Origin of the sequence: Rhodococcus sp. 05-2256-B1 (assembly GCF_002258465.1) — a bacterium.
Classification (GTDB): Bacteria; Actinomycetota; Actinomycetes; order Mycobacteriales; family Mycobacteriaceae; genus Rhodococcoides; species Rhodococcoides fascians.
In genome coordinates, this window is record NZ_NOZA01000031.1 from 115344 (window position 1) to 173014 (window position 57671).

Genomic DNA, 57671 nt, shown 5'->3' on the forward strand with positions numbered 1-57671 from the left:
CGCTCGCCGCGCTCGACGTCGACACGGCCCCGGCCATCCGAAGACTGCTGCGCACCGTACTCCGAGAGAACGGTCGTACGGCACTGATCGTCACCCACGATCTGCTCGACGTCGTCGCACTCGCCGATACCGTCGCCGTCGTCGACGGTGGACGCGTCGTCGAACGCGGGTCGGTCGCCGACGTTCTCACCGCCCCGCGAAGCGAGTTCGGTGCTCGCATGGCCGGGGTCAATCTGATCTCGGGCCACGCACTCACCGTCGGCGACACCACCGCGCTGCGCACGCCGTGGGACACCGTCGTGCACGGCTCGGGGCAACACGGTTCCGGGACGCCGGTGGTCGCAGTCTTCTCCCCCGCTGCGGTTTCGGTACACCTCACCGCGCCGCACGCCAGCCCGCGCAACGTCTTCGAAGTAGTCATCGAGGAGATGGAAGTGCAGGGCTCGGGCATCCGCGTCCGAGCTCGTCCGCACCCCGACGGCACACCGGGTATCGCGGCAGACATCACCGCCGCCGCGGTATCGGAGCTGGGCCTGGAACCCGGCCGACGGGTGTTCTTCGTCGTCAAGAGCCGCGAGGTGGTGCTGCATCCGGCCCTGGTGTCACGGCGGTGATGCATGCGAACGCGATCAGTCTCGCAGTTGCCGATCACTACCGGTCACGAGCCATTTACCCGACAGCACTCGACCGGCGACCGCGACCATGCGCAGGCAGACGAAGACACCCAGACCCAGCCAGATGCCCACGACACCCCAGTCGAACACCAGGGCCGACCAGATGAACGGCAGAAACCCGACGATCGCACACGCCATCGTGGCGTTACGCAAGAACGCGGCATCGCCGCTGCCCAACAGCACCCCGTCCAACGCGAACACCACACCGGCGACCGGAATGATCGCCACGAAGATCCACCAGATCGCCTGCATCTGATCGATCACCGAGACGTCGGTGGTGAACAATCCCGGGACGACCGGCCGACCGACGGCGAAGGCCGCGGCCAGGACCACCGCGAAGACCGTCGACCATGCCGTTAACCGGCGAGCGAGCGCACGCGCATCCTCGGTCCTGCCCGCACCCAGGGCCGCTCCCACGAGTGTCTGCGCGGCGATGGCCAACGAGTCGAGCATCAACGACACCAGGTTCCACAGATGCAGCACCACCTGATTTGCCGCCACCGACGCGGCACCGAATCTCGACGCGACCGCTGCGGCAGACAGGAAGCACGCCTGGAACGCGAGACTGCGCACGATCAGATCGCGGCCGAGTACCAGCTGCGCCCGCATGACCGACCAGCGCGGGCGCAACGGCGCACCCGACCGCCCGAGGGCACCGACGAACAGAGCGCCTGCGACACCTTGGCCGATGACGTTCGCAACGGCCGAGCCCACCAATTCGAGCCGCGGAAATCCGAGCAGGCCGTGGACGAGGAGTGGACACAGCACCGCCGACACGCCGAAACCGAGCACGACGAACCGCAATGGTGTCGTCGTGTTCTGCACGCCGCGCATCCAGCCGTTCCCGGCCAGCGATATCAGAATGAACGGCACCCCCACCAGCGCCACGCGCAGCCACAGCAGTGCCTCCGCGGCAATGTCACCGCCACCGGCCAGTAGCGACACGACGGGGGCGGCGAACAACTGGACCACGAGGACGATCGCGAGACCGATCGCCACCGCCAGCCACGTCGCCTGCACCCCTTCCCCGACGGCGTCGCGCTCACGACCGGCACCGTGCATGCGCGCCGCACGCGCAGTGGTTCCGTAGGACAGGAAGGTCAGCTGCGTGCTGACCTGAGCGAGGACGAGCCCCCCGATCGCCAGGCCGGCCAGAGCCAACGCGCCGAGCCGGCCGACGACCGCCGCGTCGAACAGGAGGTAGAGGGGTTCGGCGGCCAGAACTCCGAGAGATGGAAGCGACAGCCCGAGAATTCGGCGAGCCGTGACAGGGGTGGAACTCACGACGCCGACAAGGCCTCACGGAGCGCATCGATCACGTCGGGGAGCTCACCGGTCGCGGTGTAGCCCGCGGCGTTGTGATGTCCACCGCCGCCGAGACCGGTCGCCACTGCAGATACGTCCACCTGCGTCTTGGATCTGAGCGACACAACCCAGACCGACCCGAAATCCTGCTGCTTCAACACCGCAGCCACCTCCGCCTCGGAGGTGGTCCGCACGATGTCGATGACACTCTCGATCTCCTCCGACCTCAGACCGGCCGAATCCTCGCTCCGGATGACGGCGTACACGAGCCCCTTTCCGCCCGCCGCGTCGGGCAGCAGCTCGGCCGAACCCAGTACCGCCCCGAGCATCGGCAGCCAGTCGAAGGGGTGCGTATCGAGGAGGCGACGGGCGATCCGTGCACCGTCGATGCCGGTCGCGAGCAATCTCTCGGCGAGCAGATGCGAACCCGGCCGCACCCACCGGAACGACCCGGTATCGGTGACCAGACCCGCGAACAGCAGATGCGCCAGGTCCGCATCGATGTCGACACCCCACCGATCCAGCAGGCGGACGATCACGGCCGTGGTGGACTCGGCGGACGCGTGGACGACGTTCAGTGTTCCGAACCGCGTATTACTTCGGTGATGGTCGATGACCAGGGACTCCGATGCGGAGTCGAGCCGCTCGCCGAGCGAACCGAGTCGACCTCGGCTTCCGGCGTCCACGGTGACCACCAGATCGACCGATTCGGCCACCTTCTCCGGCTCCACCAGTAGATGCCGGTTCGGTAGCTCTTCCATCGATTGAGGCAGAAACGCGGGCGCGGCGAACGCCACCTGCACCTGCGCGCCGCGACGTTCGAGTACCGAACCGATTGCCAATCCGCTGCCGATCGTGTCGGCATCCGGCTGGACATGGCAGAGCACGGTCACCGAGGAAGCGCGCTCGAGCATCTCGATCGCACACGCCAGATCCTCGTCCAGCTCGAACTCCGAACCAGAGCCATCGGACATCTCAGTCGGCTTCGGCTGGCTCGACGGCTTCTGCATCGCCGCGATCCGCGGGTGACTCCTCGCGGGGAGCCTTGTACGGGTCCGGGTCTCCGGCAGGCTTCGCGTTCGCCCGGGCGCGAGCCAGCTCCTCGTCGGCTGCGCGAGCGCGTTCGAGCAGCTCTTCCATGTGCCGGGCGGTGTCGGGGACGGTATCCGTCACGAACGTCAGCGTCGGAGTGAACCGCACACCGGTACCGGCTCCGACCTTCGAGCGGAGAACGCCCTTGGCCTTCTCCAGACCCGCCGCAGCTCCCTGCAGATCGGGCGGGGTATCGAGATCCTCGCCCATCACCGTGTAGTACACCGTGGCGTCGTGCAGGTCGGCCGTCACCTTCGTGTCGGTGATGGTCACGAACGCCAACCGTGGATCTTTGATCTCGTGGTCGATCGCCGTCGCAACGATAGCGGCGATTCGCTTGGACAACTTACGAGCCCTGGCCTGATCCACCACGACAATCACACTCCTCTTTCATGGCCGGACGTCACTGCAGTGCGACGTCTCGGCGATTACGCTCCAACATTCGCCGAACACGTTCGACGAACTCCCCGATCTAATCCTCGGGGCCGAAAATTCTTCGGCGTACTGCCAACAGTTCCAGATCCTGACGCTCGGCGACGTGCCGCTCGCACTCGTCGAGCTTGTCGTGCAACAGGTCGACGTTCGTGCCCGCCGCTGCCACGCCCAACATCGAACGCCGAATACGTTCTCGCTCACCGGTTTCGGCGGCAGACACTCCCAGCCTCTGCAGATCGCCGAGAACCGGTTCGACCATCGACCGTTTCTCGGCGAGCGAACGCACGTCCCCCAACAACACGTCCAACTCCAAAGCACCCAGATACACGCTGACGTCGCCCCTTCGATCAGCTCCGACGACAAAGCCGGTGGCGGTACATATGTCGTACCACCACCGGCTCGTCCCCGGAGTGCAGTGTCACTCCCCTGGCTTCACCACCGAGCCGACGCGACCGGGAACGGAGCTGTTCAGCTCCGGACCTGTTCTAGTCGCGCGGCTTTTCACGGAGCTCGTACGCCTCGATGACATCGCCCACCTTGATGTCGGAGTACGTCACCGTCAAACCACACTCGTATCCCTCACGAACCTCGACTGCGTCGTCCTTCTCGCGGCGAAGCGAGGAGATCGTCACGGTCTCGGCCACGACCGCATTGTCACGGAGCAGGCGCGCCTTGGCGTTGCGACGGATCGTACCGGAGGTGACGAGGCAACCGGCGATGTTTCCGACCTTCGAGGAACGGAACAGCGCGCGGATCTCGGCCTGGCCCAGAGCGACCTCTTCGTAGATCGGCTTGAGCATGCCCTTGAGGGCCTTCTCGATCTCGTCGATGGCCTGGTAGATCACCGAGTAGTACCGAATGTCGACGCCCTCGCGGTTGGCGAGTTCGGTTGCCTTGCCCTCGGCCCGCACGTTGAAGCCGATGATGATCGCGTTGGATGCCGACGCCAGGTTGACGTTGGTTTCCGTGACGCCACCGACACCGCGGTCGATGACGCGCAACTCGACTTCGTCGTCGATCTGGATACCGAGCAAGGCCTCTTCGAGCGCCTCGACGGTTCCCGAGTTGTCACCCTTGAGGATCAGGTTGAGCTGCGAAGTCTCCTTCAGAGCTGCATCGAGATCGTCGAGGCTGATGCGCTTGCGACTCTTGGCCGCCAGAGCATTGCGCTTACGGGCATTACGGCGATCGGCGATCTGACGGGCGATCCGGTCCTCATCGACGACCAGAAGGTTGTCGCCTGCACCGGGCACCGACGTGAAGCCGATGACCTGAACGGGCCGGGACGGCATCGCTTCGGTGACGTCCTCGCCGTGCTCGTCGACCATGCGACGCACGCGGCCGTAGGCATCGCCGGCGACGATCGAGTCACCGACGCGCAGCGTTCCGCGGGCGATGAGCACGGTGGCGACCGGACCGCGACCGCGGTCGAGGTGTGCCTCGATGGCGACACCCTGGGCATCCATGTCCGGGTTGGCACGCAGATCGAGTGACGCATCGGCCGTCAGCAGCACCGCTTCGAGGAGGGCATCGATGTTGGTGCCCTGCTTGGCGGAGATGTCGACGAACATCGTCTCGCCGCCGTATTCCTCGGCGACCAGACCGTATTCGGTCAGCTGCTGCCGGATCTTGTCCGGGTTCGCGCCTTCCTTGTCGATCTTGTTGACCGCGACCACGATCGGCACGTCGGCCGCCTGGGCGTGGTTGATGGCTTCGACCGTCTGCGGCATGACACCGTCGTCGGCCGCGACCACGAGGATCGCAAGGTCGGTGGCCTTGGCACCACGAGCACGCATGGCCGTGAAGGCCTCGTGACCGGGGGTGTCGATGAAGGTCACGAGACGCTCGTTGCCTTCGAGCTCGGTCAACACCTGGTACGCACCGATGTGCTGCGTGATGCCGCCGGCCTCGCCTTCGCGCACCGTGGTGTTACGAATCGAGTCGAGCAGTCGAGTCTTACCGTGATCGACGTGGCCCATGACGGTGACCACCGGGGGACGCTGCTCGAGATCTTCCTCGCCGCCGGCATCTTCGCCGTAGGTGAGGTCAAACGAATCGAGCAGTTCGCGATCCTCGTCCTCGGGACTGACGACCTGCACGACGTAGTTCATCTCGCCGCCGAGAAGCTCCAGCGTCTCGTCGTTGACCGACTGCGTCGCGGTGACCATCTCACCGAGGTTGAACAGTGCCTGCACGAGTGCAGCGGGGTTGGCGTCGATCTTGTCTGCGAAGTCCGACAGCGATGCTCCGCGGGCGAGACGAATGGTCTCGCCGTTGCCGCGGGGCAGCCTGACGCCGCCGACTGCGGGAGCCTGCATGCTCTCGTACTCGGCGCGTTTCGCCCGCTTCGACTTGCGACCGCGGCGGACTGCTCCGCCGGGCCGACCGAACGCACCTGCGGCTGCGCCACGCTGACCGGGACGGCCACCGCCGCCGGGACGGCCACGGAAGCCACCTGCGGGAGCGCCACCTGCTGGTGCACCACCGGGAGCGCCGGGAGCGCCACCGCCGCGGTAGCCACCGCCACCGCCGCCGCCCGGACGTCCACCCGGTGCGCCGCCGGGGCGACCGGGACGTCCTGCTGCGGGGCCGGGACGTGCCGAACGAGTCGGCATCGCACCCGGATTGGGGCGAGGAGGCATGGAGCCCGGGCTGGGCCGAGGTCCGGCCTGACCCGGTGCGGGACGGGGGCCGCCCTGTCCGGGAGCGGGACGAGCGCCGCCTGCCGGTGCGGCCGGACGGGGTCCACCCTGTCCGGGAGCCGGTCGTCCGCCGCCGGGGCGGGGAGCACCGGCACCGGGAGCGGGTCGCGGAGCCGGTCGTTCCACCGGAGCCGACGAGTACGGATTGTTTCCGACGCGCGGGGCCTTCGGGCCGGGCTTGGGGCCAGGACCAGCGGGCTTAGGGGCGGCCGGAGCCGACGCTGTTGCCTCGGCCGACGCGGCAGGTGCCTGCTCGACCGGAGCAGTGGGTGCCGCCGGACGAGGGGAGGGCGCAGCCGGTGCCGGCGTGGGCGCAGCGGCCGGTGCCGACGGGGCAGCGGGAGCTACCTCAGCGGGCGACTGTGCTGCCGGAGCTTGCGCTGCGGGTGCCTGTGCAGCGGGGGCCTCGGGCTCGGCCGGGCGGGATGCCGGCTTGGGTCCGGGACGAGGTCCACTCGGCTTTGCTGCGCCGGGCTTCGCGGCGGAATCCGACGCACGATCTGCTGCTGCGCGACCGTTGGGTGCTGCTGCACCGGACGCCGGCGCGTCCGCGTTTGCGGACGGGAAGGATTCACGAAGTCGACGAGCCACGGGGGCTTCGACTGTGGATGATGCGGACTTGACGAACTCGCCTTGCTCTTTGAGCCGTGCGAGTAGTTCCTTACTGGTGACACCGAGTTCTTTTGCCAACTCGTGCACGCGGGCCTTGCCTGCCACTGCTCTCCTCACTGAGAGGCCGAGCGAGGCTTGGTGCCCGCACGACCTCGGGTTATCTCCGATGGACGTTCATCGTTGGTGCTTCACGGTGTGCTCATCAGTGCTGTTGCCTGTTCTTGTCGACGGGTGTTGCTCTTGTCGTGTTCTCGCCGTGCAGCCGTTCGTGCTCGTCGAGCACGTCCGATACTGCGGACGATTCCACATTTCCCGATATCCGAAACGCGCGGCCGAAGACTCGGCGACGTTCCGCATTGTGCAGGCATTCTCGGTTGTAGTGCAACCAAGCACCACGACCGGACATCGAATGCCGGATGTCGGGGACGAGAGCGAATTCGTACGAACCAGCTTCTCGAACCACGATCCTCAACAGATCGGCGGCCGGCACTCGCTCCCTGCACCCGACACATGTACGAATCGGCCGGCTTGTCACAACCGGATTCTCGCGTTCACGTCTCCGAGCGGAGAGGTCGTTACCGAACCATCGACCACTCTACCGCTGTATTGCCTCGATCTCCGCATTCCGGCCCTAGGCGCTGGTCGTCTCGGGTGCCGCCGCGTCACTGCGGATGTCGATACGCCAACCGGTCAATCGAGCGGCAAGTCGAGCGTTCTGCCCTTCCTTGCCGATCGCCAGCGACAACTGGTACTCCGGGACCACCACTCGCGCCGCGCGAGCGGCTGCGTCCACCACGGTCACAGACACAACCTTCGACGGCGACAGTGCATTCCCGACGAACGTCGCCGGGTCCTCGTCGAAGTCGATGATGTCGATCTTCTCGCCGGCCAGTTCGCTCATCACATTCCGCACGCGCTGCCCCATCGGCCCGATACATGCACCCTTGGCGTTCAGGCCCGAGACCGTCGACGCGACCGCGATCTTCGAGCGGTGCCCCGATTCACGCGCTACCGCCACGATGTCGACCGAACCGTCGGCGATCTCGGGCACCTCGAGCGCGAACAACTTGCGCACCAGATTGGGGTGTGTGCGCGAGAGCGTGATCTGCGGGCCGCGGTTGCCCCGCGCGACTCCGACGACGTAGCACTTGATGCGCTCACCGTGCTCGTACGTCTCCCCCGGAACCTGCTCGGCGGGCGGAAGCAGGCCGTCGGCCCCGTTCGCCTCGCTGCCGATCCGGACGATGACGGTGCCCTTGGCGTTGGCGCGCGTATCGCGCTGAATGACGCCGTTGACGATTTCACCCTCGTGGGTCGAGTACTCCCCGAAGGAGCGCTCGTGCTCCGCATCGCGCAAACGCTGCAGAATCACCTGACGAGCGGTGGTGGCAGCGATCCGGCCGAAGCCTTCCGGCGTGTCGTCCCACTCGGAGATCAGATTGCCCTCGGCGTCGAACTCCTTGGCCATCACCCGGACGGAACCGGTCTTGCGATCGACGTCGATTCGCGCGTTGGACTGGTGCCCCTCGGTGTGCCGGTAGGCGGTCAACAACGCGGTCTGGATCGTCGAGATCACCATCTCGATCGGAACGCCCTTGTCCGCCTCGATGGCGCGCAGAGCTGCAATATCGATATTCACTTGTCCGACCCTTCTTCCGGTGCTTCCACATTCACGATTTCGTCGGTGTTCGCGGGTGACGGCCTACCGCCCACCACGCCGCCCGCAAGATCCATCTCTTCTGCGGTCGGCCGCGAAAATTCTACCTGCACAACAGCTTTCACAACATCGGCCAGCGCGATCGATCGTGTCGAGAGAACTCCCTTGTCCTTGATCACGAGGGCAACCGAGTCACCGTCGAGAAGTCCGACGCGGCCCTCGACCTTGCCGTCGGCGAGTTCGATCCGCACCTTGCGACCACGCGCGCGACGCCAATGCCGTGGTTGTGTCAACGGGCGATCGATTCCGGGAGTGGTGACCTCGAGGGTGTACGGCGCTTCGCCGAAATCGGTCACGCCGTCGAACACATCGGAGATCACCCGGCTCAATTCCGGTAACGCGTCGAGGTCGACGCCGTCTTCACGGTCGACCATGATGCGCACGGCACTGTGCTTACCGGCAGCGACCACGTTCACGTCCTCGAGGTCGTAGCCCCGATCTCGAACCAGGTCGCCGAGCAGTTCGACAACCCTTTCCTGGGACGGAACAGGCATGTCGCGAACTCCTCGTGTGTAGTTGTCGGCAATGCGGCACAGGTGCGCCGGACCGCGTTTGGTGAACCAACAGACTACCGCCCCGCAGGTGGTGCTCGCGACCACGCACGGCCGAGGCGACACACGGGCACGGCGCGTGTCGCCTCGAGGGTCCGACACGGTCGAGGGTCTGGCACGATATCGGGGTGCCCACGCCGACCGCCCCTCTCTCGTTGAACAGACGTGGGCTGTTCCGGCTCGCCGGTGCCGCCGTCCTCACTGCGGCCACGGCGTCGACCGTCACGGCCTGCGGCGCGGAGGAAATCTCCGGTCCCGCACTCGATTCTCTGACGGCACAGTTGCGCTCCGCTCGCTCCGACGCCGCGGCTGCGTCTTCGGCGGCAACGGTCGCTCCCGATTACGCAGGAGCTCTCGGCGTGGTCGCGGCCCAGCGGACCGAACATGCGGATGCACTCGAGACCGAGATCGCCCGGGCTACCGGAGCGACCACTGACACCTCGTCGGCGACTGCCACGACGACCACGACCGCGGCCCAGTCCGCGCCGCCACCCGATCTCGTCGCGGTGCGCGATGCGCTGACCGCCTCGGCACGCAGTGCGGCGACCGCCGCCCGCGACGAAAGCGGTTATCGCGCCGGCCTTCTCGGGTCGATCAGTGCCTCGTGCACGGTGTTCGCTCAGGTGGTACTCGCATGAGCGATCTCGGACCCGAACAACAGGGGCTCGTCGATGCACTCGTCGCCGAGTACGCAGCCGTCTTCGCGTACGGGATCGTCGCGGCGTTCTCCAACCCGACCCGAGCAGACATGGTGGCCGCGTGCACCGCGGCACACCGAGCGCGTCGAGACTCGACCATCGAAGCACTCCGCGCGGCCAGCGTCACAGCGCCCCTGCCCGATCCGGCATACGCGTCTCCGTTTCCGGTGACCGATGCGATCTCGGCTGTGCAGCTCGCTGTTCAGGCAGAGATCGACACGAGTGTGGCGTGGCGCTCGGCCGTCGAGCGCAGTCGATCCGGCGGCACTCGCGAGATGGGCGTCCAGGCACTGACCGAGGCCGCGATCAGACTGGCCACATGGCAGCAGATCCTCGGCGTCACACCGTCGTCGACGGCTTTTCCCGGTCAGCCGTGACCACGTCGTCCGCCGGACCGGCGGAACGACCCGGCATGAACAGTGCCGCAACCAATCCGATCGCCACCGCCCCTGCGCCTACGAGTAGAGCGGGTGCCAACGCGTCGGTGTATCCAGCGGGGGTGAGTGATCCTCCGTTTCCGATGAACACCGCCGTCAGGACGGCGATTCCGAGCGCAATTCCCACTTCCCGCACAGTGGAGTTCGCACTGCTCGCCGTGGCGTGATCGTCGTCGTCCATGTCTCGCAACACTGCGGTCGCCGAGGGCGCGAAGGTCAACCCCATGCCGACTCCGGCCATCAGCAGCGCGGGCACCATCGACAGGTAGGCGGTGTCGGGTCCGAGGATCAGTGCCATCCACACCAGTGACAGCGACTGCAACGCCAGTCCGGACACCAACAAGCCGCGCAAGCCGACTCGATCGGCCACGAGACCCGCAATGGGTGCGACCACCATAGGCGCGGCGGTCCAGGGCAATGTGCGAAGGCCCGCCTCGAACGGGCTGTAGTGCATCACTATCTGCAGGTACTGAGCAAGCAGGAACACGGCCCCGAACATGCCGAGCGAGAACGTGATTCCGATGATGTTCGCCAGCGTGAAACTGCGTGATCGGAAGAGCGTCAACGGCAGTACCGAGAACGGGGTTCGCCATGCTCGGGAGACGAACGCGAGGAGAAGCACCGCAGAGCCGACGAAGCTCGCGAGCACGGTGGTCGATGCCCATCCGTCGTCGTTGCCGTGGACCACCGCCCACACGAGCAAGAACACCCCGCCTCCCGCGAGCACCACACCCAGCAGATCGAGAGGTTGCCTGCGCCCGGTCGACTCGGTCAGGGCGATGTACGCCAGCGGTACCGCGACGAGCGCCACCGGGACGTTGATCCAGAAGATCGCTTGCCAGGAAATACCGTCGACGACCGCACCACCGACGACAGGCCCGAGTGCGACACCGAGGCCCGAGACACCGCCCCAGATTCCGATTATTATGGCGCGCTTGGCAATCGGAACGACAGCTGCGAGCAGAGTCAGCGACAGCGGCATGATCGCCGCGGCACCGAGGCCCTGTATCGCCCGCGCGGCGATGAGCATTGCCGGACTCGTGGCGAGCGCGCTGGCCACGGAGGCCGCGGTGAACAGCGCTATCCCGCCGAGGAAGACCGCGCGCCTGCCCCAGCGATCGCCCAAGGTCGCTGCAGTGAGCATGAATGTCGCGAAGCTCAGTGTGTAGGCGTTGAGGAACCACTGCAGCTGTCCGACCGACGCATTCAGATCCTGCTGAACCACCGGCAGCGCGCTGGTCATCACCAGATTGTCGAGGGTCGCCATGAACATGGGCAGGGATGCGGCGACGATTCCCAGCCACACCGGAATAGACCGAGCGGCGGGGTGCACTGCAGGCGGAGAGGCTGTAGCGGTCATGGCGAACGTCCCGTCTCGAGTTTGTAAGCATCGAATGATTACTTATGATGCGACCGTAAGTTATCGACTGATAACCTGTCAATATGTCCGACACTCCCACGCCCAAGCCCCGAGCAACCCGAATGGACGCGGCCGACCGTCGAGAACTCGTCCTCGACGCCGCGACACGAGCGTTCGCACGCGGGGGCTTTGCCGGGACGAGCACCGATGCGGTGGCCAAGGAAGCGGGCGTCTCGCAGCCGTATGTGGTTCGGATGTTCGGAACCAAAGTCGAATTGTTTCGGCTGGTCTTCCAACGCTCCATCGACGGCATCATGACGTCATTCGACGCAGTGCTCGCTTCGGGGCCTCTGGACCCGACGGACGACGAGACCTGGGCCGACCTGGGCGGTGCCTACGCCGATCTGGTGGCCGATCGCGACCTCTTGATGGTCATGATGCACGGGTTCGGTGCAGGGTCGGTACCCGAGATCGGCCGCCAGGCACGAGAAGGAATGGGCGCGATCTACAACCAGATCCGCAGCGGTACCGGGTGTTCGGAAGATCAGGCTCGGCAGTTCATCGCGCACGGAATGCTGCTCAACGTCTTGTTGTCGATGCAGGCACCGGAGCATCCGGAGGACAGCGACGGACTGCACGAGATGACGATGTGCGCGTTCGGAACCAAGCTCGTCCCAGCCGATTCCGGACAGCTGTGACGCCTAGGGACGCATCTCGTACCGACCGTCGTACGTGACGACGTCGTTCCAGACCGTCTCGAATCGTGCTGCGTCCACCACCGGCTTGCGTACGGCGTCCAGCGCCCATTTCTGCTGCGCATCGGTCGACGACGGCTTTCCGTACAGCGCGACGGCGTAGCCGGAGAAGTCCCTGATCTGGAAGTCGAAGATCTGGTCCAGCATGTCGGTGGAGATCTCGTCGGCCTGTTCGAGGATCAGGTGGCCGTAGACGACGAGTGAGAACAGATGCCCCACCACGAGCAGGAAGTCGAGGTCCTGTTGCTGCGACTCGTCGGGGGCGCACTCGGCGAGGAACGACGCGAACGCCTGGGCCTGCTCGTAGAAACGACCCACGTTGGGAACACCGGAATGCTTGCGATACCCCGGGTTCCAATCGTGGAACCGAACCGAACTCGCGCCGCGAGCGGGGCCTTGGGCGAAGAAGAATCCGTCGTCGACGGCGTCGGTGAACCTGGTGACCTCCGCCTGATCGGTGGGCGAGAACATGTATGCCGGCATGAACTTGAGCATCAGGGAGACGTTGACATGCACCGTTCCCTCGAGTTTCGGCAGTGTTCCGATCAGTTGCGCGGCTTCACGGAAGTAGGTGTTCTTCTCGTACCCCTTGGCGGCAATGACGTCGTGCAGCAAGCGGACCACCGTCTCGCCCTCGGACGTCACCTTGGCCTTGGTCATGGGGTTGAATAACAGGTAGCGCCGGTCGCCGGGACCCGCAGCGCGGAAGTAGTCCAGCGCACGCGCACTGAACAGCTTCATGGCGGTCAGCCGCGAGTAGGCATCGACGAATGCACTGCGCACATGGGGGAATTCGGTGACACGGTTGCCATACAGAATCCGATTGTTGGCGTGTGTGATCGCCTCGTAGAACGCGTGCTCGCAGATGCCGATCGAGCCGGTGCAGAGGTTGAACTTGCCGACGTTGACGGTGTTCAGTGGAGCCGAGAACGCGTCGGGTCCGGTATGCAGAATGTCCTCGCGGCGAACGGGATAATTCTCGAGCGAGAAGGTACTGACGTACATCTGGCCGTGAACGACGCTCTCACGCAACCGATACGCGGGATGCGAACTGTCGGCGACGAAGAAGACGTACGACTCCGGCCCGTCGATGTCGGTGCGTCTACCGAACACCGACACCATCCCCGCCACGTTGCCGTTACCGATGTAGTACTTCTCCCCCGACGCGGTGAACTCGAGGTCGTCGTCGACGGAGGGCGTCAACAGCATGTCGGTGGAGTAGACGTCGGCACCGTGTGCGCGCTCGGACAATCCGAATGCCATGACGCCGCCGCGGTCGAGCTCACGCGCTGCGCGGCGCTTGGCGTCGTCGTTGTCGCTCATCCAGATCGGGCCGAGGCCGAGCACCGTGACCTGCCAGGTGTACCAGTAGGCCAAGCCGTAGAACCCGAGAATTTCGCTCAGAGCAGCGTTGCGGGCAGCGTCCCAACGAGCGTTGGGCAACCCGTTCGCGTATTCGGCCGGCGTCGAGAACGTGGCGAACAGTTTCTGGGCTGCGACGAACTCGAGGAAGTCGGCGGGCCAGACTCCTTCGAGATCGTCGGCGAGCAGCCTGGCCTTACCGCGATCCTCGAACCAATCGATCAGTGCGCGGAGCTGACGACGAGACTCCTCGTCGAGCTCGGCGGGATCGAAAGTTGTCGGATCGAACAGCGCAAACTGAGCCACGGTGTGACCTCTCCTAGTCGTGTGACCCGAAGCTACCAGCGAGTAGACCGGCGCGTGGGGAGATCGAGCGTGGAGAGATCGGGACGGGCTGTTACGTGGTGCGCACCGCGGCGACGATCTCGTCGACCGCGGAATCGATGTCGAGTTCACGGCTCTCACCCGAGAAGCGGTCCCGGATTTCGACCTTGCCATCGGCCCAACCGCGGCCGAGGACGACGACGAGCGGAATACCGATCAGTTCGGAGTCCTTGAACTTCACGCCGGGCGAGGCCTTGCGGTCGTCGAAGAGAACCTCGATGCCCTGCGAATCGAGTTGCGTCGCAATGGATTCTGCGCCGGCGCGCGCGGCCTCGTCCTTGTTCGCGATCACCAGATGTACGTCGGCGGGTGCTACCTCCGACGGCCACCGAAGGCCCTTGTCGTCGTGCATCTGCTCGGCGATGACGGCCACCAGACGGGAGACACCGACGCCGTAGGAACCCTGTACGAGTCGCACGGGCTTGCCGGTCTCGCCGAGTACGTCGACCGAGAATGCATCGGTGTACTTGTAGCCCAACTGGAAGATGTGCCCGATCTCGATTCCGCGAGCGCTGACCAGCGGCCCCTGTCCGTCGGGTGACATGTCCCCGTCACGCACCTCGGCGGCCTCGATGGTGCCGTCGGGAACGAAGTCGCGGCCGGCCACGAGGTTCACCACGTGCTTGCCCTGCACATCGGCACCGGTGATCCACGATGTTCCGTTCACCACCCGGGGGTCGACGAGGTAGCGAACTCCGTTGGCCTGCAGCGCACGTGGCCCGATGTATCCCTTGATCAGGAACGGGTGAGCAGCAAAGTCCGCGTCGGTCAGCAATGCGAATTCGGCAGGCTCGAGCGATGCTTCGAGGCGCTTCTCGTCCACCTCACGGTCACCGGGCAGGCCGATGGCCAGCAGCTCCCACTCGCCACCGGCGGACCGCACCTTGAGCAGGATGTTCTTGAGCGTGTCGGCACCGGTGACGGTACGACCCAGATCTGCGCCGTTCGCCCACTCGACCAGCGTCGCGATGGTGGGAGTGTTGCCCGTCTCGTAGTCGACCGCGGCAGGCTGCCCCTCGATGGCGATGGGGTCCGGTGCCGGGGTCGTGACGGCCTCGACGTTGGCCGCGTATCCCGATTCGATGCACCGAACGTAGGTGTCCTCGCCGATGTCGCTCTCGGCCAGGAATTCCTCGGACGCACTTCCGCCCATCGCGCCGGACGTCGCGGCGACGATGACGTAGCTGACCCCGAGCCTGGCGAAGATGCGCTGGTAAGCGTCGCGGTGTGCGGCGTAGGACCGCTTCAGTCCGTCCTCGTCCATGTCGAAGGAGTAGGAATCCTTCATGACGAACTCGCGTCCACGCAGAATGCCGGCGCGAGGACGCTCTTCGTCGCGATACTTGGTCTGAATTTGGTACAGCGTGACCGGCAGGTCCTTGTAGGAGTTGTATTCGGCCTTGACCGTCAACGCGAACAACTCTTCGTGGGTCGGACCGAGCAGCATGTCGTTGCCCTTGCGATCCTGCAACCGGAACAATGCGTCCCCGTATTCGGTCCACCGGTTCGTCGTCTCGTACGGCTCACGCGGCAGCAGGGCGGGCAGCGAAATTTCCTGCGCCCCGATGGCATTCATTTCCTCGCGCACGACGCGTTCGACCTGTCGCAGCACCCGGAGACCCAGCGGCAGCCACGAATAGACGCCCGGCGCGATACGACGAACGTAGCCTGCGCGAACCAACAGCTTGTGGCTGTCGACCTCGGCGTCGGCCGGGTCGTCGCGAAGGGTACGAAGGAACAGCTGCGTAAGACGGGTGATCACGGGTTGTCAGACTAGTCGGTGGTGCAGCGCCTGCGGATAGGCGGCCACGAAGTGAGTAGCCTTGACCCCCGTGCTGATTCTGCTGCCTCCCTCCGAGACGAAGTCCGACGGCGGTTCCGGAGCACCTCTCGATCTGGACCGGTTGTCGTTGCCGTCCCTACTTCCGCTCCGACGAACGCTTGCTGACGCCCTGGTTCGGCTCTCCGATGACCTGGACGCGTCCATCACCGCTCTCGGTCTCGGTCCGACCCAGGTGGACGAGATCGAACGCAACGCTCGTTTGTTCACCTCGCCCACCACTCCGGCCCTGCGCCGGTACACCGGAGTGCTCTACGACGCTCTGGGGGCGTCTACCTTCACCCGTGCCGGACGTGCCCGTGCCGATGCGAGGTTGTGGATCGGGTCGGCACTGTTCGGGGCCGTCCGCGCGTCCGACCCGATTCCGGCCTACCGGCTCTCCGGCGGATCGACAATTCCCGGCTTCGGCACACTGCGATCACATTGGAAGCCGGAACTGTCCGACGCGATCCTCGCCGAGGACGAGGGCATCGTCGTCGACCTCCGGTCCGGCACCTATCAACAGCTCGGGCCCATCCCCGGTGCGATCACGGCAACGGTGCTCACCGAGAAGCCCGACGGCAGCCGATCGGTGGTGAGCCACTTCAACAAACATCACAAGGGGTTGCTCGCCCGCGCGCTGACCCTGACCACCGCCGAGCCCAGAGATGTGAAAGCTGTTGCGCGCGTAGCGTCGAAGGCGGGTCTTCGAGTCGAAGTGGCGTCGGACACCGAACTGATCGTGCTCACCGAATGAGCGCCGTTCCGGAACTGCTCAGACAGGGAGCCGAGGCGTCGGTCGGCAAGAACAAGAGTCAACGAATCGCCGACGACATCGCCGACCGTCTGGTCTCGATGCAAGCGAACGAACTCGGCACGCTGGCACTGACCAACATGATCGGCACGCTGTACGAGAACGGCTGGCAACCACTGGATCTGATGCATGTGGTCCGGCGTCAGCACACGGTGGCGGTGACGAATCTCGCTGCCGCAGCACTGCTGCACCATGCCGATCTCATCGAAGCGGACTCCCGCGCCCCGCACGATTGGGTCGATCAGATGTCGGCGATCTGCGAACAGTTCCCGATGGTGGCAGCCCGAGTCGACGCCACTCCCGACTTCCTCACGGCGTACCTCGTGGCGTCCGGCAAGTCCGACTACATCGCGGCCAGTGATCAGTGGCTCGATGTGCTCACGCTGCTCGGCCAGTGGCAAACCCTCCCCCGTTGGCCGCAACTGGGTGCCAAGCCTTCGCAGTGGCCCCGCACACGCTCGTCGGTGCCGACGACCACCGGCGCGGATTCACCGAACAGCAAGATGCTGGCCAAGATTCGCGGTCTGCTGGCCAAGGCCGATGCCACCGATTTCGCGGAGGAAGCCGAGACGCTGACCGCCAAGGCGCAGGAGTTGATGACGCGGTACTCGATCGACACGCTGCTGTTGGCCGAGGGTCATCTCGACGTTCGCGGTCGACGGGTGCACATCGACGGTCCGCACGCACCCGCCAAAGCCCAGCTCTTGCACGTCGCCGGTACTGCCAACCGGGTCAAGACGATCTGGGACGCGGAGTACGCCGTTGCGACGCTCGTGGGCGCGCCGGTAGACGTGGAACAGGCCGAGCTCGTCTTCACCTCGTTGCTGGTGCAGGCAACCCGAGCTCTCGGCCACTCGCCCGAAGCCAAGAAGCGAAAGAAGGCCGGCTCGGCCGCATTCGGCAAGGCGTTCCTCTACGCCTACGCCATCCGCATCGGAGATCGTCTCACCGATGCCGACGCGTATGCCCTCGACGAGGCGAGACAGGAATCGGGCGACCTGCTGCCGATTCTCGCGGCACAGACCGTTGCCGTGGAAGCGGAGTTCGACCGCCTCTTTCCCACCGCCAAGCCGATGCGCGGCCCGCGCCTCGATGCCGAAGGATGGGATTCGGGACGAGCCGCGGCCGACCGAGCCGATCTGTCCCGCTGAAACATTCCACGAGGTTCGTCGACCGATTCGGGAACTGTTGTAGCTTCAAGTCAGTTGAGCAGACATGAACCGAACACGCGCAGCTGCTCGACTCACCGTGCCCGTTCTGGTCGCACTGTCCGCCATCACGGCGTGCGGTACGTCGCCCTCCACCCCGGAGCCGAACGACGTCTCCGTCGCCGCGCAGTCGCCCGACGACCGCTCCGACAGCGTCACCGAATCACGCAACGAAGAAGCAGCGCTGACGCTCTTCGAATCTGCGTTCACGGCCGAAGAACCTGCCGCCGCTGCGTCGGTCGTGGCGGAGAACGCCGTCGATCGACCTGGACCAGCGGTGGGGCCCGACGCGATCGTCGCCCGATTCGAGGCCACCCGGACACGGATTCCCGGTGCACGAGCCGTCGTCAAGCATGTCGCAGCCGATGGCAGATGGGTGGCAGTGCACTGGCAGGCCACCGCTGATCCGGCATCCGAGACCACCGGTGAAGCGAACATCGACCTCTTCGCCTTCGACGGCGGCAAGGTCACCGAGCACTGGGCCATGACGCAATCCGTGCCGGCCACGTCGATGAGCGGCAACACCATGTTCAGTGACCTCTACCGCTACCCGACCGCGCCCTCCGAGCCGACCGAGGACGAGGAAGAGCGCCGACGCATGTCGGTGACGGCTACCTACGACGCGCTCTTCCGCGAACACGACGCGTCCGTGCTCGGGACCGACTTCGCCCCGTCCTACCTGCAACACAATCCGATTGCGGGCAACGGCACCGCGGCACTGCAACAGTTCTTCGCCGGCGGCGCGCAGTTCCCTGCCTCGGAATCGGTCGTCTCGCTGGCCGACGGCGATCTGGTGTGGACGTTCGCGAAAGCGCCGGGCGCAGCAGAATCCGACCCCTTCGTCGCGGGAGATATCTTCCGGTTCGACGACGCCATCGTCGAGCACTGGGACGTGGTTCCGGAGTAGCGACCGCTGTCGGTCGATGACCGCTCGCAAGGCAAAATGGACCGGTGCCCGAGACTCTCGACGACATCGTGACCAGGACATCGGAACTACTGGCCGAGCGCGACGTGGCCGCGTTGTCGACCCTGATGGCAGGTCTGTCCACGACGAACGCGGTCAGAATGCTCGAACGGGTCGACTCGGCGCAGCGGGCGGTTCTGTTTCGACTGTTGCCCAAGGACGAGGCCGTGGTCGTGTTCGAGCGTTTCGACGCGACCATTCGCAGCGAGCTGTTCGAAAGTTTGCGTAGCGACGACGTCATCGCCCTGTTCGAGAACCTCGACCCCGACGACCGAGTGGAACTGCTCGACGAGCTGCCCTCCAACATCGCGCATCGCATGATGCTCGGCCTATCGCCCGCACAACGGGCGCTCACTGCACCGATGCTGGGCTACGACCGCGGGTCGGTCGGCCGTCGAATGACTCCGGAGTACGTGCGCCTACGCAACGACACGACGGCAGCCGAGGCTCTCGACGCGGTACGAAGGACCGGTCCCGACGCAGAATCGGTGTACCTGCTGCCCATCACCGACGACCGTCGTACGTTGCTCGGTGTGGTGACGCTCGCCGATCTCGCGACGGCGGATTCGACCACGCCGGTGGGAGAGCTCCATTCGTCGCACCCGGTGGTGCGGGCGGACTCGTCGGCGGAGGTCGCGGCACGTCTGTGTTTCGAGCATCGCAGTCCGGCGGTGGTGGTGGTCGACTCCGAACAGCGCCTGATCGGCATCCTCACCCTCGAGCAGTCCTCTCGCATTCTCGAGGAGGCCGAGGACGAGGACGCAGCCAGGGCGGGCGGTGCGGAACCGCTGCGTCGGCCGTACCTGTCGACGCCGGTCCTGTCCATCGTTCGTTCGCGCGTGGTCTGGCTGCTCGTGTTGGCGTTGTCGGCCATCCTCACCGTGCAGGTGCTCGAGATCTTCGAGCACGCACTGGCCGCGGTGGTGACCCTCGCGCTGTTCATTCCCCTGCTCACCGGCACTGGCGGAAACACCGGTTCGCAGGCCGCGACCACGGTGACCCGCGCGCTCGCCCTGGGTGACGTCCGCCCGCGCGACATCGCCGCTGTGCTGTTTCGCGAGGTCCGCGTCGGCGCGACGATGGGAGCGATGCTCGGGACGTTGGGGTTCGTCATCGCCGGACTCGTCTACGACTGGCACCTGGGCCTGGTCATCGGCACGACGCTGCTGTCGATATGCACGCTCGCCGCGACGGTCGGCGGTGCGATGCCGCTGATCGCCAAGAAGATCGGCGTCGACCCCGCGGTGTTCTCGACGCCCTTCATCTCGACCTTCTGCGATGCGACCGGCCTGATCGTCTACTTCCTCATCGCGAAGGCCGTACTGGGAGTCTGATCGGCCCCGCTCGTCAGCCCTTCTGGGCGTCCTCCTGCGCGGCCTGCGCCTGGGCCACCTGCTGCGGGGTGAATCGGATGAACAGTGCGGCGATCCCGGCGATCACGGCGCAGACCGCGCAACAGAACAGCGCGAACATGTACCCGGAGCTCAGTGCGTCGAGCTGACTGTCGTTCATCAGAGTCGCCGGCCCGGATATGCCGCCGAGGGACAGTGTTCGCGACGTGACCAGTGCCCCGATGACGGCCAGCGCCAGAGGACCGCCGAGGGTCTGGGCGACCAGCGAGATTGCCGTCAGCGGACCGATTTCGGTGGGGCTCACGCCCGCGATGGCGCACAGAGGCAGCGGAACGACCGTCAGACCGACGCCGAAGCCGATCCCGATCACCGGGAAGAACAACCCTGGGAAGTACGCCGAATCCGCGTCCATCGTCGTCACGGACACCAGCAGCCAGCCGACCATGATGACCGCACCACAGAGAATGAGCCAGCGCGGAGCGATCCGAGTCACCAGTTGCGACGCGAGGAACGCCGCGGCACCGAGACCGAAGGCGAACGGCACGAAAGCCAGGCCGGCATGCAGCGGGCTGTAGCCCAGAATGTCCTGCACGAACAACGCCACATATGCAGCGAGACAGAACATGACCCCGCCGGCGAAGAAGATTGCGACGAAAGTCGCCACTCGATCGCGACTGACGAACAACGAGAACGGCAGCAGCGGGTTCTCGGCCCGTCGCTCGACCAACAGGAACAATCCGAGGAACAGCAGTCCGGCGATCAACGACACGATGACGATCGGGCTAGACCAGCCCAGCTCGGTACCCTCGCTCAGCGCGAGGACCACACCCGTGCAGCCCAGGGTCGCCAGGATCGCACCCGGCACGTCCAGGGCGAGCTTCGCCCCGACGGTCTCCTGCAGCGACACGACGGCGAGCACGACGATGACGATGCCGATCGGTACGTTGATCAGGAAGATCCAACGCCACGACACCTCGGTCAGAGCGCCGCCGATGATGAGCCCGGCAATGGACCCGACACCGGTCATGGCGGCGTAGATGGCGATGGCCTGATTACGCACCGGGCCCGGAGCGAACGTCGTGGCCACCAGCGCGAATGCCGTGGGCGACGCCACCGCGGCACCGACCCCCTGCAGTGCCCTCGCCGCAACGAGCGTGGCTTCGTTGACTGCCAGTCCGCACAGCAACGAGGCGATCGTGAACAGGACGACGCCGGCGAGGAACATCTTCTTTCGCCCGAAGGCGTCGCCGAGCCTGCCGCCGAGCAACATCAGCCCACCGAAGGCCAACGCATAGGAGGTCAACACCCAGTTGCGCCCGGCGTCGGACAGACCCAGATCGGCCTGCAGCGGAGCCAAGGCCAGGTTGGCGACGGTGCCGTCGAGAACCACCATCAGTTGCAGCCCGCTCAGGACGATGATCGCCATCCCGAACGCTCGAGTCGTCACCGGGTACTTGATCTCGGTGGCGGAGGTGTTGGACATCGATGACTCAGGCACGAGCGTTCACGTTACCGGCGTGTACAGAGAACCCGGCCACAGTGCCGATGACGACGATCGCCGGCGGCCTGATTTCGGCCTCGCGGACCGCGTCGGCGACGGTGCTCAGCGTGGCCCGAACTTCACGTTGGGTGCGCATGGTGCCCTCCTGAACGACGATGACGGGGGTGTCCGACGGGCGGCCGCCCGCCACGAGTACATCGGCGAACAGCCCGATGCGCTCGACGGCCATCAGCAACACGATTGTGCCCTTGAGCTTGGCCAACGCGTCCCAGTCGACCAGAGAATCGGGATGATCGGGGGCCACGTGACCGCTCACGACGACGAATTCGTGGGTGACGGCGCGATGCGTCACCGGGATTCCGGCCGAGGACGGAACCGAGATCGCGCTGGTGATGCCCGGTACCACCGTGACCGGAATGCCCTCGGCGGCCAGCGCTTCGAGTTCCTCGTAACCGCGACCGAAGACGTACGGGTCACCGCCCTTGAGCCGAACCACGAACTTGCCGGCCTTGGCACCGTCGATCAGCGCCTGGTTGATGGCTTCCTGCGCCATCGCCCGGCCGTACGGAATCTTCGAAGCGTCTATGACCTCGACGTGTGGTCCGAGTTCGGCGAGCAACTCGGGTGGAGCCAGCCGATCGGCCACCACGACGTCCGCGTATGCCAGGAGTCTGCGGCCCCGGACGGTGATCAGATCCGGGTCGCCCGGGCCGCCGCCCACGAGCGCGACACCGGTCAGCGGCGCGTGCGCCGAGTCGGCCACGACGCCGGACTGCAGCGCTTCGACGACGGCATTGCGCACGGCGGCCGATCGGCGATGTTCGCCGCCTGCCAGCACTCCCAGCGTGAGGCCGTCCCATTCGGCCGACGCCGGAGTGACGGCTGTGCCGTCCTTGGCGATGTCGGCACGGACACAGAAAATCTTGGACGCGGTCGCTTCCGCGACAATGGCGATATTGGTCTCGGCCTCGTCGGTGCAGGCGATGGCGTACCAGGCGTCGGCCAGATCGCCGTGGCGGTAATCGCGCAGTTCGAGCGTCACCTGCCCTGCCGTCGCCATTGCCTCCACGGCCGGAGTGGCCTCGCGGGTGACCACGTGGACCACTGCTCCGGACGAGATCAACAGCGGTAGTCGACGCTGTGCGACGGTGCCGCCACCGACCACGACGACGCGCCGCCCTTCGAGATTCAGGCCGACCAGATAGGGAGAGTCAGTCGCGTTCACGAGAGGAAACGCTACCGCGCGCGCTGGACTCGCTTCTCGTCCCATACGGGCTCGGCCGCTTCGTAAACCTGCCCGGTGGCACCGAACACCAGGAATCGATCGAAACTGCGGGCGAACCACCGGTCGTGTGTCACCGCGATCACGGTGCCCTCGAATGCCGCGATGGCGTCTTCGAGCGCATCGGCCGACATCAGGTCGAGGTTGTCGGTCGGCTCGTCGAGCAGCAGCAGCGTGGCACCGGAGAGCTCGAGCAGAAGAATTTGCACACGTGCCTGCTGCCCGCCCGACAGATTGTCGTAGGACTGTTCGGCCGCGCGGGCCAGACCGTATCGGTCCAACGCTCGGCCGGCGGCCTCACGGCCCATGCCGTCCCGGTGCTCGTTGCCCATGTGGAGGATCTCGAGCAGCGTGTTGCCGGCAAGATCCGGCCGCGTGTGCGTCTGTGCGAACAGACCGGGCCGTACCCGGGCCCCGAGTACCGCTGTCCCGGTGTGCGGAACGGGCGCGAGTGCGAGTTCCTGGACCGGCTCGTGCTCCTTCTCGGGATCGGTGCCGCCGTTGGCGAGCAGACGCAGGAAGTGCGATTTGCCCGAGCCGTTGGAACCCAATACCGCCACGCGATCGCCGTACCAGATCTCGGTGTCGAACGGTCTCATCAGGCCGGTCAGTTCCAAGGCCGTGCACACGAGCGCACGCTTGGCCGTTCGACCACCGCGCAACCGGACGGTGACGTGTTGCTTGAGCGGCACGGCCTCGGGCGGTCCGGCCTCCTCGAATTTGGCCAGTCGCGTCTGCGATGCGTGGTAGCGGGCGGCTACGCCGTCGTTGAACTTCGCCTTCTCGCGCAGACGCAACACCAGCGCGCGCAGTTTGACCAATTCCTCGTCCCACCGCCTGCGCAGTTCGTCGAGTCGCGCGTTCCGGTCTTCCCGCGCTGCGTGATACGTCGCGAACCCACCGCCGTGCACCCACGCGGTGGCCCCGCTCACCCCCGGCTCCAGGGTCACGATCCGGTTGGCAGCGTTGGCGATGAGCTCCCGGTCGTGGCTGATGAACAGGACGGATTTGTCGGAGTCGCGAATGGTCGCTTCGAGCCAACGTTTGCCGGGCACGTCGAGGTAGTTGTCCGGCTCGTCGAGCAGCAGCAGATCGTCGGTGCCGGCGAACAACGACTCGAGCACGAGCCGCTTCTGCTCACCGCCACTGAGCGTCGAAGCCGCGCGCCACTTCGCCCGATCGAACGGCATACCGAGTGCAGCCGTGGTCACCTTGTCCCAGAACGGTTCCAGGTCGTAGCCGCCCACATCGCCCCAATCGGACAGGGCCTGCGCGTACTTCATCTGGGTCTTCTCGTCGTCGACCTCGATCATCGTGTTCTCGGCGGCGTCGAGCGCAGCAGCTGCGGACCGCACGGCTGGGGACGCGACCGACAGCAACAGATCACGCACGGTCGAGTCGTCTCGCAGTTGCCCGACGAACTGCCGCATCACCCCGAGCGAACCGGAACTCGACACCGCGCCCTCGTCGGGAGCCTCGTCGCCCGCAACGATGCGCGTCAACGTCGTCTTACCGGTTCCGTTGGGCCCGATCAATGCGGTCTTGGCACCGTCGCCCACCCGGAAGCCGACGCCGTTGAGCAGCTGCCGTCCGTCGGGCAGGAAGTACACGATGTCGTTGAGTTCGAGATGGGCCACAACGAACCAGCCAACCCCATCAGCCCCTCGATGGCCAATCGTTTTCACCCGAGCATGGCGGGGTGCCTGCTCTAGGCGAGCGCCAGGCTGGACGTTCGTGTCAGGACCTGCTTCCCGGCGTCGTCGACGTGGGCATGGTGGACCTGCAGTCGCGCCGAGTCGCCGTGCAGGGTCAGCAGCATGACCCCGTTGTCGAACCACGGGCCCGCCTCGGCTTGCCACTCGACACCCGACGGGCCCACGTGGGCGGCCCGCGCGAGCTTCGACAGGATCCTCGCCGCCGGGCGTTTGACGGCCAGTTTGTTGACCGCGCGGATCGGCAGATTCAGCGGATTGCGGAACGGAGACATCGTCAGCTGATACGTCGCAGGCACGTCGCGCCCGCCGACACCGAAGTCGGCGTTGGCGACGTACGAGCAGTGCACGTCTCCCGAGAGCCACATGATCGACGCGGGCTTGTCGTCACCGCGCGAGAGCTCACGCGTCAGGGCAGCCATGTCGTTGAACGAGTTGGTGAATGCGGCCCAGTGCTCGAGGTCGAGTCCGATTCGCATCTTTTCGGCCACCTTGGCCGACCTCGGCCCCCAACTCCCCTGTGCCACAGCCTCGTTCCACTGTTCGAGATGATGCAGTGCCGGCAGCATCAGGTACGGCAGTGACGATCCGAACAGCAGATGCCGGGGCGTCGTCTCGAGTGCGCGCTCGCGGACCCACGCCCATTCCTTCTCGTCGACCATTTCGCGGTTGTCGGGGTCGAGATTTCGTGAGCAGCGTGAGTCGATCATGATCAGACGGGTGTCGCCGAAATCTCGATAGAAGCTCCACCGGCCGGTCTCGGGGGCTCGATCGACACGTAACGCGAAGTCGGCCAACAGTTTCTCGCGATCCGCATCGGTCTCGGCGGAGCGAACGGCGGCGTACATCTCGTCCCCCGCCAGTTCTTTCGGCGAGAGATTGCCCAGATGTTGATACACCCAGTACGACGAGTACGCCCCGATCACGCGGTCGTTCCACCACGGCCGGGTCTCGATGTCACGACGCCAGGAGGCCGACGAATTCCAGTCGTCGCGCAGATCGTGATCGTCGAGAATCATGCACGACGGGATGCTCGCCAACAGCGTCCGCACCGGCTCGAGTCCCCACGATTCCCGATAGAGCCACGAGTACTCCTCGAAGTCGCAGATCTCGTTCTCCGCGTCGGTGCCGATGGCACTGGTCGGTCCCTCTCCCGACTCCCGCCGCGCCTGCAGTCGTTCGACTATCTCGGGCGACGGGTCGTCGGCGTACACCTGGTCACCCAGAAGCAACAGGGCCTGGGGCCACTGGCCCGGATCCTGCTCGATGAGGGCAGATCCGAGCCCGGCGAGTGCATCGGCACCGATCGTCTTCAGAGACTTCGCGCTGTAATCGTCGCCGCGCCGACAAGACCCGAACGCAAGCGTGACCGGCCCCGCTGCGTCCACGGTGTGGATGCTGGCTCGCTTGCCGTCCTCCGGCCACACCCTGTGCTCGTCGACGAACACCTCGTAGCTCACCGGCGCGTTGGCGGGCAGGCCCTCGAGTGGAACGAGCGCGAAGTGGTGACCGTGCACTCCCCACGTTCGTTCCGATGCTCGGACGCCGACTTCGGTGACGACGGTGACGGTGCACGGGTGCGCCATCTCGAACCACAGGGTCGCGGTCTCGGTGCCGACATAACGAACGATCGGGCCGAGTAGAACCAGACTGTCGGAACTCATTCGACCCACAGTGCCCTCGTCGGCTCGCTTTCGCCAGTCAGTGCGGCAGATCCGCCGGTTCTTCGTCCGTCGCGGCCACCGCGACGACCACGGTGGCCCCGACTGCCTTCGGAACCAGCAGCCGCCGCGCCGAGCCGGCCAACAGAGCCGACGCTTCCGCGACGCTGGCAGTACCGACTGCGTCTCGCACCCGGTCCGACCCGGATTCGGTGACGACTGCAGACAGGTCCGACGCCGAGAACGTCGCTCCTCGAACACCCATTCTCGACGCGATCGTTGCCACCAGTTCTGCTTTTCGGTCGATCGATGCGATGCTCAACACCGACCAGTTCTCCTCGATCACCTCGGTGATCGCCTGCAGTACCTCGTCGGGTCCGACCCCTGCTCTGGTGCCGATTCCGATGACGACGCCGCGCCTCACACGCACGCGTAATCGTGTGCGGCAGAGACGAATCGAGTGATCGACTCGGGGTTTCCCGCCGCGTGCGTGTGCAGATACGACGCATGGACACCACCCTGCACGAAACCCTCGCGTGCGGCGGTTCTGCCGTCGACCCCGTGCTTGTGCCAACCCCACGCCGCCGGTGCGCTCTCTCGGACGTCCACCAGTTTCGTTCGGTGGAATTCGTGGCCGGTGACGCGACTACCCGCGTCGAACAGCGTCGACGATTCGAGGGCGACGGCATCGCGGTATCCGAGGGTGAGCGTGTTCCCGAATTCCGCGTCGACGTCGACTACCCCGGCCATGGCGTGGCCGTCCAATCTCCGTGCGAGATAGAGCAATCCGGCGCATTCAGCATGTATGGGCAATCCACGGGCCGCCGCTGTCCTGATATCGGCGAGTAGCACTTCGTTCGCCGCGAGGGCGGCGGCATGTTCTTCCGGGAAACCGCCGGGAAGTACCACTCCTGCTGTGCCCGAGGGTAATCCGTCGCGCAGCGGATCGAAGACCGCAACATCTGCGCCGGCGGCCCGGAGCAGTTCGACGTGCTCGGTGTAGCCGAAGGTGAACGCCGGGCCGCCGGCGACAGCGATCACCGGTGCGCCGCCGGACGGTCCGACCTCGAGCGCAGGGTTCCAGGCCGGGACGGTCACCGACGAACGCGCCAGAGCCTCGACCGCCTCGATGTCCACGAACTGTGCGACCAATGCACTCATCGCGTCGACCGCATCGGTAGCGGCACCGCCGTGCTCCACCGCGGTGATCAGCCCCAGATGCCGTGACGGAACGACCAATTCACTCATCCTCGGCAGGGAGCCCAGAACCGGAACACCCACTCGTTCGCAGGCCTGACGGAGCACCTGTTCGTGCCGATCACTGCCGACGCGGTTGAGAATCACACCGCCGATCCGCACACTCGAGTCGTAGGTGGAGAATCCGTGCAGCACGGCGGCGAGGGATTGACTGTGCCCGCGTGCGTCGACCACGAGCACCACCGGCGCGCCGAGCATGGCCGCCACTCGCGCGGTCGAGCCCTCGGCGGACGCCTCCCCCGGACCGGTCATGTCGATCTTGCCGTCGAACAGGCCCATGACGCCTTCGACCACCACGATGTCGCAGCCGCTGCTGCCGTGCAGAAACAGTGGGCCGATGCGGTCGGCACCGACCATGACCGCGTCGAGATTTCGACCGGGCAGGCCCGCGGCGAGCGAGTGGTAACCGGGATCGATGTAGTCCGGGCCGACCTTGAACGGAGCGACCCGACGGCCGGCACCGCGCAGGGCACCCATCAGTCCGGTGGCGACCGTCGTCTTTCCGCTGCCCGACGCGGGTGCCGCGATCACCACGGCCGGACACGACCGGTTCACCATTCGATGCCCCGCTGCCCTTTGCGACCCGCATCCATCGGGTGCTTCACCTTGGTCATCTCGGTGACGAGGTCGGCGGCCGCAATCAACTCCGGCGGAGCGTCGCGGCCGGTGATGACGACGTGTTGGTTGCCCGGCCGATGTGTCAGCACCTCGACCACCTCCGCGACGTCGACCCAGCCCCACTTGAGTGGATAGGTGAATTCGTCCAACACGTAGAAGCGATGGGATTGCTGCTCGATGCGCCGTGCGATCTCACGCCAGCCTTCGGCCGCGGCGTCGGCGTGGTCGACCTCGCTGCCCTTCTTGCGAGTCCACGACCACCCCTCGCCCATCTTGTGCCATTCCACAGCGCCGCCGATTCCGGTGCTCTCGTGCGCGTCGCCCAGAGCACGAAATGCCGCTTCCTCGCCCACCTTCCACTTCGCACTCTTGACGAACTGGAACACGCCGACGTCGAAACCCTGGTTCCAGGCTCGCAACGCCATTCCGAACGCAGCGGTCGACTTCCCTTTGCCGGGACCGGTGTGGACGGCGAGCACCGGCAGATTGCGGCGCTGACGAGTCGTGAGGCCGTCCTCCGGAACGGTTCCCGGAGCAGGTACTCCCTGTGGCATCGCGTGTCCTCCTACGCCGCTGCGCGAACGACGGCGGTGACCTGCTCGGCCGACAGGTCCGCGAGCGCCACGTATCCGCCTCCGAGACAGCCGGCGAAGTCCGCGGCCAATCCCAGGCGCACCATGCCCGACTCGCAGTCGACGACGACCGACGCGATCTTGTCCGCCGCGATGCGGCCGGCGGCGATTCGCGCCCGACCGACGGGATCGGTGCCGCCCGTGGCACGCCCATCCGTCAGAGCGACCACCAACGCGCGCCGCAGCGGGTCTCGAACCTTCTCGCGCAGCACCAACTCTCGCGCGGTCAGGAATCCCTGCGCCAACGGAGACTTGCCCCCGGTCTTCATCTTTCGCAGCCGCGTCACAGCGACATCGACCGAGGACGTCGGCGGCAGTACTGTCTCGGCCTCGGTGCCGCGCACGGTGATGACCGCGACCTTGTCGCGCCGTTGATAGGCGTCACGGAGCAGTGAGAGCACCGCACCCGTCACCGCCGACAGTCGATCTCGCGCAGCCATGGATCCCGACGCGTCGACGACGAAGACGATGAGGTTGCCCTCGCGTCCCTCCTTGACGGCTCCGCGCAGGTCCTCGGGCGCCAGTCGCAGCCGACCGGACGTGCGCCCACGCACCACCTGCTGCTCGGCTGCCGCGAACAACGTACCGATCAGATGCAGACCCCGGCCCGGTTCGACGGTGGGACGAACCGACCGTCCGTACGAGGACCTCGACCGCGAGCGCCTACCCGGAGCACCTTCACCGACCCCGGGAAGCTCGATGAGCCGCGCCTTGAACTGCGCGCCCGGCGTTCCTGCCTGCCGGTCGCTGCCCGCACCGGTCGGGGCCTTGTCCTGGCTGTCGGCCGGTTCCTGCGGCGCGTCGGATTCCGTGCTCGACGGCGCGTCGGAATTATCCGCCGCGTCGGGCTTCGGTGCTCCTCCATCACCGTCGGGATCCGGCTCCGGCTCGGGATCGGGTTGCTGCTCGGCCTGTTCGGCGGCGTCGCGCATGGCGTCGTCGAGCTGCTTGTCGTCTATACCGGGCTCGTCGAAGGGGTCGCGTCGACGCCTGTGCGGTAGCGCCAGTTCCGCCGCGATGCGCACGTCCTCCTCGGTCACCTCGCTCGCGCCTCGCCACGCGGCGTGGGCCGAGGCAGTACGCGCGACCACCAGGTCTGCGCGCATACCGTCGACGTCGAAAGATGCGCACAGCGCGGCGATGCGCCGAAGTTCCTTGTCGCTCAACACCACATCATCGAGGATCGTGCGTGCAGCCACGATCTGCGCTGCAACGGCGGCGTCCTCGTCGACGTACGCTGCCGCGAACGCGTGGGGATCACGCTCGTAGTTCATACGCCTGCGCACGACGTTCATGCGCACGTCCACATCACGCGACGCGGTGACCTCGACCGCCAGACCGAATCGGTCGAGCAACTGTGGCCGGAGCTCTCCCTCCTCGGGATTCATCGTGCCCACGAGGACGAATTGTGCTGGGTGAGAATGCGATACGCCGTCTCGTTCGACATGTACGCGACCCATCGCCGCCGCGTCGAGCAGGACGTCCACAAGATGGTCGTGCAACAGGTTCACTTCGTCGACGTAGAGCACGCCGCGGTGTGCCGCTGCGAGCAGGCCGGGTTGGAATGCTCGTTCCCCGTCGCGCAGTACCTTCTCGAGGTCGATGGACCCCACCACGCGGTCCTCGGTCGCTCCCACCGGAAGCTCGACCAGCTTGGCCGGGCGGGCACCGTCCTCGTCCTCGACGGCAGGCAGCAGAGTTGCGAGCGCCCGAACCACCGTCGATTTCGCGGTCCCCTTCTCGCCGCGCACCAGCACACCGCCGATACCGGGGTGCACCGCGCACAGGATCAACGACAACCGCAGCTGATCCTGACCGACGATCGCACTGAACGGATACCCCGGTTCGGGGACACTGCTCTCTCGCTGCACAACCAATTCCCTTCGTGCTCGGAGTTCCGCGCCGAGCGTTCGGTGGACTACACGAAGCCGGGCGGCGATCTGGCTGACAGGAGAACACTCCTGATCACAGTGGCGGGACCGCGCCTGATTCTCACAGGACTTCTCCGCACTCGACTTCGAACGGAACACTACCGCCGAACGAACGAATGCCACACACGCCTGGACGTGTGTGGCATTCGTAGCTTCGGATCCGAACGGGCTGTTACGCCTCGCTCCAGGCGGTGCCGCCACCGCGACGCATCGGAGTGTGCGGAATACCGTCCTCGAGTACTTCCTCGCCGTCGGGCAGGAAGCCGTGCTTGGCGTACATGTCGACGAGGTAGCTCTGCGCGTTGATCCGGCACGGTGCCGAACCGACCTCGGCCAGGGCGGCCCGCAGAATTCGCGTGGTGTGTCCCTGTCCCCTGGCCGAACGCTGGGTGCACAGGCGGCCGATACGGAACGCCTTCTCGCCGTCGTCGTGCTCTTCGAGCAGACGCAGAGTGCACACCACTTCACCGTCTCGTTCGAGCCAGAAGTGCCGCGTCTCGGTCAGCAGGTCGCGTCCGTCCAACTCCGGATAGGCGCAGGCCTGCTCGACCACGAACACCTCGACACGCAGCTTCAACAGGTCGTACAACGTGCTGTTGGACAGGTCTAGTGCCCACGATCGTTTGAGAGCTGCTGCTTGCGTATTCATACCTTTTGCTATCACACACCCGTGTGCTGTGCGAGCTCACGCGAACTTTCCAGCTCCAGCGTCTTCGAGGTCCAGGCCCAGACCTCGTCGAACAGCGAGCTGTTCTGAGCCAGTTTGACCCCCAGGGACGGGACCATTTCCTTGAGCTTGGGCTGCCACGCGTCGTACTTGTCTCCGAAGCACCGCTGCAGCACGTCCAGCATGGCCGGTACGGCTGTCGATGCGCCGGGAGAGGCACCGAGCAGGCCCGCGATGCTGCCGTCGGCAGCGTTGACCACAGCGGTACCGAACTCGAGAACGCCGCCGCGTCCCTTCTTGCGGATCACCTGCACACGCTGGCCGGCCGTGACCAGCTCCCAGTCCTTGGCGACGACGGTCGGCGCGAACTCCCGCAGAGTCTCGACCCGATCGGCCTGCGACTGAGCCAACTCGCTCACCAGGTACTTCACGAGCCCGAGCTCGGTCACGCCGACGCCGAGCATCGACATCAGGTTGCCCGGCTTGACCGAGCCGGGCAGATCGGTGATCTTGCCCTGCTTGAGGAACTTCGGTGACCATCCCGCGTACGGTCCGAACAACAATCCCTGCTGGCCGTTGATGACGCGCGTGTCGAGGTGCGGCACCGACATCGGCGGTGCTCCCACCGAGGCCTTTCCGTACACCTTGGCCGAGTGCTGCTCGATCAGTTCGGGGTTGGTGCACCGCAGCCATTCGCCGCTGACGGGGAATCCGCCGAAGCCCTTGATCTCGGCGATGCCCGACTTCTGCAGCAGGTGCAGCGCGCCGCCGCCCGCCCCGACGAACACGAACTTGGCGTTGACGGTCTTCTTGGCACCGGTGCGCTGGTTCGCCACCTTGACGTCCCACGTGCCGTCGGACTGCTTGGTGATGTTGCGCACATCGTGCCCGAAGTGCACGGTGCCACCCGCCGCGGACAGGTAGTTCAGCAGCTGCTTGGTGAGTGCACCGAAGTCGACGTCGGTGCCTTCCTGACTCCAGTTGAGCGCAACGGGATCGGAGAAGTCACGGCCACGAGCCATCAGCGGCAGTCGCGCGGTGAACTCGTCCTTGGAATCGATGTACTCCATGCCGGCGAACAAGGGGTTGCCGACGAGCGCCTCGTAGCGCGCCCGCAGGTACTTCACGTTGTCCTCGCCGTGCACGAAGCTCACGTGCGGGATCGGATTGATGAAGTTCTTGGCGTCGGAGAGGACGCCGGTCTCGATGCCGTGGGCCCAGAACTGCCGCGAGACCTGGAACTGCTCGTTGACGTTGAGCGCCTTGGCGATATCGACGCTGCCGTCCTTGTTCTGCGGCGTGTAATTGAGCTCGCAGAGCGCCGAATGCCCGGTGCCCGCGTTGTTCCACGCGTCGCTGCTCTCGGCCGCTGCGGCGTCGAGACGTTCGTAGACGTCGATCGACCAGTTCGGCTCGAGCTGACGGAGCAGCGCACCGAGGGTGGCGCTCATGATTCCGGCACCGACCAGAACGACGTCGGTCTTGATCCGCTTACCCTGCTCATCTGTGGACACTGGAGAATCGACTTCCTTGTCTGTAAAGGTCTCGGCCGGTGGCGGTATCGGTCCGAGAACTCTTCTGTAGAGGGTTACTCACCCGATGCGGTCAGGTTACTAGCTGGGCCTACCCCATCGGACACCACGTCAACCTGCTCTCGATTGTGCTCCTCGGACGCTGTCGGCGGCGCCCACTACAGTTGTGATCTGTGACTACCTGGGTTCCCGATGTCCTCGGCGACGGCTACGAACAGACGACCATCCCACTCGGAGACGATCCGGACGGCGAGGGCCAGGTCGAGGCCACTCTGGTGCGGTATCAACCGCCGGGTGTCGCCAACTTCGACCGCGCGGTGATCTATGTCCACGGATTCACCGACTACTTCTTCCAGCGACACATCGCCGAGCATTTCGCCGAGAAGGGATACGCGTTCTACGCGCTCGACCTGCGCAAGTGCGGACGATCGCGCCGTGAGGGCCAGACCGCACACTTCGTGACCGATCTGGCGATGTACGACGCCGAGCTGAACGAGGCGCTGAGCCTGGTCCGCGCCGAGCGCGCGGACGCGCCGGTGCTGCTGATGGCGCACTCCACCGGTGGCCTCGTGTTGCCGCTGTGGCTCAACCGTCTCAACCGTCAGGAGGGCGGCTCGTCCGGGTTGGGCCTGGCAGGCGTCGTCCTCAACAGCCCCTGGTTCGACCTGCAGGGCCCGCCGGCGATACGTAGCGTCGGTACCGCGGCGATCGACGTGATCGGCAGATTTCGGGCAAAGACGCCGGTCCCCGGGGGCGGCTTGGATACCTACGGCCTTTCCCTCGCGGCATCGGAGCAGGGCGAGTGGGATTACGACCTGGACTGGAAACCCCTCGCCGGCTTCCCCATCACCTTCGGCTGGATCCGTGCGGTCCGGCACGGGCATGCCGAGCTGCACCGCGGCCTCGATATCGGAATTCCGTCGTTGATCCTTCGCTCGAAGGTGACGCATTTCTCCCGCCGCTACAGCTCGGCCGTCGACGCGGCCGATGCCGTTCTCGATGTCCGGCAAATCGCCCGTTGGGCCGGCTGCCTGGGTGATCGAACCTCGATCGTCCCCATCGAGGGCGCACGCCACGACGTCTTCCTGTCCACCGAGGGCCCTCGCTCACGGGCCTTCGAGGAAATGGACGAATGGCTCGAGTGGTTGCACCGGGGAGAGAAGACCGACCACGCGTCGGGCAAGGACCACACCGAGATCGGACACATTTCATGACAGAACATTTCGACGTCGTCATCATCGGCTCGGGCTCGGGAAACTCGATCGTCGATCAGAGGTTCGACGACAAGAAGGTCGCCCTGATCGAGGAGAATGCGACGTTCGGCGGTACGTGCCTCAACGTCGGCTGCATCCCCACCAAGATGTACGTGTACGCGGCCGAGGTGGCTCGTACGGTGCGAGATTCCTCCAAGTACGGCATCGATGCGCACGTCGACACGGTCCGCTGGCCGGACATCGTCGAGCGGGTCTTCGGACGTATCGACCCCATCTCCGAGGGCGGCAAGCGATACCGCGCCGAGGGCAGCCCCAACGTCACGCTGTTCGAGGGTCACGCACGCTTCGTCGCCCCGCGCACCATCGACACCGGAACCGGTACGACCATCACGGCGGACCAGATCGTCATCGCGGCCGGCTCACGTCCCACCGTGCCGCAATCGATCGAAGATTCCGGTGTCACCTACCACACCAACAACGACGTCATGCGCCTACCGGCACTGCCCGAACACCTCGTGATCCTCGGATCCGGTTACATCGCAGCCGAATTCGCGCACGTGTTCTCCGCACTCGGATCGAAGGTATCGATCGTCGCCCGTAAGGATTCACTGCTGCGCGCGTTGGATGCCGATATCGCGAAACGATTCACCGAGCTCGCCCGGGCCAAGTGGGACGTTCACCTCGATTCCGGTGACACGCGCGGGATTTCCGAGGGCGGACTGCACGGCGTCGAACTTGCGGACGGCACCAAGGTCCTCGGAGACGCGTTCCTCGTGGCCGTCGGCCGGCAGCCCAACGGCGACCGACTGAATCTCGGTGCTGCTGGGATCGAGCTGGACGACGAGGGCCGCATCACGGTCGACGAGTTCGGCCGCACCACCGCCGAGGGCGTGTTCGCACTGGGCGACGTCTCCTCGCCGTATCAGCTCAAGCATGTGGCGAATCAGGAAGCGCGCGTGGTCCAGTACAACCTGTTGCAGGACGCCTGGCACGGCGACACGTCGGCGTTGCGAACCTACGATCACCGATTCGTTCCCGCTGCCGTGTTCACCGACCCGCAGATCGCGGAGGTGGGGATGACCGAGGAACAGGCCCGAGACGCAGGGCTCGACATCACGGTGAAGGTCCAGAACTACGGCGACGTCGCCTTCGGCTGGGCGATGGAGGACAGCGAGGGGCTGTGCAAGATCATCGCCGAGAAGGGCACCGGCAAGATACTCGGGGCCCACATCATCGGAGCTCAGGCCCCCACGCTCATCCAGCCGCTCATCCAGGCGATGAGCTTCGGGTTATCCGCCCAGGACATGGCCCGCGGTCAGTACTGGATTCATCCGGGACTGCCCGAGGTGGTCGAGAACGCGCTCCTGGGCCTCGAACTGTAGTTTTCGGTCACCAGGGGCTGGTGCGGAGCACTATCTCCGTGGCCAGCGCAGCCGGGGCGTCGGCCGCGACATGTTCGACACCGTCGAGCGCTACGACCCGGAAGTCCGAGTAGACGAAGCGGCCGCTGTTGTCGGCGGCCGGACGCATCGCGGAGTTGCCGATGACAAGCGTCGTCGGCAACTCGACTGCCGGGCATTCGGCGTCGCGCACGACTCCCCGATCGTCGGCGATTGCCGGATGGCAACGATCCACGGCGATGAGGCTGGCAAACCTCCCGAAGGTCTTGGCCGCGAGCCTCCAGGCCGTTTCTGCACCGGCCCCGCTCCCGACGAGGTGGACCCACGACAGCTTCAGCTCGTCCAGTAGGGCGAGAACAGCGTCGTCCCCCACTCCATCGATGTCTTCCACCGCAACGGTTTTGAGATCCGAGTTGTGCAACCGCTCGCTGACCGAGTCGTAGACATCGACCGAATCGCCGATCCCGGGCAACAGGAGCACGGCGTGCCGACTGTCCGGTCCTGCTACTCGTATCGAAACAGACCCGCCCGCAGCACTCACATGCGTGAACTCCATGGGGACGACGGTACTGCCTGTTGCCAGAACCACGCATCGGTTCTATGGTTAGTTACATGAGTAATGAACCAGTGAGGCATCGGACCTCACCGCAACGGTGGTGGCTCTGATGGACGAGGGCAGGCCGATCTTCCTGCAGATCGCCGAGCTCGTCGAGAACTCGATCATCGACGGCTCCCTGGCCGAGGAAGAACAGGTTCCCTCCACCAACGAGCTCGCCGCGTTCCACCGCATCAATCCGGCCACAGCGGGCAAAGGGCTCGCGAAGCTCGTCGCCGACGGCGTCGTCTACAAGAAACGAGGAATCGGGATGTTCGTCACCACAGGCGCACGGGACGCACTCCGGTTCCGTCGACGCGATCTGTTCGCCCGTCAGTACATCGACCCGCTGGTCACCGAGGCACGCAAGCTCGGAATGACCGTGGACGAACTCAAGACCATGCTCGACAACTGGGAGGCAGCGCGATGAGCATCCACGATATCGGTACGCCCGACGAACTCCGCCGCGTCGTTGCGTCGGCCACACACCTGACCAAGAAGTTCGGCTCGTTCACCGCCGTCGACGACGTGAGCTTCGAGATCGAACGCAACAAGATCTACGGCTTCCTCGGCCGCAACGGAGCAGGCAAGACCACCGTCATGCAGATGATGACCGCCCAGATGCGCGAAAGTGATGGTGAGATCTCGGTATTCGGCGAACGCCCGTGGGAGAACCCGCGCGCTCTGAGTCACGTGTGCTTCGTCAAGGAAAGCCAGAAGTATCCCGACGATTTGAAGGTCAAGAACGCCATTGCGCAGGCCTCCCACATTCTTCCGCACTGGGACAACGACTTCGCCGCCGAATTGCTGCGCGATTTCGACCTCCCGTTGGGTCGCAAGATCAAGAAGCTCTCTCGCGGAATGACGTCGGCACTCGGAATCGTCATCGGTCTCGCGTCCCGAGCGCCACTCACCTTCTTCGACGAGCCCTACCTGGGGCTGGACGCAGTCTCACGACACATGTTCTACGACCGGCTGCTGGCCGACTACGCGGAGAACCCCCGAACGGTCGTTCTGTCGACACACCTCATAGACGAGGTCAGCAATCTGATCGAGCACGTGATTCTCATCGACAAGGGAAGAATTCTGCTCGACGCCGAGTCGGACGATCTGCGCGAGAGAGCATTCGAGATCACCGGTCCGACCGAGGCCGTCGACCGGTTCGCTGCAGAGCATCGAATCTTGCACAGAACTGCCCTCGGCTCGACAGCCCGAGCGACGATCGACGGGCGACTGAACGATCACCAGCAATCCCTCGGCGTGGCGTCCGGTCTCAGCATCGAACCGATTCCGTTGCAGCAGTTGATCATCGATCGAACCACTGCCCATTCCGGCTCTATCCACGAGTCGACCACCGCCGAGGAGGCCTTGTCATGAAGCGCATATTGAACGTAGCTCGGGTCCACAACACCTCGTGGGCAACCACATTCGCGTGGCCCCTGGGAATTCTCGTCGCAGTGTTCGTGATCACCTACGGCATCTTCTCGGTCGTTCCGGAAAGCGATTCGGATTTCAGCTTCAGCGGCGGCGTGTTCTCGGTCTATGGGTTCGCTATTGCCTTCTACGTCACGGCTATCACCCAGTGCTTCCCGTACGCCCTGAGCCTGAGCATCACACGTCGCGAATTCCTCACTGCGACAGCACTGGTGGGGGTAGCACAATCGGTCGCCCTCGGCACGATCGTCTACCTGTTGTCGGTCGTCGAAGCCGCGACCGGCGGCTTCGGGCTGAAGATCCGCATGTTCGGTCTGGCCCGCTACGCCACCGACAACCCGCTCCTACAGTGGCTGACTCTGGTGATCGGGCTACTGCTGATCGGGTCCATCGGGGCGTTCGTCGGAGTCGTCTACCGGCGCTTCCGCACGAACGGTCTGTTCACGCTCGGACTCGCCGGCCTCGTCGTCTTCGGAGGCGGCGCGATCGTGATCACGTGGCAAAACTGGTGGCCCGACGTCGGGACTTTCTTCACCGACACCCCACGCGTGCTTCTGCTGGTGGTCGTTCCGCTCGTGATCACCGGGATCTTCTCGACCGTCAGTTGGATGGGCTTGCTCAAAGCATCTGCGTAACGATCTTTTTCGTCGAGCCGTCGACGCCGTTCTCTATCAGATCGAGAACGGCGTCGATATCGATGTTGCTGTCCACCAGATCCGCCAGCAGATCCAACTGCTGTTCTCGAAGGGCCGCAACCGACGTGTCGGACGCAACCTCGAATCCTGCGCGACCCGCCTTCTCTGCCACCCAGGCGAGAAAGGATCGACGGAAATCATCGGATTCGAGGAGTCCGTGCCAGTGAGTTCCCACGACAGCGCCACGCACACTGCCCTCGCCGACGCCCCCCGCGGTCGTCAGCAGCGCATCGTCGTCGTTCCGGACCACTCGTCCATGGTGAATTTCGTACCCCCGCACGGGATCCGAGCCGAATACGACGGAACGACCACTCGCCTGCACGAGTACCTTCTCGGCCGCGAATTCGATGTCGAGATCGAGCAATCCCAGTCCCTCGACCGTTCCGACGCCCGACTCCACGGAATCAGAGATGGTTCGGCCCAACATCTGGTAACCGCCGCAGATGCCGAGAACCGGCATCCCCGCAGCGGCGCGCTCGGAAAGGGCACGAGCAAGACCGGTGCGCCGCAACCATTCCAGATCCGACACCGTGGACTTGCTGCCGGGGACGACCACCAAATCCGCATCCTCGAGCCGAGAAGGCTCGGTGACCCAGTGCACCGACACTCCAGGCTCGCACGCCACCGCCTCGACATCGGTCGTGTTGGAGATCCTCGGCAATCGCACCGCCGCCACCCGCAGCCACTGCGAGCCGAGCGGAGGACGGGGCCTGCCCACGGGCGCATCGGGAACGGTGCCGAGCGAATCCTCCGCGTCCATCCACAACCCGTCGGCGAACGGAACGACTCCGTACGTCGGCCGCCCGGTCAACGCCCGCAACTGGTCGAGCCCCGGTGCCAACAGAGCCGGATCACCCCGAAACTTGTTGATCACGAACCCTGCCACGAGAGCCTGATCCTCGGGTGACAACACCGCCACCGTCCCGAACAGGTGTGCCAGCACTCCCCCGCGGTCGATGTCGCCCACCACGATCACCGGCAGCGACGCCGCCCTCGCCAACCCCATGTTGGCCAGATCGGTGGCGCGTAGATTGATCTCGGCCGGTGAACCGGCACCCTCGCAGATCACCACGTCGAATTCGGCACGTAGCGAGGACAACTCGTCGGCGACCACATGCCGGAGCGCCTGCCGATGCTCGATGTAGTTGCTCGCACTCACCTGGGCCACCGCACGCCCGCGCACCACCAACTGCGACGTCCGATCACTGCCGGGCTTGAGCAACACCGGATTGAACCGCACGCTGGGCTCGAGGCCACAGGCAGCCGCCTGCATGGCCTGAGCCCGGCCGATCTCGCCGCCGTCCAACGTGACGACCGAGTTGTTCGACATGTTCTGCGCCTTGAACGGGGCCACCCGAACACCCCGCCGCGCCAGCATCCGGCACAGGCCGGCGACCAATACACTCTTGCCTGCATCGGAGGTAGTGCCGGCAACCAACAGAGCGCCTTTCACGGCAGCATCAGATTTCTATTCACTCCGCAGGCTCCGCTCACGGCAGTGTCAGGATCTCGCAACCCGTCTCGGTCACCACGAGCGTGTGCTCGAACTGTGCGGTCCACTTCTTGTCGTGCGTGACCACCGTCCAACCGTCGTCCCACATCTCGGCGTTGATCGTGCCCAGGTTGATCATCGGTTCGATGGTGAACGTCATGCCCGGCTCGATGATGGTCTCCACGGACGGCTGGTCGTAGTGCAGCACGACGAGGCCGTTGTGGAACGTCGTGCCGATGCCGTGGCCGGTGAAGTCCTCCACCACGCCGTAGCCGAACCGGTGCGCATAGGACTCGATCACTCGCCCGACCACGTTCAGGGCGCGCCCCGGCTTGACCGCCTTGATGGCACGCATCGTCGCTTCGTGGGTCCGCTCGACGAGCAGGCGCGCCTCCTCGGACACGTCACCCGCCAGGAACGTCGCGTTGGTGTCGCCGTGCACACCGTCGATGTACGCGGTGACGTCGATGTTGACGATGTCCCCGTCCTCGATCACCGTCGAATCGGGGATGCCGTGGCAGATGACCTCGTTCAGCGAGGTGCAGCACGATTTCGGAAAACCCTTGTAGCCCAACGTGGACGGGTAAGCACCGTGGTCGACCATGTACTCGTGTGCAATACGGTCGAGCTCATCGGTGGTCACTCCCGGTGCCACGGCCCGGCCCGCTTCCTGCAGAGCGCGAGCCGCGATCTTCGACGCCACGCGCATCTTGTCGATGACCTCGGGGGTCTGCACCCACGGCTCGCTGCCTTCGTTCACGGTCGACTTCCACGCGTATTCGGGTCGCTCGATCGACTTCGGCACGGAGAGGACGGGCGAGACGACGCCTGGCACGAGTGGCTGACGGGGCTTGCTCTCGGCGGTGACAGACATGCCGTCCAGAGTAGTCGCCGCATCCGTGTCCAGAAGAACCAGCGCTGCTGGTCGAGGCCACCGAATCCGCAACCGCGCGACGGGATATGATCTGGGTCACGTTCGCCGTCGACGTACCCGAACCGAGGAAGGAAGCGTCGTGGTCCATTCCAGTCTGTTGCGCCCCCGGGACGGCGATGCCCTTCGCGCCGAACTACGCCAGGTCGCCGCGACGTCCGCCGTGCCCGTCGTGTTCGGCGGGGAAGTGTCCTCGGAAACGCTGCACCTGAGCGAATTTCACGGCACCCGCACGCGTGGGCTGGACGGGCTCGCCATCCCGCCCAGGTCCGGTCTCGGTGGCCGGGTCATGGACCAACGTCGGCCCGCGGCCGTCAGTGATTACGGCGCGTCGATGTCGATCACCCACCACTTCGACCGGCCGGTCCTCGGCGAGGGCCTCAAGTCGATCCTGGCGGTGCCGGTTGTCGTCGCCGGAGCAGCCCGCATGGTGATGTACGCGGCGGTGCGAGAACGCGGCCCCCTCGGTGATCGAGTCGGCGACATCATGACCGCCGCAGCCCGGCGCCTCGGTCAGGAGATCGCCATCCGCGACGAGGTCGACCGCAGGGTGCGCCTCATGGAGAGTGCGCGGGCCACGTCGGACGGGCACCTCTCGCGGACGGTCGAGTTGCGCGGTGTGCACGACGAGCTCGCCGAGCTCGCTCGGTCGATCGGAGACGCGGCGGTCAAACACAGACTGGACGCGGTCACCGCGCGACTGGCAGCAACGCTCGGTCGGACGGCGAACCAGGACAGCGACTCCGGCGACTCGCAGGCATTGACGCCACGCGAGATCGACGTCATCTCGCAGGTCGCGCTCGGTTGCACCAACGTCGAAGTCGCGGCACGGCTGTCGATCGGTGCCGAGACGGTCAAGTCCTATCTCCGCAGCGTGATGCGAAAAACCGACTCGCACACTCGATACGAAGCGGTTCTTGCGTGTCGTCGACTCGGGCTGCTGTCGGGCTGAACCCGGCCCACCGGCGCAGCGCTCAGTACCCCGGCGGAAGCTGCTCGAACATCTCTCGGGTGACGGCGACCGCATTGTCCGAGCTGCCGCCGCGTACCACCAAGGTCGCGAAGGCGATGTCGCCTCGGTAACCGACGAACCACGAGTGCGATCCGCCCTCGACCTCTGCTTCTCCGGTCTTGCCGTACACCTCGCCCTGGTCGGCGATCCGTTCTGCGGTGCCGCTGGTGACCACCGAGCGCATCATGCCGCGTAACCCGTCGACCATGGCAGGTTCTATCGGTGGATGATCGCCGGTGATGGCGGTTTCCCGTCCGACCAGAAGATTTGGAACCGGTGTGGAGCCGTGGGCAACCGTCGCGGCGGCCAGTGCCATCCCGAAGGTCGAGACGACCACCTTGCCCTGGCCGAATCCGTCCTCGGTGCGCTGGACGAGTTCGTCCGCGGGCGGGACCGAACCGGAGTCGGTCGGCAACCCCACGACGTCGTAGTCCGGACCGACGCCGAACTGGGACGCGGCCACGGTCAACGCGTCGGGCGACATCTCGCTCGCCAGCTTCGCGAAGGAGGTGTTGCACGATCGGGTGAACGCGGTGCTCATGGTCACGTCACCGAGAGCGAACTCGTTGTAGTTGGGGACGCTTCGTTCGCCGATCTCGATACGACCGGGGCACGGAACGGTGCTCCCCGGGGTCGCGAGTCCGCTGGAGATCGCCGCCCCGGCGGTGATGATCTTGAACGTCGAACCCGGTGGGTAGAGACCGGCCGACGCGACCGGTCCGTCCCGATCGGCGGCCGGATTCTGCGCCACAGCGAGGATGGCCCCGGTGGACGGCTGAATGACCACCGTCATGGCCTGCTCGGCCCTGGCGTTCACTGCTCGTTGGGCCGCGACCTGAATATTCCGATCGAGGCTGATCGAGAAGGACGGTGCCGGCTCGGGCGGGGTGTCGGTGAGGACGTCGATGTCGACGCCGTTGCGGTTGCTGGTCACCACGCTCCAGCCGGCCTTGCCGTCGACGTCGTCGATGACGGCCTTCTTCACCTGGCCCACCAGGTCCGGCGCGAAGGTGGGGTCGGTGGACACGAGATCCGATTCGTCGGACGCCGTGACACCGGGGATCTCGGTCAGCGCCGCCGAGATGGGTTCGAAGTCGCTGTCTCGCAGCAGCGCCACCGGGTAGTCGCCGTCGACGGAAGTCGCCGACTCCACGATCGACTGGGCCGTGATCGACGCGTCGAACGGTGTCAGCAGTGTCGACAACGCCGTCGCCGAGGCCACGACGTTGTTCGCGGCCGACGCGTCGAACTTGATTCGATGTACGACCCCGGGCACCAGGACGTCGGTGCCGGAGCGCTCGTTGACCCGAGCGCGTGGTGCAGCCGTCGAGCGCAAGGCCATGGTCTGCGTGTCACCGAGCTTCGGGTGGATGTCCGAGGCGGTCCACCGCACCACCCACTCTCCCGCACTCCGACCCATGTTCAGTTGGCCGTCGTACGTCCACACCCGATCCTTGGGCAGCTGCCAACGGTAGGTGTAGCCGACCGTGGCGGTGTCGCCGTCGACTCGAACCGACGTCGTCTCGGCGTCGAGGGCCTCTGCTTGCAGATTGGTCCACGCCTCGCGCAGCGCAGTGGCTGCGGCGTCCGGCTTGTCGGTATCGGCGGCGGCCGTGGGGATGTCGTTGGCCTCGAAGGCCGCGAGGAATGCCTGAGCTGCGGGCTCCGGACCGTCGGGCTTGGGTGTACACCCAGTGAGGCAGGCACCGACGACGGCACCGATCACGGTCACCACGCCCAGCCGTCCGCGCATCCAGGTCGCATCACGTGATCTCATTGCGCCCCATCGTAATACGGCCGGTGCGTCGACCACGGCAACGAATCGCGTTTCGGGACAGGCCGATCGAGCGACCGTTCTCAGTCCAGCAGCACCGTGGTGAACGTCGCCACTTGCGTCAGACCGATTTTCGCGTAGGCCCGGCGCGCGACGTAGTTGAAGCTGTTGACGTACAGGCTCGCAGTACGCCCCTGGCGGACGACCGAGTTCACCACGGTCGCCGTTCCGGATGCACCCAGGCCGTGCCCGCGTCGGTCCGGGTGCACCCATACTCCCTGGATTTGCCCGACCGTCCCGGACTGCGAGCCGATCTCGGCCTTGAACACCACGCGACCGTCCTCGAATCTGGCCCAGGCACGTTGCGCTGCAATGAGACTGGCGATCCGACGCCGGTATCCCCTACCGCCGTCGTTCAGTCGCGGGTCGACGCCGACCTCTTCGATGAACATGGCAACGGCCGCGGTCAGATACACGTCCAGCTCGTCGGGTCGAACGAGCCGAACGAGAGGATCAGGCGAGATGGACGACGGTACCGACGTGGCCAACAACGGTTGCTCACCGCGTACCTCTCGCGCCGGACCCCAATCCGTCTCGAGCATTTCCCACAACGGAAGCGTCAACTCCGCTCTGCCGACCAACGACGAGCACAGACGCGGCCCGCGGCACGCGCGGTCCGCGAAGGAACGAAGATCGTCGCTGGAACCGAGCAACGGAACCAGATTCGCACCGTAGAAGCACAGCGACTCGTCCGGACCGCCCCTGCTCCACATCTCGCCGTGGAACGACCTCGGATCGAGGCCGGATTCCTGCACGCGCGCGGCAACCATGCAGGTTGCAACGGGGTCGGCGTCGAGCACCCGGAGCACGTGCGCGACGTCCCGATTACCGAGAGGCTTCGCGCCGAGGAGCTTGAGCACCTACCGACCTCCTGACCCACCTACCGCGTACGCACCGATTCTGAAGCGAATCATTCCAGACAATGTGTTCCCCCGGTGGCAGAGCGGCAAACCGGACGCCGAACAGGTGTACCCGCTCAGCTGACGGTGACCACCGGCGCGCCACCGCTGGCGATCTCGTCCTTCTCGAACTCCTCGGCGATGCGCATCGCTTCCTCGATCAACGTCTCCACGATCTGCGCTTCGGGGACCGTCTTGATGACCTTGCCCTTGACGAAGATCTGGCCCTTGCCGTTGCCCGACGCGACACCGAGGTCAGCGTCGCGGGCCTCGCCCGGCCCGTTCACGACGCAGCCCATGACCGCGACGCGTAGCGGGATCTCCATTCCTTCGAGTCCCGCAGTCACCTCGTCGGCGAGGGTGTAGACATCGACCTGTGCCCGCCCACACGAGGGGCAGGACACGATCTCGAGTTTGCGCGGGCGCAGATTGAACGATTGCAGGATCTGGTTTCCCACCTTGATCTCCTCCGCCGGCGGTGCCGACAGGGAAACTCGGATGGTGTCGCCGATGCCCTTGGACAGCAGGGCCCCGAATGCCACAGCGGACTTGATGGTCCCCTGGAAAGCCGGTCCCGCTTCGGTGACACCGAGGTGCAGTGGGTAGTCGCACTGTGCCGCCAACTGCTCGTACGCAGCGACCATGATGACGGGGTCGTTGTGCTTGACCGAGATCTTGATGTTGCCGAAACCGTGCTCCTCGAACAGGCCTGCTTCCCACAGCGCGGATTCGACGAGCGCCTCGGGTGTCGCCTTGCCGTACTTCTTCATCAGCCGCGGGTCGAGAGAACCGGCGTTCACACCGATGCGGATCGGAATGTTCGCGTCACCGGCCGCCTTGGCGACCTCCTTGACGCGGCCGTCGAACTCCTTGATGTTGCCCGGGTTGACGCGCACCGCTGCACACCCGGCGTCGATGGCCGCGAAGATGTACTTCGGTTGGAAGTGGATGTCGGCGATCACCGGAATCTGGCTCTTCTTCGCGATGATCGACAGCGCGTCGGCGTCGTCCTGTGTGGGGCACGCAACACGAACGATGTCGCAACCCGACGCCGTCAGCTCTGCAATCTGCTGCAGGGTGGCGTTGATGTCGTGGGTCTTGGTGGTGCACATCGATTGCACCGAGATGGGGCTCTCGCTTCCGACACCCACCGACCCGACCTGAAGCTGCCTGGTCTTTCGACGTGGCGCGAGTACGGGCACCGGCGGTGCGGGCATTCCCAATCCGACTGACACGGACACAGTGGCCTTCTTTCCTAGCTACGACTGTCGAGTCTACTTAGAACAATTGAATGGGGTTGACGATGTCCGCCGTGAGCGTCAACAAGGAGAACCCGATGAAAACGATGATGACCACGTAGGTGACGGGCATGAGCTTCATGTAGTCCACCGGCGCCCCGTCGGGCAGGCCGCGACGGTTGCGGAAAATGTTGCGGATGCGCTCGTAAATCGTCACGGCGATGTGGCCACCATCGAGCGGCAACAGCGGCACGATGTTGAACACACCGAGGAAGAAGTTGAGTGACGCCAGCAGCCCGACGAACGTCTGCCAGTTGTCGTTTTCCACGGCCTGGCCACCGATGACGCTGGCTCCGACGACACTCATCGGAGTGTCCAGCCCTCGTTCACCACCGAAGATCGAATCCCACAGCGCCTCCACCTTGCTCGGCAACTGCACCAACGCTTTCCCGGTCTGCACGAAGATCTCCCCGGTGAAAACAAAGGTCTCGGGCACCGCTTCGATCGGGTTGTATCGAATGTTCGGCGGTGGACCGCCGGTGACGCCGATCGCTCCCACGGTTGTCGAGTTCTTCGCTTTGGTCTCAGGATCGACGACGTAGCGCTGAACCTGAAGGATCGGAACGCTCAGAGTCTTCGAAGCACCGTCGCGATCGACTGTCAGATCGGCCGACCCGGTGGAATCCCGAATGGCGAGAACGACGTCGGACCAGGCCTCTGTCGGCTGACCGTTCACCGCAGTGATGATGTCGCCCGTGCGCAGTCCAGCTTCGGCAGCCGGACCGTCTCCCGAACACGGCGCAAGTTCACCGTCCTCGGTCTGGGACGTGCTGACACAACCGATGCCCTGGACCGTCGTTGTCGGCGTCACCCGATCCGGCGTGCCCCAGCCGAGCACCAACACGTAGACCAGAACGATTCCCAGCACGAAGTTCATCGCGATGCCGCCGACCATGACGACGATGCGCTTCCACGTCTTCTGGCGGTACATTGCGCGCTCGACCTCGTCGGGCGCGAGCTCGTCGATGGCGGTCATGCCGGCGATGTCGCAGAACCCGCCTGCCGGAATGGCTTTGAGTCCGTACTCGGTCTCCCCGCGACGGAAGGAGAAGATCTTCGGGCCGAACCCGATGTAGTAGCGGCGAACCTTCATGCCGAGCGCTTTCGCGGTCCACATGTGTCCAGCCTCGTGCAGCGCGATCGACACACCGATTCCCACGGCGAACAGCACGACACCCAGAGCGAACACCATGTGTCAGAGGCCTTTCGGTTTCAGTAGGTCACGGGCGTGGGCCCGGGCCCAGGAGTCCGCTGCGAGTACGTCGTCGACGTCCCTCGGAGCCGTCGACCAGTCCTGCCCGCCGTCGCCCAGTACCGCGCGCACCGTCTCGACGATCTGCGGAAATTCGATTCTGTCGGCCAGGAACGCTTCTGCCGCGATTTCGTTGGACGCGTTGTACACCGCAGTCATGCACCCACCCATGATCCCGGCCTCACGCGCCAGCTGCACCGCCGGAAACACTCGGTCGTCGAGTGGTTCGAAGTCCCAGGAGAATGCGGTCGTGAAGTCGAGTGCACGGGCGACGTCGGGCACTCGATCGGGCCAGCCGAGGGCCAGCCCGATCGGCAACTTCATGTCCGGTGGACTGGCCTGAGCGATGGTCGAACCGTCGACGAACGTCACCATCGAGTGCACGATGGACTGCCGGTGCACGGTGACATCGATTTTCTCGTAGGGCACACCGAACAGCAGGTGCGCCTCGATCAGTTCCAGACCTTTGTTGACCAGCGTCGCCGAGTTCAACGTGTTCATCGGCCCCATCGACCAGGTGGGATGCGCGGCGGCCTGCTCCGGCGTGACCGACTTCAGTTCGCTCTCGCTCCACCCTCGAAAGGGACCTCCCGATGCGGTGAGAACCAGTCGATCCACTTCGCCGCGCGTACCGCTGCGCAGGCACTGGGCGAGCGCGGAGTGCTCGGAGTCGACCGGCACGATCTGACCGGGGGCTGCGGCGGCGAGAACCAGCTCGCCTCCGGCGACCAGGGATTCCTTGTTGGCCAGCGCCAGGCGCGCACCGCTGTTCAGCGCGGCCAGGGTCGGTTCGAGGCCGAGAGAACCCACGAGGGCATTGAGCACGACGTCCGCCGGGGTCGACTCGACCAGCTCGGTCACTGCTCGCGGACCACTCAGCACTCCGGGGAAATCGAGCTCGGCGGCGGCCTCGGGCTGGGCGACGGCTACCCGTCGGACACCGGTCTCCGCGATCTGGCGACGGAGCAGTTCGATGTTTCCACCGCCCGCAGCCAGCCCGACCACGACGAAGCGGTCCGGGTTGGCGGCGATGACGTCGAGCGCTTGGGTTCCGATCGACCCGGTACTTCCCAGCAACAGCACACGTATCGGCTCGGGGCGATCCGAGTTGGTCGTTCGCTCACGATGGTCTGGCACCGGTCCATTGTTGCCTACCGAGGCTGAGAAACCCCTATGTGCCGACGCAGGCTGGCACGCTGGGGTGCATGGACTTCTCGAAGTACCGCTCGGCACCGTTCAATTACGACGATGCGGGGGCCACCGCCGGCCCACTGCCCACCGGATACCACCACGTCACGATGTCGAGGGTCGTGGGATCGGGGCTGGACGACTTCGTGGCGGCGGCCGATGCGTTGATGCGATGGGACATGCACCGAGGAGCAGGACTGAAGGTCCGTTCCGAGGCCGAGACCGCTGCGCCCGACTCGGTGGTCGTTCTCACACTCGGACCGGTGCGCATTCCGTGTCGTGTGGTCTATGTCATCGACGAGGCGAACCGTCAGGGTTTCGCCTACGGAACACTCGACGGGCATCCCGAGTCCGGCGAGGAACTCTTCTACGTCGACTACTCCCCCGCCGACGGTGCCGTCACCGCCCACATATCGGCGTTCTCGCGTCCCGGTCGCTGGTACACCAAGCTCGGCGGCCCGGTGGGCAGGCGCGTCCAGGCAGCGTTCACCGACCGCTATCTGACCGCGCTGGCATCGGCGTGCCGACAGGCCGACTGACTCAGGCCTCGGGCGGGTGCACAGCTCGCCAGTGTTCGGCGATGTCGATTCTCTTCGCGACCCAGACCTTGTCGTGCGACTGCACGTGATCGAGGAAACGTTCCAGTGCAGCCATGCGGGCCGGCCTGCCCACCAGCCGGCAGTGAAGTCCGACCGAGAGCATCTTGGGACTCCCACTCGCGCCCTCGGCATAGAGAACGTCGAAGGCGTCACGTAGATGCGCGTAGAACTCGTCGCCCGTCGAGAATCCTCCCGGCGATGCGAAACGCATGTCGTTGGTGTCAAGGGTGTACGGCACCACCAGGTGATCGACGACACCGCCGTCTCGGGGCACCTTCTCCCAGTACGGCAGATCGTCTGCATAGGAGTCGGAGTCGTACTTGAATCCGCCGTGCTCCACCACGAGCGATCGGGTGTTGGGGGAATCGCGCCCGGTGTACCACCCCAGTGGCGCAGACCCCGTCAGCTCGCGCAGGATGGCCACGGCCTCCGCCATGTGCTCGCGTTCGACGTTCTCGTCGATCTGCTGATACGACAACCACCGCAAGCCGTGACATGCGATCTCGTGGTCCAACTCCAGCAGTGCCGCAACCACTTCCGGGTTCCGCTCCATGGCCTTGGCGACCGCGAACACCGTCAGCGGTAACCCGCGCTTCTCGAATGCGCGCAGCACGCGCCACACTCCTGCTCTGGATCCGTACTCGTACAGCGATTCCATGCTCATGTGTCGATTCGGAAACGCCTGTGCGCCGATCATTTCCGACAGAAACGTCTCGGACTTCGTGTCGCCGTCGAGCACGTTGTTCTCGGCACCCTCCTCGTAATTGAGGACGAACTGGACGGCGATGTTCGCCTCATCCGGCCACTGGGCGAGCGGCGGCGTGCGGCCGTAACCGACCATGTCGCGGGGATAGCTCAGCGGGGACCGACTCGGACGATGGGGAAGGCGCTCGGAGGTCACCGCCGCAGTCTCTCATTCGAGCCCACACACGCGCTGGGTGAGCGATGCAACCCTGATCACTACGACGGGCGGTCGTATGCCAATATTGTTCCGACAACGCGTCTGGCACCGTTCGTGCCGGGACCCACGTGAACGCATCACCCGAGAGGATCGACCGGTGGCAAATACCGAACTGGAATCCGCTTCGTACGACCCGGTCGTCGATACCCGCAACGAGGTGCCCGAGGTGCCGTCCGCCGCATGGGGTTGGAGCGGCGAGTCGAACAAGGCGATGCGCGTCGCAGCCATCGTCGTTGCCGCGTTCCTGCTGTTCATGATCATCGGAAATCACACCGGCAAGGTCGAGGACCTGTGGTTGGTCGGCTTCGCCGTGGCGCTGGTCGGACTCGTCGTGCGCGACGTCATCGTCCGCCGCAAGCCCCGCTAGCGGTTCAGTTCTCGGCGGCGAGCTGACCGCACGCCGCCGCGATCTCCTGCCCTCGGGTATCGCGGACGGTGCACGAGACGCCCTGCGCGATGACCCGGCGAACGAATTCCCGCTCCACCGGCTTCGGGCTGGCATCCCACTCGCTACCCGGAGTCGGGTTGAGGGGAATCAGGTTCACGTGTACCCGGGATCCGAGCGCCTTGTGCAGCTTCTTGCCCAGCATGTCCGCTCGCCACGGCTGATCGTTGACGTCCCGGATCATCGCGTACTCGATCGAGACGCGTCGACCGGTCTGATCGGCGTAGTACCGGGCAGCGGAGAGAACCTCCGCCACCGACCAACGGTTGTTGACCGGGACCAACGTGTCTCGGAGCTCATCGTCCGGCGTGTGCAGAGACACGGCCAAGGTCACCGACAGACCCTCGTCGGCCAGCTTTCGAATGGCCGGAGCAAGGCCGACCGTCGACACGGTGACCGAACGCTGTGACAGTCCCAGCCCGTCGGGGGCTGGTGAGACGATCTTGCGCACTGCCGCGACGACGCGCTTGTAGTTGGCCAGCGGCTCACCCATGCCCATGAACACGACGTTCGACAGCCGACCCTCACCGCCGGGGACTACGCCGTCGCGCATGTCCGCGGCCGCCGAACGGACCTGATCGACGATCTCGGCCGTCGACAGGTTCCGCGTCAGGCCGGCCTGACCGGTGGCGCAGAACGGACATGCCATTCCGCAACCGGCCTGACTCGAGATGCACAGCGTCGCGCGATCCGGATACCGCATCAGAACACTCTCGAGCAGAGTCCCGTCGTTGGCCTTCCACAGCGTCTTTCGAGTGTCACCGTCATCACATGCCAAGTGCTTGATCGGCGTCAGCAAGGTGGGAAAAAGATCGGCACCGACCTTCTCCCGAGCCTCGGCCGGAAGATCGGTCATCTTGGTGGTGTCGGCCTCGAGCCGCGCGTAGTAGTGCCGCGCAAGTTGGTCGGCCCGGAATGCCGGTAGACCGAGTGCCTTCACTGCCTCACGCAGGCCCTCTTTGTCCAGGTCGGCGAGGTGACGCGACGGCATACCCCGACGCGGAGCTGTGAAGACCAGCGGAAGATTCGGTCTCTTCTGCTCGGTCGTGCTGTCCGTTGCGGCTGCGGAATCACTCATGCTCGACCCCCGCGTCGTTCCTGCTGGCTCAACTCCATACCCACCATTGTCCACCCGTTCTGCTCACAGTCCTATTCGCGACGGTTTTCGACGGTGCCCTGACGGGTATCGACGCCGGGACCGATTGCGCGTGCATTCGGACCACGCGTGCGAAAGGATCATCGACATGGCCACCAGAGCAGACGACAACAACGAGGCACCGTTCGACACATCGGCCTCGGTCACGCCCGGATTCGACCGGCCGACGAGTGCCGCCGGCGACCTCACCCCCATCACCACGCCGGATTCGGACGGCCATTCCGCGCCCGACCCCGAGTTCGTTCCGGAACAGCAGCACACCCCCACCGATGTGGCGCACACCCGCACCGCCGCCCTCTGGACCGGCCTGGTGGTCGGGGCCGTCGTCCTTGTCGTTCTCCTGGTGTTCATCGTGCAGAACCTCGACTCCGTCACCGTCCAGATCTTCGCCTGGCAGCTCGACCTACCCCTCGGAATCAGCATGCTGCTGGCCGCGATCGCGGGCGCGCTGGTGATGGCCATGGCCGGCGGTGCCCGAATCCTGCAGGTCCGGCGCGCAGCGAAGAAGAACCAGCGTCACGGTTCGTGAACACTATGTACAGAAGCTGGCGCCGATGCTCTGAATCGATAAGGTTGGCGATGCCCGACTTCACTCGAGGAGCATGACGTGACTACTTTCATGGAGACACCGGTGGCATCCGGCGTTGCACCCGACCGCGCACGATCGTGGCTGTTGGTTCCGGCCACCAAGCCCGATACCTTCGACGCTGCTGTCGCGTCCGGTGTCGACGCCGTCATCCTCGACATCGAGGACGCAGTCGCTCCAGCGAAGAAGCCTGCCGCTCGCGAGACCGTCGTGCGCTGGCTCAGCGAGGGCAACTCGGCCTGGGTGCGCGTCAACGACGCGACGACCCCGTACTGGGCCGACGATCTCGCCGCGTTGTCCGGGCTGCCCGGCCTGGTGGGGGTCATGCTCGCGAAGACCGAGAGCGGCGGTCAGGTCGAGGCGACAGCCGCCCGCCTCGCCGACGGCACCCCGATCCTCGCGCTGGTCGAATCAGCAGCAGGACTCGAGGCCGCCACCGAAATCGCGCGCGCGGACTCGACATTCCGTCTCGCCTTCGGCAGCGGCGACTTCCGACGCGACACGGGCATGAGCGACGACCCGCTCGCCATGGCCTACCCGCGCTCGCGACTGGTCGTCTCCTCGCGCGTCGCACGACTGCCCGGACCCATCGACGGTCCGACACTGACCGCGAACGACAGCATCCTCGGGCGCGATGCAGCCCTGACGCTCTCGATGGGCATGGCAGGCAAACTCTGTATGCACACCGATCAGGTGGCCATCGTCAACCGCGAACTGGCCCCCTCCCCGACCGACGTGTCCTGGGCTCACGATGTCATCGACGCTCTCGGTGCCGACGGTGCTCACGTCAAGGACGGCAGCGATCTGCCGCGTCTGGCAAAGGCTCTCAAGATCAACGAACTGGCTCGAATCTTCGGAATCTCTGCCGCGTCCTGATCGCTCGCTGCCGAGCCAGGCTCAGATCGACTCGACGCCGGTCGGCTTGTATCGAACGTGGATGCGATAGCGCACATTCAGGGTGAGGCCGTCGACCTGCCGTGCCGCAGCGCGCGCTACCCGCGGTGAGAACTCGATTCCCAGCACATCCCGCAAAACCCGGCGGTCGGGAAACGCCCACCTCGTGTCGACGCGTCGCATCTCGAATCCCTGGGCATCGAAGAACGCCTCGACGGCCGCCGGATCGTAGTGCGGGAGATCCGCACGCATCCAGTCCCCGTACGGAGACGCCGTCGCGTCGAGGTCCACGACCACCAACGCCCCTCCGGGCCGCAGAACTCGCATCGCTTCGCTGATACCCGGGCCGCAGCCGGGGCCGAAGAAATACGCGGTTCGCGCGTGGACGAGATCGACCGAACCTGTGTCGACGGGCAGCGCGTCCGCTCTACCCGCACGCACGTCGACGTTCGCAAGTGACTCGACGCGCGTGCGGGCTGCGGCCACCAATGGGGCGTGCGGTTCCACACCGATGACGTACCGGGCGTCCGCAGCGAACATCGGAAGATGGAAACCGCTGCCGCAGCCCACGTCCACGACGTTCTCGGCCGTCCAATCGACGGTCGATCGAATGGTCGCGAACACAGCGCCGTCGACGTCCTGAGCCCTGTTCTCCGCCTCGTACAGATGCGGCCAGTGCCAGATGTTGGGACTGGGAATCACCCCGCCGCGATCACCGCTCATCGTCCGGCGGAGTCGGTCAGAGCAACACGGTGAAGACGAGCCACGCAACGAATGCAGAGGGCAGCAACGAGTCGAGTCTGTCCATGATGCCGCCATGGCCGGGCAACAACGAGCCCATGTCCTTGATTCGAAGGTCGCGCTTGACCTGCGATTCGATGAGGTCGCCCAGAGTTCCCGTCACGACAAGCACGACTCCCAGCAGGACACCGATCATCGAGTTGGCCTCGAGAATCAGGGTCACCGTCAGCAGGCAACCGATGACGCAGAAGATGAGCGATCCGACCAGCCCTTCCCAGGACTTCTTCGGGCTGATGGCCGGCGCCATCGGGTGTTTGCCGAATAGCACACCGGCGATGTAACCACCGACATCCGAGCACACGACGCCGATGACGAAGACCAGGATGCGACCGGCACCGTTGTCCTGCAGGACCATCAGAACGGCGAACGAGGCCAACAGCGGTAGCCAACACGCCACCAGAACGGTGACGGAGAGTTCTTCGAGATAGTTCTTGGGAGCAGTACCGAAGCCTTGTCTCAGCAAAAGCCACACCATGCAGACCACGACGGTGCCCACAGCCGCACTGAGCACTCCGACGGCACCGAACGGCCAGCCCAGCCAGATCATGGCCTGACCACCGAGGATCAGCGGGATGCGCGGAACGAGAACACCGCCCTCGCGGAGCCGCTTGGACACCTCGTACGTCGCGACGGCCAACGCCACGGCCACGACACCGATCCATACCAGCGGCACGAACACGAGCACGAGGATCAACCCGATACCCAAACTGCCGCCGACGCCGATCGCGGCAGGCAGATTTCGACCCGCCTTGCCGGCGGACTTCGTGGCGGCGACCCCGGACGAGCCAGCGGGCGTGCCGCTGCCCTCCTGCCGATCCGGTCCCACCACTGTCGTCAACTCCTCGATATTCATCGTCGTTCCACCGTGTTGCGCAACTATCGAAGGAGGTCAGACCTCCATCAATTCACCCTCTTTGCGCTTGACCAGTTCGTCGACCGAGGCGGTGTACTTCGCGGTGGTCTTGTCGAGCTCGTTCTCGGCACGTACGACGTCGTCCTCGCCCGCCTCGCCGTCCTTCTGGATGCGCTTGAGCTCTTCCATCGTCTTGCGGCGCACGTTGCGAATGGACACCTTGGCGTCCTCGCCCTTGCCCTTGGCCTGCTTGACGAACTCACGGCGTCGTTCCTCGGTCAGCTGCGGCACGCCGATACGAATCAGGTTGCCGTCGTTGGTGGGGTTGACGCCGAGATCGGAATTGCGGATAGCGGTTTCGATCGGCCCGAGCTGATTCGACTCGTACGGCTTGATCACCACCAATCGCGCCTCCGGCACGCTGATGCTGGCCAGCTGGGTGATCGGCGTCGGGGCACCGTAGTACTCGATGACGATGCGCGAGAACATTCCCGGGTTGGCCCGCCCGGTGCGGATCGAGGACAGATCGTCACGGGCAACCGATACGGCCTTTTCCATCTTCTCTTCGGCGTCGAAGAGAGCTTCGTCAATCACGATCTGTCCTCCATCGTCTTCGTTCTCGGTTCGTTCGCGGTCGCGTCGGCGGCATTCACGACGTGACCAGCGTGCCGATGTTCTCGCCCGACACGGCGCGAGCAATGTTTCCCTGAATCAGCAAATTGAACACCAACATCGGCATCTGATTGTCCATGCAGAGGCTGAAGGCAGTCGCGTCGGCAACTTTGAGGCCTCGCTCGAGGGCTTCTCGGTGGGTGATCGTGTCGAACATCGTCGCGTCGGGATCGAGCCGTGGATCGGCCGAGTAGACACCGTCGACGGCCTTGGCCATCAACAGCACCTCGGCACCGATCTCGAGCGCCCGCTGCGCCGCCGTGGTGTCCGTCGAGAAGTACGGCATGCCCATACCTGCGCCGAAGATGACGACACGCCCCTTCTCGAGATGCCGTCGCGCGCGCAGCGGGAGGTACGGCTCGGCCACCTGGCCCATCGTGATAGCGGTCTGGACTCTGGTGGCAACACCCTGCTTTTCCAGAAAATCCTGCAGCGCAAGACAATTCATGACCGTGCCGAGCATGCCCATGTAGTCCGAGCGAGATCGGTCCATCCCCCGCTGCTGCAATTCGGCACCGCGGAAGAAGTTTCCGCCACCGATCACCACGGCAACCTGAACTCCGGTGGCCACCACCTCGGCGATCTGCTCGGCAACGTTGTTCACGACATCCGGATCGAGCCCCACCTGGCCACCACCGAACATCTCCCCACCCAGTTTGAGCATCACGCGTCGGAACCCGGGACGGTCAGGGGCCGGATCGGTCATAGCTCTCCTCGGTACTCGTCGAACACTACGGTTTACTCACCGATCATCCTGCCCTATCGGCACCCGATCGGTGGACACGGCTCCGACCTGCCTCGCGCACGAACGATGCCGTCCACTCGATGAAATCGAATGAACGGCATCGCCTCGATCGGATCGAGCGCAGACTAGCTGGCGCCGACCTCGAATCGGGAGAAACGGGTGATGGTCACGCCGGCCTCGTCGAGGATGGCCTTGACGGTCTTGTTGCCGTCCTGAACCGACTTCTGCTCGGTGAGAACGACGTCCTTGAAGAATCCGTTGACGCGACCTTCGACGATCTTCGGCAGAGCCTGCTCCGGCTTGCCCTCTTCGCGCGCGGTTTCTTCTGCGATCCGACGCTCGGCGGCGACCAGATCCTCGGGAACCTCGTCACGGGTGACGTACTTGGCCTTGAGCGCTGCGATCTGCATCGCGGCAGCGCGCGCAGCATCGCCGGCGGCGTCGCCGTCACCGGTGTACTCGACCAGCACGCCGACGGCAGGCGGCAGGTCCGCGCTGCGCTTGTGCAGGTAGGTCGCGGTGTTGCCGTCGTAGGACACGACGCGGCGAATTTCGAGCTTCTCGCCGATCTTGGCCGACAACTCGTTCAGAGCCGTCTCGACGGTCTTGCCGTTCAGGTCGAGTGCCTTGAGAGCGTCGACATCAGCAGGCTCGCCTGCTGCAGCCGTCGCCGCGACGGACGCGGCGAACGTCTGGAACTCGTCGTTCTTGGCCACGAAGTCGGTCTCGGAGTTGATCTCCACGAGCACTCCACCCTCGGCGACGACGAGGCCTTCGGCGGTGTTGCGCTCGGCGCGCTTGCCGACGTCCTTGGCACCCTTGATACGCAGGTACTCGACGGCCTTGTCGTAGTCGCCGTCGTTCTCGGCGAGTGCGTTCTTGCAGTCCATCATTCCGGAGCCGGTGAGCTCGCGGAGCCGCTTGACGTCGGCGGCAGTGTAGTTCGCCATCGTGGGCGAGCCTCCTCAAAAGTCTGAATACGGGCGTTGACGAAAGTGCTGTTCTCGAAGCGTGATCGACGGGCTCGCTGTGGAGCCGGACCGATCACAACCCTGACATACCGAAGCGGCCCCGGCCCACCCTTGAGGGTGAACCGGGACCGAATTCGATCAAGCCTGAGCGGCCGGTGCTTCTTCTGCTGCCGGGGCGTCGGCGACCGGCGCATCGGCTGCGGGAGCCTCTGCTGCCGGAGCGTCAGCGGCCGGGGACGTCTGTGCGAGCTGCTCGAGCTCCCACTCTGCGAGCGGCTCGCCTGCGCCGACCTCGGGCTTGGCGTCGGTTGCGGTGTTCTGGCCTGCACGGGCCTGCACACCTTCGGCCACTGCGGATGCGACGACCTTGGTCAGCAGCGCAGCGGAACGGATCGCGTCGTCATTACCCGGGATCGGGTAGTCGACCACGTCGGGATCGCAGTTGGTGTCCAGGATCGCGATGACCGGGATCTTCAGCTTGCGCGCTTCGCCGACGGCGATGTGCTCCTTGTTGGTGTCGACGATCCAGATGGCCGACGGAACCTTGGCCATGTCGCGGATGCCGCCGAGGGTGCGATCGAGCTTGGTCATCTCACGCGTGAGCATGAGGATTTCCTTCTTGGTGCGTCCCTCGAAGCCACCGGTCTGCTCCATTGCCTCGAGCTCCTTGAGGCGGACCAGGCGCTTGTGCACGGTCTGGAAGTTGGTGA

Annotated in this window: 55 protein-coding genes and 1 riboswitch (2 of these 56 cut by a window edge); of the genes, 18 read left to right on the forward strand and 37 right to left on the reverse strand. The window is 65.3% G+C overall.

Features of this window, described 5'->3' with window-relative positions:
- Nucleotides 1–614 carry the 3' portion of a sulfate/molybdate ABC transporter ATP-binding protein gene (locus tag CH285_RS20525; protein WP_032390119.1) on the forward strand. It extends 481 nt beyond the left edge of the window, so 614 of the gene's 1095 nt are visible here — the last part of the coding sequence; its start codon lies off the left edge, out of view; the stop codon is at nt 612–614.
- Between the two features lie 15 nt (nt 615–629).
- Here the strand turns inward: CH285_RS20525 and CH285_RS20530 are convergent, their stop codons facing one another.
- From CH285_RS20530 to rimP, 8 genes are all read right to left on the reverse strand, one after another.
- Entirely contained in the window at nt 630–1958 is a 1329-nt protein-coding gene (locus CH285_RS20530; RefSeq protein WP_032390118.1) for an MATE family efflux transporter, read from the reverse strand.
- Nucleotides 1955–2953 carry a DHH family phosphoesterase gene (locus CH285_RS20535; RefSeq protein WP_032390117.1) on the reverse strand — a complete coding sequence of 333 codons (999 nt, stop codon included), beginning with the start codon at nt 2951–2953 and terminating at the stop codon, nt 1955–1957. The genes CH285_RS20530 and CH285_RS20535 overlap by 4 nt, the downstream gene beginning before the upstream one ends.
- 1 nt (nt 2954) lies before the next feature.
- A complete protein-coding gene (rbfA, locus tag CH285_RS20540) occupies nt 2955–3443 on the reverse strand; it encodes a 30S ribosome-binding factor RbfA (RefSeq protein WP_027496749.1) in 489 nt (162 codons plus the stop codon).
- Between the two features lie 100 nt (nt 3444–3543).
- Nucleotides 3544–3834 (reverse strand): DUF503 domain-containing protein, encoded by a 291-nt coding sequence (locus tag CH285_RS20545; RefSeq protein ID WP_027496748.1) that lies wholly within the window; start codon nt 3832–3834, stop codon nt 3544–3546.
- A gap of 157 nt (nt 3835–3991) precedes the next feature.
- Nucleotides 3992–6925 (reverse strand): translation initiation factor IF-2, encoded by a 2934-nt coding sequence (infB, locus tag CH285_RS20550; RefSeq protein WP_032390116.1) that lies wholly within the window; start codon nt 6923–6925, stop codon nt 3992–3994.
- Nucleotides 6926–7022: 97 nt separating this feature from the next.
- Nucleotides 7023–7355 (reverse strand): YlxR family protein, encoded by a 333-nt coding sequence (locus CH285_RS20555; protein ID WP_052053323.1) that lies wholly within the window; start codon nt 7353–7355, stop codon nt 7023–7025.
- 96 nt (nt 7356–7451) lie between these two features.
- Nucleotides 7452–8459, reverse strand: coding sequence for a transcription termination factor NusA (gene nusA, locus CH285_RS20560; RefSeq protein WP_027496745.1), 1008 nt, complete (start codon nt 8457–8459; stop codon nt 7452–7454).
- Nucleotides 8456–9031, reverse strand: coding sequence for a ribosome maturation factor RimP (rimP, locus tag CH285_RS20565; protein ID WP_032370966.1), 576 nt, complete (start codon nt 9029–9031; stop codon nt 8456–8458). Before rimP ends, nusA begins: the two co-directional genes overlap by 4 nt.
- A 185-nt stretch (nt 9032–9216) precedes the next feature.
- On the opposite strand from rimP, the gene CH285_RS20570 reads away from it, so the two are divergent.
- Nucleotides 9217–9726 carry a hypothetical protein gene (locus CH285_RS20570; RefSeq protein WP_032390115.1) on the forward strand — a complete coding sequence of 170 codons (510 nt, stop codon included), beginning with the start codon at nt 9217–9219 and terminating at the stop codon, nt 9724–9726.
- A complete protein-coding gene (locus CH285_RS20575; RefSeq protein WP_032390114.1) occupies nt 9723–10163 on the forward strand; it encodes a ferritin-like domain-containing protein in 441 nt (146 codons plus the stop codon). Before CH285_RS20570 ends, CH285_RS20575 begins: the two co-directional genes overlap by 4 nt.
- Here the strand turns inward: CH285_RS20575 and CH285_RS20580 are convergent.
- Complete coding sequence (locus CH285_RS20580; protein ID WP_094643003.1) at nt 10126–11583, reverse strand: MFS transporter; 1458 nt, start codon at nt 11581–11583, stop codon at nt 10126–10128. The genes CH285_RS20575 and CH285_RS20580 overlap by 38 nt on opposite strands.
- A gap of 83 nt (nt 11584–11666) precedes the next feature.
- On the opposite strand from CH285_RS20580, the gene CH285_RS20585 reads away from it, so the two are divergent.
- Nucleotides 11667–12281 carry a TetR/AcrR family transcriptional regulator gene (locus CH285_RS20585; RefSeq protein WP_255032472.1) on the forward strand — a complete coding sequence of 205 codons (615 nt, stop codon included), beginning with the start codon at nt 11667–11669 and terminating at the stop codon, nt 12279–12281.
- A gap of 3 nt (nt 12282–12284) precedes the next feature.
- Here CH285_RS20585 and CH285_RS20590 read toward each other — a convergent pair whose 3' ends face one another.
- Both CH285_RS20590 and CH285_RS20595 read right to left on the reverse strand, forming a co-directional pair.
- On the reverse strand, nt 12285–14006 hold the full coding sequence (locus CH285_RS20590) for an acyl-CoA dehydrogenase family protein (protein WP_094643004.1): 1722 nt from the start codon (nt 14004–14006) through the stop codon (nt 12285–12287).
- 91 nt (nt 14007–14097) lie between these two features.
- The gene (locus tag CH285_RS20595; RefSeq protein ID WP_045841839.1) at nt 14098–15846 is read right to left on the reverse strand and encodes a proline--tRNA ligase; all 1749 of its coding nucleotides are present in this window, start codon (nt 15844–15846) and stop codon (nt 14098–14100) included.
- Nucleotides 15847–15916: 70 nt separating this feature from the next.
- Between CH285_RS20595 and yaaA the strand changes: the two genes are divergently transcribed.
- The 4 genes from yaaA (at nt 15917) to mgtE (ending at nt 20223) form a co-directional block, all read left to right on the forward strand.
- Entirely contained in the window at nt 15917–16660 is a 744-nt protein-coding gene (gene yaaA, locus CH285_RS20600; RefSeq protein ID WP_045841840.1) for a peroxide stress protein YaaA, read from the forward strand.
- Complete coding sequence (locus tag CH285_RS20605) at nt 16657–17868, forward strand: DUF2786 domain-containing protein (protein ID WP_045841841.1); 1212 nt, start codon at nt 16657–16659, stop codon at nt 17866–17868. The genes yaaA and CH285_RS20605 overlap by 4 nt, the downstream gene beginning before the upstream one ends.
- A 64-nt stretch (nt 17869–17932) precedes the next feature.
- Nucleotides 17933–18832: a nuclear transport factor 2 family protein gene (locus tag CH285_RS20610; protein ID WP_032390110.1), complete on the forward strand. Its 900-nt coding sequence runs from the start codon at nt 17933–17935 to the stop codon at nt 18830–18832.
- Between the two features lie 44 nt (nt 18833–18876).
- Nucleotides 18877–20223: a magnesium transporter gene (gene mgtE, locus CH285_RS20615; protein WP_045841842.1), complete on the forward strand. Its 1347-nt coding sequence runs from the start codon at nt 18877–18879 to the stop codon at nt 20221–20223.
- Nucleotides 20224–20236: 13 nt separating this feature from the next.
- Here mgtE and CH285_RS20620 read toward each other — a convergent pair whose 3' ends face one another.
- The 10 genes from CH285_RS20620 to mqo form a co-directional block, all read right to left on the reverse strand.
- Nucleotides 20237–21724 (reverse strand): MFS transporter, encoded by a 1488-nt coding sequence (locus CH285_RS20620; protein WP_032366427.1) that lies wholly within the window; start codon nt 21722–21724, stop codon nt 20237–20239.
- Nucleotides 21725–21731: 7 nt separating this feature from the next.
- A complete protein-coding gene (cobA, locus tag CH285_RS20625; protein WP_027496733.1) occupies nt 21732–22967 on the reverse strand; it encodes a uroporphyrinogen-III C-methyltransferase in 1236 nt (411 codons plus the stop codon).
- Between the two features lie 11 nt (nt 22968–22978).
- On the reverse strand, nt 22979–24661 hold the full coding sequence (locus CH285_RS20630; RefSeq protein WP_094643005.1) for an ATP-binding cassette domain-containing protein: 1683 nt from the start codon (nt 24659–24661) through the stop codon (nt 22979–22981).
- A gap of 71 nt (nt 24662–24732) precedes the next feature.
- Nucleotides 24733–26400, reverse strand: a complete 1668-nt coding sequence (locus CH285_RS20635) for a DUF7800 domain-containing protein (protein ID WP_048318321.1) — start codon at nt 26398–26400, stop codon at nt 24733–24735.
- Nucleotides 26401–26437: 37 nt separating this feature from the next.
- Entirely contained in the window at nt 26438–26827 is a 390-nt protein-coding gene (locus CH285_RS20640; protein ID WP_052067045.1) for a cobalamin biosynthesis protein, read from the reverse strand.
- Complete coding sequence (locus CH285_RS20645) at nt 26818–28212, reverse strand: cobyrinate a,c-diamide synthase (protein WP_032390108.1); 1395 nt, start codon at nt 28210–28212, stop codon at nt 26818–26820. Before CH285_RS20645 ends, CH285_RS20640 begins: the two co-directional genes overlap by 10 nt.
- Entirely contained in the window at nt 28206–28826 is a 621-nt protein-coding gene (cobO, locus tag CH285_RS20650; protein WP_027496729.1) for a cob(I)yrinic acid a,c-diamide adenosyltransferase, read from the reverse strand. The genes CH285_RS20645 and cobO overlap by 7 nt, the downstream gene beginning before the upstream one ends.
- 11 nt (nt 28827–28837) lie before the next feature.
- A complete protein-coding gene (locus tag CH285_RS20655; RefSeq protein ID WP_032366422.1) occupies nt 28838–30775 on the reverse strand; it encodes a magnesium chelatase subunit D family protein in 1938 nt (645 codons plus the stop codon).
- Nucleotides 30776–30829: 54 nt separating this feature from the next.
- Nucleotides 30830–30922, reverse strand: a riboswitch (adenosylcobalamin-variant (AdoCbl-variant) riboswitch).
- Nucleotides 30923–31007: 85 nt separating this feature from the next.
- The gene (locus tag CH285_RS20660; RefSeq protein ID WP_027496727.1) at nt 31008–31484 is read right to left on the reverse strand and encodes a GNAT family N-acetyltransferase; all 477 of its coding nucleotides are present in this window, start codon (nt 31482–31484) and stop codon (nt 31008–31010) included.
- Between the two features lie 11 nt (nt 31485–31495).
- Complete coding sequence (gene mqo, locus CH285_RS20665; protein WP_027496726.1) at nt 31496–33016, reverse strand: malate dehydrogenase (quinone); 1521 nt, start codon at nt 33014–33016, stop codon at nt 31496–31498.
- 191 nt (nt 33017–33207) lie between these two features.
- Here mqo and CH285_RS20670 point away from each other — a divergent pair, with 191 nt between their 5' ends.
- Entirely contained in the window at nt 33208–34248 is a 1041-nt protein-coding gene (locus CH285_RS20670) for an alpha/beta hydrolase (protein ID WP_027496725.1), read from the forward strand.
- The gene (gene mtr, locus CH285_RS20675) at nt 34245–35630 is read left to right on the forward strand and encodes a mycothione reductase (RefSeq protein ID WP_032387235.1); all 1386 of its coding nucleotides are present in this window, start codon (nt 34245–34247) and stop codon (nt 35628–35630) included. The genes CH285_RS20670 and mtr overlap by 4 nt, the downstream gene beginning before the upstream one ends.
- 7 nt (nt 35631–35637) lie before the next feature.
- Here the strand turns inward: mtr and CH285_RS20680 are convergent, their stop codons facing one another.
- Nucleotides 35638–36204, reverse strand: coding sequence for an alpha/beta fold hydrolase (locus tag CH285_RS20680; RefSeq protein WP_094622518.1), 567 nt, complete (start codon nt 36202–36204; stop codon nt 35638–35640).
- 106 nt (nt 36205–36310) lie between these two features.
- Here CH285_RS20680 and CH285_RS20685 point away from each other — a divergent pair, with 106 nt between their 5' ends.
- The 3 genes from CH285_RS20685 to CH285_RS20695 are packed head-to-tail and all read left to right on the forward strand — an operon-like array spanning nt 36311 to nt 38312.
- A complete protein-coding gene (locus CH285_RS20685) occupies nt 36311–36673 on the forward strand; it encodes a GntR family transcriptional regulator (protein ID WP_027496722.1) in 363 nt (120 codons plus the stop codon).
- Nucleotides 36670–37620 (forward strand): ABC transporter ATP-binding protein, encoded by a 951-nt coding sequence (locus CH285_RS20690; RefSeq protein ID WP_032390104.1) that lies wholly within the window; start codon nt 36670–36672, stop codon nt 37618–37620. Before CH285_RS20685 ends, CH285_RS20690 begins: the two co-directional genes overlap by 4 nt.
- On the forward strand, nt 37617–38312 hold the full coding sequence (locus CH285_RS20695) for a hypothetical protein (RefSeq protein WP_027496720.1): 696 nt from the start codon (nt 37617–37619) through the stop codon (nt 38310–38312). Before CH285_RS20690 ends, CH285_RS20695 begins: the two co-directional genes overlap by 4 nt.
- Here CH285_RS20695 and CH285_RS20700 read toward each other — a convergent pair.
- Nucleotides 38296–39825 carry a cobyric acid synthase gene (locus tag CH285_RS20700; RefSeq protein WP_094643008.1) on the reverse strand — a complete coding sequence of 510 codons (1530 nt, stop codon included), beginning with the start codon at nt 39823–39825 and terminating at the stop codon, nt 38296–38298. The two genes, CH285_RS20695 and CH285_RS20700, sit on opposite strands and share 17 nt — an antisense overlap.
- 37 nt (nt 39826–39862) lie before the next feature.
- Nucleotides 39863–40738 (reverse strand): type I methionyl aminopeptidase, encoded by an 876-nt coding sequence (gene map, locus CH285_RS20705; protein ID WP_052057254.1) that lies wholly within the window; start codon nt 40736–40738, stop codon nt 39863–39865.
- Nucleotides 40739–40877: 139 nt separating this feature from the next.
- Between map and CH285_RS20710 the strand changes: the two genes are divergently transcribed.
- On the forward strand, nt 40878–41747 hold the full coding sequence (locus CH285_RS20710; protein ID WP_032390102.1) for a helix-turn-helix transcriptional regulator: 870 nt from the start codon (nt 40878–40880) through the stop codon (nt 41745–41747).
- A 22-nt stretch (nt 41748–41769) separates the two neighbouring features.
- On the opposite strand, the gene CH285_RS20715 is transcribed toward CH285_RS20710, so the two are convergent.
- From CH285_RS20715 to dxr, 5 genes are all read right to left on the reverse strand, one after another.
- Nucleotides 41770–43560, reverse strand: coding sequence for a penicillin-binding transpeptidase domain-containing protein (locus CH285_RS20715; RefSeq protein WP_094643009.1), 1791 nt, complete (start codon nt 43558–43560; stop codon nt 41770–41772).
- Between the two features lie 104 nt (nt 43561–43664).
- The gene (locus CH285_RS20720; RefSeq protein ID WP_032366413.1) at nt 43665–44501 is read right to left on the reverse strand and encodes a GNAT family N-acetyltransferase; all 837 of its coding nucleotides are present in this window, start codon (nt 44499–44501) and stop codon (nt 43665–43667) included.
- A gap of 116 nt (nt 44502–44617) precedes the next feature.
- On the reverse strand, nt 44618–45757 hold the full coding sequence (gene ispG, locus CH285_RS20725) for a flavodoxin-dependent (E)-4-hydroxy-3-methylbut-2-enyl-diphosphate synthase (protein ID WP_032370959.1): 1140 nt from the start codon (nt 45755–45757) through the stop codon (nt 44618–44620).
- 61 nt (nt 45758–45818) lie between these two features.
- Nucleotides 45819–47030 carry a M50 family metallopeptidase gene (locus CH285_RS20730; protein WP_094643010.1) on the reverse strand — a complete coding sequence of 404 codons (1212 nt, stop codon included), beginning with the start codon at nt 47028–47030 and terminating at the stop codon, nt 45819–45821.
- Nucleotides 47031–47033: 3 nt separating this feature from the next.
- Nucleotides 47034–48227: a 1-deoxy-D-xylulose-5-phosphate reductoisomerase gene (dxr, locus tag CH285_RS20735; protein ID WP_441347015.1), complete on the reverse strand. Its 1194-nt coding sequence runs from the start codon at nt 48225–48227 to the stop codon at nt 47034–47036.
- Nucleotides 48228–48295: 68 nt separating this feature from the next.
- Between dxr and CH285_RS20740 the strand changes: the two genes are divergently transcribed.
- Nucleotides 48296–48817 carry a DUF1990 family protein gene (locus CH285_RS20740; protein WP_032390100.1) on the forward strand — a complete coding sequence of 174 codons (522 nt, stop codon included), beginning with the start codon at nt 48296–48298 and terminating at the stop codon, nt 48815–48817.
- Nucleotide 48818: 1 nt separating this feature from the next.
- On the opposite strand, the gene puuE is transcribed toward CH285_RS20740, so the two are convergent.
- The gene (puuE, locus tag CH285_RS20745) at nt 48819–49718 is read right to left on the reverse strand and encodes an allantoinase PuuE (RefSeq protein ID WP_176458536.1); all 900 of its coding nucleotides are present in this window, start codon (nt 49716–49718) and stop codon (nt 48819–48821) included.
- 217 nt (nt 49719–49935) lie between these two features.
- On the opposite strand from puuE, the gene CH285_RS20750 reads away from it, so the two are divergent.
- Complete coding sequence (locus CH285_RS20750) at nt 49936–50205, forward strand: DUF2631 domain-containing protein (protein ID WP_027496710.1); 270 nt, start codon at nt 49936–49938, stop codon at nt 50203–50205.
- Between the two features lie 4 nt (nt 50206–50209).
- On the opposite strand, the gene rlmN is transcribed toward CH285_RS20750, so the two are convergent.
- The gene (rlmN, locus tag CH285_RS20755) at nt 50210–51361 is read right to left on the reverse strand and encodes a 23S rRNA (adenine(2503)-C(2))-methyltransferase RlmN (protein WP_045841851.1); all 1152 of its coding nucleotides are present in this window, start codon (nt 51359–51361) and stop codon (nt 50210–50212) included.
- 166 nt (nt 51362–51527) lie between these two features.
- On the opposite strand from rlmN, the gene CH285_RS20760 reads away from it, so the two are divergent.
- Together CH285_RS20760 and CH285_RS20765 are read left to right on the forward strand one after the other, a co-directional pair.
- Complete coding sequence (locus CH285_RS20760) at nt 51528–51968, forward strand: LapA family protein (RefSeq protein ID WP_032366595.1); 441 nt, start codon at nt 51528–51530, stop codon at nt 51966–51968.
- A gap of 90 nt (nt 51969–52058) precedes the next feature.
- Entirely contained in the window at nt 52059–52901 is an 843-nt protein-coding gene (locus tag CH285_RS20765) for an HpcH/HpaI aldolase/citrate lyase family protein (protein ID WP_032366409.1), read from the forward strand.
- Between the two features lie 21 nt (nt 52902–52922).
- Here the strand turns inward: CH285_RS20765 and CH285_RS20770 are convergent, their stop codons facing one another.
- The 6 genes from CH285_RS20770 to rpsB form a co-directional block, all read right to left on the reverse strand.
- Complete coding sequence (locus tag CH285_RS20770) at nt 52923–53642, reverse strand: class I SAM-dependent methyltransferase (protein ID WP_176456708.1); 720 nt, start codon at nt 53640–53642, stop codon at nt 52923–52925.
- Nucleotides 53643–53658: 16 nt separating this feature from the next.
- The gene (locus CH285_RS20775) at nt 53659–54573 is read right to left on the reverse strand and encodes a phosphatidate cytidylyltransferase (RefSeq protein WP_027496706.1); all 915 of its coding nucleotides are present in this window, start codon (nt 54571–54573) and stop codon (nt 53659–53661) included.
- Nucleotides 54574–54609: 36 nt separating this feature from the next.
- Nucleotides 54610–55167 (reverse strand): ribosome recycling factor, encoded by a 558-nt coding sequence (frr, locus tag CH285_RS20780; protein ID WP_027496705.1) that lies wholly within the window; start codon nt 55165–55167, stop codon nt 54610–54612.
- A gap of 55 nt (nt 55168–55222) precedes the next feature.
- A complete protein-coding gene (pyrH, locus tag CH285_RS20785) occupies nt 55223–55951 on the reverse strand; it encodes a UMP kinase (RefSeq protein ID WP_027496704.1) in 729 nt (242 codons plus the stop codon).
- 164 nt (nt 55952–56115) lie between these two features.
- Complete coding sequence (gene tsf, locus CH285_RS20790) at nt 56116–56940, reverse strand: translation elongation factor Ts (protein ID WP_027496703.1); 825 nt, start codon at nt 56938–56940, stop codon at nt 56116–56118.
- A 159-nt stretch (nt 56941–57099) separates the two neighbouring features.
- Nucleotides 57100–57671, reverse strand: the 3' portion of a protein-coding gene (gene rpsB / locus CH285_RS20795) for a 30S ribosomal protein S2 (RefSeq protein ID WP_094643011.1). 301 nt of this gene lie beyond the right edge of the window; the window shows 572 of its 873 coding nt (coding positions 302–873); its start codon lies off the right edge, out of view; its stop codon occupies nt 57100–57102.

Bases quoted from the DNA above. Each gene is read 5' to 3' on its own strand.
- CH285_RS20535 (WP_032390117.1), bottom strand. From the start codon at position 2,953: ATGTCCGATGGCTCTGGTTCGGAGTTCGAGCTGGACGAGGATCTGGCG.
- rimP (WP_032370966.1), bottom strand. From the start codon at position 9,031: ATGCCTGTTCCGTCCCAGGAAAGGGTTGTCGAACTGCTCGGCGACCTG.
- CH285_RS20575 (WP_032390114.1), top strand. From the start codon at position 9,723: ATGAGCGATCTCGGACCCGAACAACAGGGGCTCGTCGATGCACTCGTC.
- CH285_RS20580 (WP_094643003.1), bottom strand. From the start codon at position 11,583: ATGACCGCTACAGCCTCTCCGCCTGCAGTGCACCCCGCCGCTCGGTCT.
- CH285_RS20585 (WP_255032472.1), top strand. From the start codon at position 11,667: ATGTCCGACACTCCCACGCCCAAGCCCCGAGCAACCCGAATGGACGCG.
- CH285_RS20605 (WP_045841841.1), top strand. From the start codon at position 16,657: ATGAGCGCCGTTCCGGAACTGCTCAGACAGGGAGCCGAGGCGTCGGTC.
- CH285_RS20610 (WP_032390110.1), top strand. From the start codon at position 17,933: ATGAACCGAACACGCGCAGCTGCTCGACTCACCGTGCCCGTTCTGGTC.
- CH285_RS20620 (WP_032366427.1), bottom strand. From the start codon at position 21,724: ATGTCCAACACCTCCGCCACCGAGATCAAGTACCCGGTGACGACTCGA.
- CH285_RS20635 (WP_048318321.1), bottom strand. From the start codon at position 26,400: ATGAGTTCCGACAGTCTGGTTCTACTCGGCCCGATCGTTCGTTATGTC.
- CH285_RS20645 (WP_032390108.1), bottom strand. From the start codon at position 28,212: ATGGTGAACCGGTCGTGTCCGGCCGTGGTGATCGCGGCACCCGCGTCG.
- cobO (WP_027496729.1), bottom strand. From the start codon at position 28,826: ATGCCACAGGGAGTACCTGCTCCGGGAACCGTTCCGGAGGACGGCCTC.
- CH285_RS20660 (WP_027496727.1), bottom strand. From the start codon at position 31,484: ATGAATACGCAAGCAGCAGCTCTCAAACGATCGTGGGCACTAGACCTG.
- mtr (WP_032387235.1), top strand. From the start codon at position 34,245: ATGACAGAACATTTCGACGTCGTCATCATCGGCTCGGGCTCGGGAAAC.
- CH285_RS20680 (WP_094622518.1), bottom strand. From the start codon at position 36,204: ATGGAGTTCACGCATGTGAGTGCTGCGGGCGGGTCTGTTTCGATACGA.
- CH285_RS20690 (WP_032390104.1), top strand. From the start codon at position 36,670: ATGAGCATCCACGATATCGGTACGCCCGACGAACTCCGCCGCGTCGTT.
- CH285_RS20695 (WP_027496720.1), top strand. From the start codon at position 37,617: ATGAAGCGCATATTGAACGTAGCTCGGGTCCACAACACCTCGTGGGCA.
- map (WP_052057254.1), bottom strand. From the start codon at position 40,738: ATGTCTGTCACCGCCGAGAGCAAGCCCCGTCAGCCACTCGTGCCAGGC.
- CH285_RS20715 (WP_094643009.1), bottom strand. From the start codon at position 43,560: ATGCGCGGACGGCTGGGCGTGGTGACCGTGATCGGTGCCGTCGTCGGT.
- ispG (WP_032370959.1), bottom strand. From the start codon at position 45,757: ATGCCCGCACCGCCGGTGCCCGTACTCGCGCCACGTCGAAAGACCAGG.
- CH285_RS20730 (WP_094643010.1), bottom strand. From the start codon at position 47,030: ATGGTGTTCGCTCTGGGTGTCGTGCTGTTCGCCGTGGGAATCGGTGTG.
- CH285_RS20740 (WP_032390100.1), top strand. From the start codon at position 48,296: ATGGACTTCTCGAAGTACCGCTCGGCACCGTTCAATTACGACGATGCG.
- puuE (WP_176458536.1), bottom strand. From the start codon at position 49,718: ATGGTCGGTTACGGCCGCACGCCGCCGCTCGCCCAGTGGCCGGATGAG.
- rlmN (WP_045841851.1), bottom strand. From the start codon at position 51,361: ATGAGTGATTCCGCAGCCGCAACGGACAGCACGACCGAGCAGAAGAGA.
- CH285_RS20760 (WP_032366595.1), top strand. From the start codon at position 51,528: ATGGCCACCAGAGCAGACGACAACAACGAGGCACCGTTCGACACATCG.
- CH285_RS20765 (WP_032366409.1), top strand. From the start codon at position 52,059: ATGGAGACACCGGTGGCATCCGGCGTTGCACCCGACCGCGCACGATCG.
- CH285_RS20770 (WP_176456708.1), bottom strand. From the start codon at position 53,642: ATGAGCGGTGATCGCGGCGGGGTGATTCCCAGTCCCAACATCTGGCAC.
- CH285_RS20775 (WP_027496706.1), bottom strand. From the start codon at position 54,573: ATGAATATCGAGGAGTTGACGACAGTGGTGGGACCGGATCGGCAGGAG.
- pyrH (WP_027496704.1), bottom strand. From the start codon at position 55,951: ATGACCGATCCGGCCCCTGACCGTCCCGGGTTCCGACGCGTGATGCTC.
- tsf (WP_027496703.1), bottom strand. From the start codon at position 56,940: ATGGCGAACTACACTGCCGCCGACGTCAAGCGGCTCCGCGAGCTCACC.